This window comes from Pseudomonas sp. NY15437, from assembly GCF_048068435.1.
Taxonomy (GTDB): domain Bacteria; phylum Pseudomonadota; class Gammaproteobacteria; order Pseudomonadales; family Pseudomonadaceae; genus Pseudomonas; species Pseudomonas nitroreducens_B.
In genome coordinates this window covers 1-55,991 of the sequence record NZ_JBLUQC010000021.1, presented here as the reverse complement: position 1 = coordinate 55,991, position 55,991 = coordinate 1, and the positions used below count along the sequence as shown (strand labels likewise).

Genomic DNA, 55,991 nt, shown 5'->3' with positions numbered 1-55,991 from the left:
ATCCACGACAGCACCAGCAGTGGCAGCGGCGGAATCAGGCTGACCCAGCTGATCAGGCGCAGCATGTCGCTGGCACCGGAGCGCTTGGTGGCGATGTTGGAGAAGGCCCAGGCCAGCGCGGCGGCGATCACCAGCAGGAAGGCCAGCAGGCTGTCACCCATCGGCCGTTCCAGGCCGATCAGCAGCAGGCCACCGGCAGCCAGCGCCAGGCCCAGCAGTGCGCGCGGGCTGGGGCGTTCGCCGAGGAAGGCGGCGGCGATCAGCACGGTGAAGAACACCTGGCTCTGCAGCACCAGCGACGACAGGCCGGCAGGCATGCCGATGTGCATGCCGACGAACAGCAGGCCGAACTTGACCACGCCCAGCAGTACGCCGATCTGCACGATGCGCCAGAACGGCGCCGGCAGGGGGCCGCGCAGGAAAATCAGCGGCAGCGCCGCCAGGGCGAAGCGCAGGGCGCAGAACAGCAGCGGCGGGAAATCGTGCAGGCCGACCTTGATCACGACGAAGTTGACGCCCCAGATCAGGGTGACCAGCAAGGCAAGGAGTACGTGGCGAAGGGGCATAGCAGAGCGCTCGGAGTGGGATGTCAGGAAAACTAACAGCCCGCGTCTGAAATGTATGGATACAGTTGGGTGCGTACAGTTTGAAAGGAACCTGATGGTAGGAGGAACAACTGTCTCTCCCGGGATAAATCGTGCCCGGGTGTTCCCTCACCCCAGCCCTCTCCCAGAGGGAGAGGGAGCAGTCCGTGCCGGCGGACGCCATGGTGTCATGCCTGCACCGCACCATCCCCCTCCCTTCGGAGCGGGGCGCGCAGCCAGGGTTAGGGAAAGCGCAGCCTCTGCGCAGGCCATCATGTGGAAGCGGGCCCATGGGCGCTCCTACCGTGACCGGAAGGCTTCGGAGCTTCAGATAAAGACAGTTGCTCCTGCGCGAGCCGCACCCACCTGTAGGAGCGTGCCACGCACGCGATCGCGGACAACGTCCGCGCCAGGTGCGGCCTGCAGGAGCGAGCTTGCTCGCGAACGCGCACGCCGGCGAGCACGGTGCGAGGCAGGTTCGCGAGCCAGCTCGCTCCTACAAGGTCTCGATGCTCAGCTTTGGCCAGCGCGCCGACCAGTTCTTGGCGGTGATACGCTCGCGGTAGAGGTGCGGCTTGCTGCGGAAATGCTCGGTGGGTCGGACGCGCAGCGCCCAGAGGTCGTCGATGCCCAGCGGTGCCAGCAGTTCCAGCGATTCCGCGCGCAACCGCAGCGCCACCGCCGTGCAGACTTCCGGCCAATGGGACATTGCATCGGCGCAATCCCGGTAAGCTGGATCAGCGTTGCGAAAATGCATCCGCGCCTGGTTGCGCACGGACCAGGGCGCGTCCGGGCAAACCTCGGCCAGCCGACGCTCCCAGGCGAAATCCGCCTGCAGGTCCAGGCACTGGGTATCGAAATACAGCACGTCGATATCGCTGAGCGGCGTGGGTTCGCGGCAGCCATGCAAGGCATCCCACACCGCGTTGCGCACGAAGCCGGCGGCGATCCAGGCGCCGTCCGGGCCGTGATCGCGCACCACGCGAAGCAACCGCATACGTTCGGGTTGCGCGACGATCAGCGCGATAAGCGCCGGCTCGCCGCGCGCCTGGCTCAGGCCTGTTCCCACGGCGGGGGCGGCGGCTCGTCGCGCTGCTGCGGTGCGTCCTGGGCGGCGCGGCCAGCTTCGCGGCGCTCCTGCTCGCGCAGGGCGTCGGCGATTTCACGCAGCACCGAGTCCACGTCGGCCTCGTCTTCCGGGTCGTCGAAGTGTCCGGTCAGCACGGTGTCCGGTTGCAGCTTGCCGTCCTCGTAGAGGGCCCACATTTCCTTGGCGTAGTGGGTGTACTTGAGCTCCGGGGCGAAGCGGCCGAAATAGGCGGCCATGTTGCCCACGTCGCGCTCGAGCATGCGGAAGGCGTGGTTGTTGCCGGCAGCGTCCACCGCCTGCGGCAGGTCGATGATCACCGGGCCGTCCGGGCCGACCAGCACGTTGAACTCCGACAGGTCGCCGTGCACGAGGCCGGCGCAGAGCATCATGACGATCTGGCGGATGAGGAATTCGTGGAATTCACGGGCCAGCTCGGGCTCCATCACCACGTCGTTCAGGCGCGGCGCGGCATCGCCTTCCTCGTCGGCGACCATCTCCATCAGCAGCACGCCGTCGAGGAAGTCGTAGGGCTTGGGCACCCGCACACCGGCGTTGGCCAGGCGGAACAGCGCGGCCACCTCGGCGTTCTGCCAGGCATCCTCCTGCTCCTTGCGGCCGTACTTGGTGCCCTTGGCCATGGCGCGGGCCTGGCGGCTGTTGCGCACCTTGCGGCCTTCCTGGTACTCGGCGGCCTGGCGGAAGCTGCGTTTGTTGGCTTCCTTGTAGACCTTGGCGCAGCGCAGTTCGGTGCCGCAGCGCACCACGTAGACCGCTGCTTCCTTGCCGCTCATCAGCGGCCGCAATACTTCATCGATCAGGCCGTCTTCGATCAACGGCTCCAGGCGTTTCGGGGTTTTCATCAGGCTTCCTGGCGTACCTCTCTGGGGCGCTGCGCTCCTTATACGGCAATCCTCGACAACCGCCCAGCACGATCAGGGTTCGGGCGGCGTCAACTCGATACTTTCGGTCACAGCGTCTTCCAGGCGCTGCAGTTCCAGCCCCAGCGCCTCGTCGCTGTCGGCGTAGCGCTGGGCGATGTTGGCGAACCCTTCGGCGACTTCGCTGAAGGCCTCCACCACGCGCGGGTCGAACTGGCTGCCGGCGCCCGCCTTGATGCGCACGGCGGCATCCTCCGGGGTCAGCGAGGAGCGGTAGGCGTGGCGGCAGGTGAACTCGTCGTAGCAGTCGATCAGCGAGAGCATCCGCGCGCCGAGGGGAATCTGCTCGCCGCAGAGCCCCTCGGGGAAGCCGCTGCCGTCCCAGTGCTCATGGTGGCTGTAGGCGATTTCCTTGGCGTAGCGCAGAAATTCCGCCGGGGAACCCAGCTTGCGTTCGGCCGCCGCGAGCGCATCGCGGCCCACGGTGGTATGGCTCTCCAGCACCCGCTGGTCGGCCTCGTCCAACTGGCCGGGGCTGTGCAGGATACGGTCGGGAACGGCGACCTTGCCGATGTCGTGCAGCTGCGCCGAGCGCACCAGCAGCTCGATGTTCTCCACCGACAGCTCGGCGGCGAACTCCGGGTGCAGCGACAGCGCGCTGCCCAGCAGGCGCATGTAGTGCTCGATGCGCACCAGGTGGTTGCTGTGGGGGTTGTCGCGCAGGTCGCAGAGGGTCGCCATGGCTTCCAGGGTGGCATCCTGGATGGCCTGCAATTCGCGGGCGCGGCGGCGCACCTCCAGCTCCAGGTATTCACTCTTGTCGCGCAGGAAGTCGGCATTGGCCTTGAGGTTCAGGTGGGCGCGGATGCGCGCCAGCGTCACCGGCGGGCTGATCGGCTTGGTCAGGTAGTCCACCGCGCCCAGGTCCAGGCCCTTCTGCTCATCGGCGGCGCTGACCATGCCGGTGAGGAAGATCACCGGGATGTCGCGGGTCAGCGGGTCGGCCTTGAGCTGGCGGCAGACTTCGTAGCCGTCCATCTCCGGCATCATGATGTCGAGCAGCACCAGGTCCGGGCGCGGTTCGTTCTGCATCAGGCGCAGCGCCTTCTCGCCGCTGGCGGCCACGCGCACCTGGTAGCGGTCCATCAGCAGCTCGCTCATGAGCATCAGGTTGTCGGGCTGATCGTCCACCACCAGGATCATTTCCTGCTCCGGCCGGTCCAGCATGCTATCCATCGCAACTCCTCGCATCGGTCAGATTCGTGACATGCCATGGGGAATCGGACCACGCCCCTGTCCGCGTGTTCCTACGCCCGCCTTCTCTATATGCGGATATCGCGCTCCCTCGCGAGATTCACCAGACTTTCCAGGGCCCGTTCGAACTCGAACCGCCGCACCGCGGTCGCGATGCCCTCGTAGCCCTCATTGAAGACGCTGCGCAGCAGGCTTGCACGCTCGCCGAGCAACCGCCCGGCGCGCGGATCGTCCGCCGCCAGCAGGTGCGCCAGGCGCCGGCAGACCTGCTCGATCTCGGCGACGTTGCCGCTCTCCAGCAAGGCCGGTGCGGCCGCTGCCGCGGTCAGCATGGGCACCGGCAGCGGTTCGTGGCTGATGTTCTGCAGGCTCAGGCTGGCCGCATCGTCGACCCGCCCCATGGGCAGCCGGCACCAGAACAGGCTGCCGCGGTTCGGCTCGCTGTCCACGCCGACACTGCCGCCCATGGCCTCGGCCAGCTTGCGGCAGATCGCCAGGCCCAGGCCCGAGCCGCCGTAGCGGCGGGTTATGGAGCTGTCCGCCTGCTGGAAGGACTCGAACAGACGCTCCTGCTGCGCCTCGGAGATGCCGATGCCGGTGTCGCGGAAGGCGAAGTACAGCTGCAGGCTGTCTTCGTCCTCCTCCTCCAGGCGGACGATCAGCACCACCTCGCCCTGTTCGGTGAACTTCAGCGCGTTGTTGCCGTAGTTCATCAGGATCTGCCGCAGGCGCAGGGAGTCGCCCACCACCTGGGCCGGCACCCGTGAATCGATTTCGCAGCGCACCGCCAGGCCCTTGCTGGCCGCGCGGATATTGAACAGGTCGAACAGTTCGCCGAGCAGGCGCTCGAGGTCGAAGGCGATGTGCTCGAACTCCAGCTTGCCGGCCTCCACGCGGGACAGGTCGAGGATGTCGCTGATCAGTTCCAGCAGGTACTGGCCCGACCCCTGGATCTTGCCCAGGTAATCCACCTGCTGCGGGTCGAGGGTGGTTTCCTGGAGCAGGTGCGCCAGGCCGATGATGATGTTCAGCGGCGTGCGGATTTCGTGGCTCATGTTGGCGAGGAAGTCGCTTTTGAGCTGCGCCGCCTCTTCGGCCAGGTCCCGCGCCTGGGCCAGCGCCAGTTCGGTGGACTTGCGCGCGGTGACGTCGCGGCTGACGCCCACCAGGCCCAGCAGCCGGCCGTGGTCGTCGTGGAAGGCGCTGCGCAGGGTATCGAAGAGCACCCGCCGGCCATCCGGGTACACCACCCAGCCTTCGCTGGCGTACGGCTCGCTCGCGGTCAGCGCCTGGCGGTCGCGCTCCTGGCGGCCGGCGCTGGCGGCGCGGCTGAACAGTTGTGCATCGCTGCGGCCGACGATGTCCTGCGGGGCGCGCCCCAGGCAATCGGCGAAGGCCTGGTTGACCCCCAGGTAGCGGCCGTGTGTGTCCTTGAACCAGATCGGGTCGGGGATCGAGTTGATCAGCGCCAGCAGGGTGCTGCGCTGGCGCCGTTCCTCGGCTTCGGCGCGGGCGCGCTCGGCCACCTGGATCGACAGCCGGCGGTTCCAGACCAGGACGAAGGTCAGCAACGCCAGGACGCCAACCGCCCAGGGCCAGGCGATCTGCAGCAGGTGCATCCAGTCGAAGACATCCAGCGACGGCAGCCAGCGCGCCTGGATCGCCTCCTGTTCGTCGCGGGTGATATCGCCCAGCGCGCGGTCCAGCAGCGGGATCAGCGGTGCCAGTTCCTTGCGTGTGGCGAAGCGCACCTGGCTGTTGCCCAGCCCGCTCTCGCCACGCACTTCCATGTTGGACAGGCCAAGCTGTTCGATCAGGAACGTGGTGCTGATGAGGTTGCCCACGTAGGCGTCGGCGCGCCCGGTGGACACCGCCTTGAGCGCGCTGGGGGAATCCTCCACCAGGACGAAGTCGACGCCCGGCACGGCCTTGGTCAGCAGCTCGTGGACGGCGTAGTCGTGCTCCACCGCCACGCGCCGGCCGGAGAGATCGTCCAGCGAACGGATGGTGCTGTCGCGGCGGGCGAAGATCAGGCTGCTGGTGGTGACATAGGGCTCGGTGAAGCTCAGGAAGCGCTGGCGATCCTCGGTGGCGGCCATGGACGGCAACAGGTCCACTTCGCCGGCCTTCACCGCCGCCAGCACCTCTTCCCAGGTGTTGTAGAGCACCGGCTGGACCTTCATGCCCAGGCGCTCGGACAGCAGCTGCAGGTAGTCCGCGCTGATGCCGTGGAACTGGTCGAACTCGTCGATCACCTCGAACGGCGGCCAGCCGGCACGGAACAGGCCGACTCGGATCGGCTCGTGGGCCGCGATGAAGGCGCGCTCCGGCTCGCTCAGCGCCAGGCTCGCAGCCCGGGTCTGGGCGCTCAGCGCGAGGAGCAGCAGCAGCAGGCAGCACAGGCAGAATCGGCGCAAGGGCATGGGATCTTCTTCTGGGATTACCCAGCAAGCGTAGCCCCTGCCGCCGCGCTTCGAGTTTGAAAACGCGATGCGGATTGCTGCGCATCCAGCCGGGACGGACAATCGCCCCAACAGCCATTGCCCGGAGAGCTGCCATGACGACCACCCACCTTGACCCCGAGCGCTGCTGGCAGGCGGTCTGCGAGCGCGATGCGCGCTACGAGGGGCGTTTCGTCTTCAGTGTGCGCTCCACCGGCGTCTACTGCCGGCCGAACTGCCCGGCGCGCCGCCCCTCGCGGGACAACGTGGCCTTCCACGTCGCCCCCGAGGCCGCCGAGGCCGCCGGTTTTCGCCCCTGCAAACGCTGCTCGCCGCGCGGCCCGAGCCCGCGCGAGCAGATGGACGCGCTGGTGGCCGCGGCCTGCGAGCTGCTCGACCAGGCCGACAAGCCACTGACCCTGGACGAGCTGGCCGGGCGCATCGGCCTTTCCGCCTCGCACCTGGCCCGCGCCTTCAAGGCCCGCACCGGTCTCACCCCGCGGGCCTGGGCGGAATCCCGCCGCGAGCAGCGCCTGGCCGCCGCCCTGCCGCAGTCACGCTCGGTACTCGATGCCGCGCTGGAGGCGGGTTACTCCGGTACCCGCGCCCTGTATGAGAGCGCCGCACCGCTGAGCCCCGCGCAACGCCGGATGAAAGGCGCCGGCGAACGCCTGCGCTATGCCATCGCGCCCTGCCCGCTCGGCCAGGTGCTGCTGGCAGCCACCGACAAGGGCGTGTGCGCGCTGCTCTTCGCCGATGACGCCAGTGAACTGGAGCAGCAACTGGCCGAGCGCTTCGCCGCCGCCGAGCGCGAGCGCGACGACGCCGGCCTGGGCGACTGGCTGCGCGAGGTGATCACCCAGCTGGAACAACCCGAGCAGGCCGCGCAACTGCCGCTGGACCTGCATGGCAGCGCCTTCCAGCTGCGCGTCTGGCGAGCGCTGACGCGCATCCCCAGCGGCGAGACGCGGCGCTACGGCGAGCTGGCCGAACAACTGGGCACCCACCCGCGGGCCATCGCCCGCGCCTGCGCCAGCAACAACGTCGGCCTGCTGGTGCCCTGCCACCGCGTGGTCGGCGGCACCGGCGAAGGCGGCTATCGCTGGGGTTTGCCACGCAAGCGCGAACTGCTGCGGCGTGAAGAGCACGCCACCGGTCAGGGCACCGAGGCGGATTGACCTCGGTCACGCACGGCGCGCGGGGGCGCCGTGCTATGGTTTCGGCCTCGCCCCGCTCCCCCGGAACACCATGGATTTCTGGCCCCTGATCACCCGCCTCGGCGACAGCTCCCTGCTGGCGCCGGTCGCCGCGTTCGTCTTCTGCTGGCTGCTGTACCGCGGCGAAACCGCCAAGGCCGGGCTCTGGGCGATGCTGTTCGGATTCTCGACCGCCCTGGTGGTGGCATCGAAACTGGCCTTCATGGGTTGGGGCATCGGCATTTCGGAGCTGAACTTCACCGGCATTTCCGGCCACAGCATGATGGCCGGGGCGGTGCTGCCGACCCTGGCGGCGCAGTTGTTCGCCTCGCGGCGCGCCAGCCTCGCCGCTGCCGCGCTGGCGGCGGGCATGGCCGTGCTGGTGGGCGTGTCGCGGTTGGCGATCAACGTGCATTCGCCGGCCGAGGTCTACGCCGGCCTGACCCTGGGCCTGGGCACCAGCGCGCTGTTCCTGGGCGCCACCCGCGCCAGCCTGCCGGCCTTCCAGCCCGCCCTCCTGCTGCTGGTGATCGCCCTGGGCGTGGGACAGACGGCCACCGGCGTGCGCGCCCCGACGCACCAGATGCTGGAGCGCATCGCCGCCCACCTGGCTGATCGGGATCGCCCCTTCCAGCGCGGCCAGTGGGCTGGCCAACCGGACGTCTGAGCCGACATTTCGTTCGGTTTTCCGAACGATGATCCCCTGAAAATCCGGACAACCGAACGACGGGCACTCTCGCGCACGCCGATCAAGAATAATTAATCCTTTATATTCAGTAAGTTACAAAAACAGGCAGGCCTTGGCACGGAGCCTGCTCTGCTCCACCTCGAACAGGCGACCGGCCTGGAGTGAGCCTCGCCGGCGCTGGACTGAATAACAAACACAACCAGTCGAGGTAGTTTCCATGCGTTTCGCACCCCGTGCGCTGGGCGTCGCCATCGTTGCCGCTCTGCTCGCTACTCCCGTCGTCGCCGAAGAACTGACCGGAACCCTGAAGAAGATCAAGGAATCGGGCACCATCGTCCTCGGCCATCGTGACGCCTCCATCCCCTTCTCCTACCTCGGCAGCGATCCGCGCCAGCCCGAAGGCTATTCCCATGACCTGCAGATCAAGGTCGTGGAAGCGCTGAAGAAAGAGCTGAACCTCCCCGACCTGAAGGTTCGCTACAACCTGGTGACCTCCCAGACCCGTATCCCGCTGGTGCAGAACGGCACCGTGGACATCGAGTGCGGCTCCACCACCAACAACCTCGAGCGCCAGAAGCAGGTCGACTTCTCCGTCGGCATCTTCGAAGTCGGCACCCGCCTGCTGACCAAGACCAGCTCGGGCATCAACGACTTCCCGGATCTCAAAGGCAAGAACGTGGTGACCACCGCCGGCACCACCTCCGAGCGCCTGCTCAAGCAGATGAACGCCGACCAGAAGATGGGCATGAACATCATCTCGGCCAAGGACCACGGCGAGTCCTTCCTGATGCTCGAATCCGGCCGCGCCGTGGCCTTCATGATGGACGACGCGCTGCTCTACGGCGAAATGGCCAAGGCCAAGAAGCCCGACGACTGGCACGTGGTCGGCAAGCCGCAGTCCTACGAGATCTACGCGTGCATGGTGCGCAAGGGCGATGCACCGTTCAAGCAGGTGGTCGACAAGGCCATCACCGACACCTTCGCCTCGGGTGAAGTGAACAAGATCTACGACAAGTGGTTCATGCAGCCCATCCCGCCGAAGAACCTGAACCTCAACTTCCCGATGAGTGATGAGCTCAAGAAGCTGATCGCCAATCCGACCGACAAGTCTGCCGAGCAGATGTAGGAGCCTGTCCAGGGTCTCGCGAGCTAGAGCAGAACAAGGCGAAAACAGGTAAGGGTGCGGAGTTAACAGCTGTTAATGAGCACTCCGAACCTGTCTTCAACGCCGCTCTGCCGATGCGCAGCAGATCCTGGCCAGCTCCGTAGGTCGCGTGCGGCTGCGCTCACAAGGCACAGCCACGCGGGGGATCGGGAGCGCCAGCCACGCGCTCCCGACCCACACTCCTAATCTGACGATGCCGGAACACCCGCTACCCGCGGGTGGCGGGGCGCTTCACGCCCGCGTCCGGCCTCGAACACCGTGAAATGTCATACCCGAGGGGAAACCCGTCATGGATTACAACTGGGACTGGGGCGTGTTCTTCAAGTCCACCGGGATCGGCGACGAACGCTACCTGGACTGGTACATCACCGGCCTGGGCTGGACCATCGCCGTGTCGCTGGCGGCCTGGGTCATCGCCCTGGCGCTCGGCTCGCTGCTGGGCGTGATGCGCACGCTGCCCAACCGCTGGTTGTCGGGCATCGCCACCGCGTATGTGGAGCTGTTCCGCAACGTGCCGCTGCTGGTGCAGCTGTTCATCTGGTACTTCCTGGTGCCGGACTACCTGCCGCAGCCGCTCCAGGACTGGTTCAAGCTGGGCATCGCCCCGGAAACATCGGCCTTCCTCAGCGTGGTCGTGTGCCTGGGCCTGTTCACCGCCGCGCGGGTCTGCGAACAGGTGCGCACCGGCATCCAGGCGCTGCCCAAGGGCCAGCTCGCCGCCGCCAGCGCCGTGGGCTTCCGCCTGCCGGCGATCTACCGTCACGTGCTGCTGCCGCAGGCGTTCCGCATCATCATTCCGCCGCTGACCTCGGAATTCCTCAACGTCTTCAAGAACTCCTCGGTGGCCTCGCTGATCGGCCTGATGGAGCTGCTGGCGCAGACCAAGCAGACCGCCGAATTCAGCGCCAACCTGTTCGAGGCCTTCACCCTGGCCACCGCGATCTACTTCACCCTGAACATGAGCCTGATGCTGATCATGCGCATGGTCGAGAAGAAAGTCGCCGTGCCGGGCCTGATCTCCGTGGGAGGTAAATGATGGACTTCAGTCAGATCGTCCCCGCCCTCCCCGGCCTCTGGGAAGGCATGCTCACCACCCTGCAGCTGATGATCCTCGGCGTGCTGGGCGGTGTGGTGCTGGGCACCATCCTGGCGCTGATGCGCCTGTCCAACAGCAAGCTGCTGTCGAACATCGCCGGCTTCTACGTGAACTACTTCCGTTCGATCCCGCTGCTGCTGGTGATCACCTGGTTCTACTTCGCGGTGCCGTTCATCCTGCGCTGGATCACCGGCCAGGACACCCCCGTGGGCGCGTTCACCTCGTGCCTGGTGGCCTTCATGATGTTCGAGGCGGCGTACTACTGCGAGATCGTCCGCGCCGGCATCCAGGCCATCCCCAAAGGGCAGATCGGCGCGTCCTACGCCCTGGGCATGACCTATGGCCAGTCCATGCGCCTGATCATCCTGCCCCAGGCGTTCCGCAAGATGACCCCGCTGCTGCTGCAGCAGAGCATCATCCTGTTCCAGGACACCTCGCTGGTGTACTCGGTGGGCCTGATGGACTTCCTCAACGCCGCCCGCTCCCGCGGCGACATCATCGGCCAGCCCCATGAGTTCCTGATCTTCGCCGGTCTCGTCTACTTCGTCATCAGCTTCGCCGCCTCCCTCGGCGTGAAGCGCCTGCAGAAAAGGTTAACCGTATGATCTCCATCGACAACGTCAGCAAGTGGTACGGCGACTTCCAGGTTCTCACCGACTGCAACACCCGGGTCGCCAAGGGTGAAGTGGTGGTGGTCTGCGGGCCGTCCGGTTCGGGCAAATCGACCCTGATCAAGTGCGTCAACGCGCTGGAGCCCTTCCAGAAGGGCGACATCACCGTCGACGGCACCTCCATCGCCAACCCCAAGACCGACCTGCCGAAACTGCGCTCGCGCGTCGGCATGGTGTTCCAGCACTTCGAGCTGTTCCCGCACCTGACCATCACCGAGAACCTCACCATCGCCCAGCGCAAGGTGCTGGGCCGCAGCAAGGAAGAGGCGATGGACAAGGGCATGAAGCTGCTCGACCGCGTCGGCCTCAAGGCCCATGCGCACAAGCACCCCGGCCAGCTCTCCGGCGGCCAGCAGCAGCGCGTCGCCATTGCCCGCGCGCTGGCCATGGACCCGATCGTCATGCTGTTCGACGAGCCGACCTCGGCGCTCGACCCTGAGATGGTCAACGAGGTGCTCGACGTGATGGTCCAGCTCGCCCAGGAAGGCATGACCATGATGTGCGTGACCCACGAGATGGGCTTTGCGCGCAAGGTTGCCGACCGGGTGATCTTCATGGACCGCGGACAGATCGTCGAGGACTGCCCGAAGGAGGAATTCTTCGGCGACCTGCAGAACCGCGCCGAACGCACTCAGCAGTTCCTCGCCAAGATCCTGCCGCACTGATCCGACCGCTCCGCTCCAGCGTTCCACCTGAAGTCCCCGGCCCGCCGGGGACTTCGACCTCACCGCAACTACAAGAACAAATAAGGAAGTCCCATGCGCGTGTTCCACTTCAGCAAACTGCCCCTGGGCGTCGCGATCCTCGCGGCGAGTTCTTCGGTGTTCGCCGTCACCCTTGACGGCGGCGCGGTCGCCTCCCCCGACCAGTACGGTGCGAAGGTCGCCGCCGACATCCTCAAGAAGGGCGGCAACGCCGTCGACGCCGCGGTCGCCACCGCCTTCACCCTCGCGGTCACCTACCCCGAAGCCGGCAACATCGGCGGCGGCGGCTTCATGACCCTGTACGTGGAGGGCAAGCCGTACTTCCTCGACTACCGCGAGATCGCCCCCAAGGCCGCGACCAAGACCATGTACCTGAACGACAAGGGCGAGGTGATCGAGAACCTCAGCCTGGTCGGCGCCAAGGCCGCGGGCGTGCCAGGCACCGTGATGGGCCTGTGGGAAGCGCACAAGCGCTTCGGCAAGCTGAAGTGGAGCGAACTGCTGACCCCGGCCATCGGCTACGCGCAGAGCGGTTTCAAGGTCGCCGACCAGCAATACCAGTACCGCCAGGACGCCATCGCGCTGTTCAATGGCAAGACCAACTTCGGCGACTACTTCGGCACCATGAAGCCGGGCGAGGTGTTCAAGCAGCCGGAACTGGCCAGGACTCTTGAACGTATTGCCGACAAGGGCCCGGACGACTTCTACAAGGGCGAGACCGCCAGGCTGCTGGTGGCGCAGATGAAGCAGGACGGTGGCCTGATCACGGCCGACGACCTGAGCACCTACGAGGCCAAGTGGCGCGAACCGATGCGCATCGACTGGCAGGGCAACACCCTGTACACCGCGCCGCTGCCCAGCTCCGGCGGCATCGCCCTGGCCCAGCTGATCGGCATCAAGGAACAGCGCGCCGCCGATTTCAAGGGCGTGGAACTGAACTCCGCCAAGTACATCCACCTGCTCTCGGAGATCGAGAAGCGGGTGTTCGCCGACCGTGCCGACTACCTGGGTGACCCGCAGTTCTCCAAGGTGCCGGTGGCCCAGCTGACCGATCCGAAGTACATCGCCAAGCGCGCGAAGGAAGTGAACCCGGACGCCATCTCGGCCACCGAAAAAGTCCGCCCGGGCCTGGAAACGCACCAGACCACGCACTTCTCCATCGTCGACAAGGACGGCAACGCCGTCAGCAACACCTACACCCTCAACTGGGACTTCGGCAGCGGCGTGGTGGTCAAGGGCGCAGGCTTCCTGCTCAACGACGAGATGGACGACTTCAGCGCCAAGCCCGGCGTGGCCAATGCCTTCGGGGTCGTCGGCAGCGACGCCAACGCCATCGAACCGGGCAAGCGCATGCTCTCCTCCATGAGCCCGAGCATCGTCACCCGCGACGGCCATGTCAGCCTGGTGCTCGGCACCCCCGGCGGCTCGCGGATCTTCACCTCGATCTTCCAGGTGCTGAACAACGTCTACGACTTCCACCTGCCCCTGGAAAAGGCGGTCGCCGCGCAGCGCGTGCACCACCAGTTGCTGCCCAAGGACACCCTCTACTACGACGCTTACGCACCGCTCACCGGCAAGGTCGCCGACGAGCTCAAGGCCATGGGCTACACCCTGGAAGACCAGGGCTGGAACATGGGTGACATCCAGGCCATCCGTGTGAACGGCAAGGCCTTGGAGACCGCCTCCGATCCGCGTGGCCGCGGCGTCGGCATGGTGGTTACCCCCTAAGCCCGAGGACGCGCACCGTGTGGTACCCGAGCCAGTCCATCGCCGCCCCCCGGCGCTGGGCTGGCTCGGCCCCGGCGACTGTGCTGCAATGCGCTTCCAGCCCATTGCCGCCGCCGCTCACCGTGAAGCCACGCCTCGTGCGCAACTACCTGTTGCCCTTCCTGCTGCTCCTGCTGACGCTCGGCTTCGGCTACGGCGGCTACCTGATCAGCGAAGGCGCCGGCACCCGCAGCCTGATCGAGAGCGGCGAGCGCCAGCTCGAACTGCACGCCCGCGGCGTGGAAAGCGAGATCAGCCGCTACACCTACCTGCCCAGCCTGCTGGAGCTCGAAGGCAGCGTCAGCCGCCTGCTGGTGGACCCGACGCCGCTGCACCGCGACCGCGTCAACCATTACCTGGAAGGCCTCAACCGCCGCGCCGGCAGCCGCGCCGTGTACCTGCTGGACACCTCCGGCCGGGTACAGGCCACCAGCAACTGGCAGGACGCCGACAGCTACCTGGGCGAGGACCTGTCCTTCCGTGCCTATTTCCAGGAGGCGGTGAACGGCCGCCCCGGCCGCTTCTACGGCATCGGCAGCACCACCGGCGAGCCCGGCTACTACCTCGCCCACGGCCTCGTGCACGGCGGCAAGATCGTCGGCGTGGCGGTGGTCAAGGTGCGCATGGAATCCCTCGAGGAACGCTGGGAAAAGGCGCGCCTGCAGGCCTTCGTCAGCGACGAGAACGGCATCATCATCCTCTCCAGCGACCCGACCCTGCGCCTGAAGGCCGTGCGCCCGCTCAGCGACCAGGACAAGGAACGCCTCGCCCGCAGCCTGCAGTACTACTGGTGGGCGCTCAACGAATGGCAGCCGCTGGCGCGCCAGCCACTGGGCGATGACGTCGAGGAAATCAGCTTCCCGCCGTCCGCCGGCGAAGGACAAGCCGACAGCCACAAGCCGCTCAGCTACCTGATGCAGACGCGCCGCCTTAGCGACACGCCGTGGAACTTCACCCTGCTCACGCCGCTGGCCGACCTGCGCCGCGAAGCGCTGATGCACGGCGTTCTCGCCGCCGTCGGCTTCGCCCTGTTCGCCTTCCTGCTGATCGCCTGGAACGAACGGCGCAAGGTCATCGCCACCCGCCTCGCCGCGCGCGAGGCGCTGGAGCAGGCCAACAATGCCCTGGAGCGGCGCATCGCCGAGCGCACCGCCGACCTGCGCGCCAGCAACCAGCACCTGCGCGAGCAGATACGCGAGCGCCGCCAGGCCGAGGATACCCTGCGCAAGGCCCAGGACCGCCTGGTGCAGGCCGGCAAGCTGGCGGTGATCGGGCAGATGTCCACCAGCATCGCCCACGAACTCAACCAGCCGCTGGCGGCGCTGCGCACCCTGTCGAGCAACAGCGTGCGCTTCCTCGAACGCGGCAAGCTGGACGTCGCCAGCAGCAACCTCGACGCCATCGCCGAAATGGTCGACCGCATGGGCCGCATCACCGCCAGCCTGCGCGCCTTCGCCCGGCGCGCCGACGACCATGGCCAGGCGACCCTGAGCAAGGCGGTGGACGCCGCGGTGATGGTGCTGCAAGTGCGCCTGGCCGCCGTGCCGGTGACCCTGCATCGCGACTTTGCCGACGCCCAGCTGGCCATCGACCAGACGCGCCTGGAGCAGATCCTGGTCAACCTGATCGCCAACGCCCTCGACGCCATGGGCCCGCAGGACGACCGCCAGCTCTGGCTGGAAGGCCGCGTCGAGAACGACAGCCACTACCGCCTGGTGGTCCGCGACAATGGCCCCGGCATCCCGCAGGACGCGCGGGCGCACCTGTTCGAACCTTTCTTCACCACCAAGCCCGGCGAACTCGGCCTGGGCCTGGGCCTGACCCTGTCGGCCAGCCTCGCCACCGCCGCCGGCGGCAGCCTCGGCGTGGCCTACCCGGAAGCCGGCGGTACCGCCTTCGAGCTGCACCTGCCGCTGCTGCCCGCCATGGAGACACCCGCATGAGCGACCCATCCCTGCGCGTCCTGATCGTCGAGGACGACCCCCATGTACGCCTCGGCTGCCAGCAGGCGTTGGCCCTGGAAGACATCGAGACCGACAGCGTGGGCAGCGCCGAGGAAGCGCTGAAGAAGGTCGGCGCCGACTTCCCCGGCATCGTCGTCAGCGACATCCGCATGCCCGGCATGGACGGCCTGCAACTGCTGGAGAAACTCAAGGCGCTCGACCCCAGCCTGCCAGTGGTGCTGATCACCGGCCACGGCGACATCGCCATGGCGGTCAAGGCCATGCGCGACGGCGCCTACGACTTCATGGAAAAACCCTTCTCCCCCGAGAAGCTGGTGGACACCGCGCGCCGTGCCCTCGCCCAGCGCGCCCTGACCCGCGAAGTCAGCCAGCTGCGCCGCCAGCTCGCCGGCAGGCAGGCCCTGGAGAGCCGGCTGATCGGCCGCTCGCCGGCCATGCAGGCGCTGCGCGAGCTGATCGCCAACGTCGCCGACACCTCCGCCAACGTGCTCATCGAAGGCGAGACCGGCACCGGCAAGGAGCTGGTCGCGCGCTGCCTGCACGACTACAGCCGGCGCCAGCCCAAGCCCTTCGTCGCGCTCAACTGCGGCGGCCTGCCGGAAAGCCTGATCGACAGCGAAATCTTCGGCCACGAGGCCCACGCCTTCACCGGCGCCGGCAAGCGGCGGATCGGCAAGATCGAACACGCCGACGGCGGCAGCCTGTTCCTCGACGAAATCGAGAGCATGCCGCTGAACCTGCAGATCAAGCTGCTGCGCGTGCTGCAGGAACAGCAGCTGGAACGCCTGGGCTCCAACGACCTGATCCGCGTGGACTGCCGGGTGATCGCCGCGACCAAGTCCGACCTCGCCGCCATGGGCCGCGAGGGCACGTTCCGCAGCGACCTGTACTACCGCCTCAACGTCATCACCCTCAACCTGCCGCCACTGCGCGAGCGCCGCGAAGACATCCTCATGCTCTTCGAGCACTTCCTGCAGCAGTCCTCGCTGCGCTTCGACCGCCCGGCGCCGCCCATCGACAACGCCACCGCCGCGACGCTGATGGCCCACGACTGGCCGGGCAACGTGCGCGAGCTGCGCAACGTCGCCGAACGCTTCGCCCTCGGCCTGCCGGTGCTGGCCGGCGGCAACCTCGGCCCGGACGCCGGCGAGCCGCGCTTCGCCGAGGCGGTGGAAGCCTTCGAGAAAAGCCTGCTGTCCACCGCCCTGGAGCGCCACGCCGGCAACCTCAGCCAGGCCGCGGCAGCCCTGGGCATGGCCAAGACGACGCTGTTCGACAAGGTGAAGAAATACGGCCTGAAGAGCGATTGATTCCATCTGTAGGAGCGAGCTTGCTCGCGAACGCTTTTTGACCGGAGATACATGGCGTCAGGCGGGTTCGCGAGCAAGCTCGCTCCTACAAGGCAACGCCACCCGCCCATTGATCTGGCACGAAGTGTCCCGGACACTATCGACCTTTGAACCGGCCGCACGAGCGGGAGCCAACATGTCCACCCAAGCCGAAACCCTCTGGAACCAGCTCTGCGCCGACGCCGGCGTCGACCCGCAGCAGCGCATGGCCGCGCGCCAGGCCATCCTCGCCGACAGCCGTGCGCTGGACGCCACCGTCTACCGCCCGGACGACAACGACCCGGACGCCGAAGAACTGGATATGGGCGACGCCAGGGTGCTCTTCCTCGGCCCTTTCGAAGCCCCCGTCGAATGGGACGCCGCCGAGCGCGAGGACTTCTTCGACGACGCCGACCCGGCGCTGTTCTTCAGCGCACGCATCGAATGTGAAGCCGAGCCGGGCAGCGCCGGCTTCTTCGTTCCGGAAGTGGGCGACTACCTGGCGGTGATGGATGGCGGCAAGATCCAGATGTACTTCCTCCACGACTGGCGCGAAGACGAAGACGGCTGCACCTGCGTGCTGATCCGCGACGACATCCAGCTCTGAGCCCGCGATAGCGCCCGCCCCTGCAGGAGCGGGCCATGCCCGCGACCGCGCGTACCGCGCCGCCCAACCGTTTCGTCCCCTCGCCCCACCGCTACCGCCGGTCAGCACCACATAAATTCCTACAAATATGTGGGAAGGCTCCGATGAATTCGCCGCGGTTCCGCTGTCTAGAGTACTCGCCCCTTTTCAAACGGCCGGACCGCCGCCATGAACCACACTCCCGACACGCTCTGGGTCGATGTGGAGACCTGGTCTCCCTATCGCCCGCAACGCATTCTCCACGGCCGCATCAGCCGCGCGGATTACCTTGCCCTGCGCGACGGCCATGCACCCTTCGAGGTACGCCTGGGCGATTGCCAGAGCCGCCATTGCCCCACCGGCCCGGTGCAGGACCTGTTCCTCAGCGGCTCGCACATCCTCAACGTCACGCCGGCCGAGCGGGTGGCCTGACGCACGTGGCAGAGTCCCACGGGCTAATCAGAAGAACCTGACAGAGACCGCGCGGGGTAGGCGCTATGGTTCGCCCCCCCAATATCCTCCGTCGGGAGACGTGGCAATGAACGAACAACTGAAGGTCGAAGTGGTGGTTCGCGCCCATGATCGCGAATCCTCCGTACTCCATGGCTCAATCAGCCAGGGGGACTACCGCGCGCTCTGTGCCGGCGCGGCACCTTTCGTGGTCCGCATCAACGACTGCCAATCCGACATGGGGCTGCTGGACACCCCCGAAGACCTGTACGTGCGCAGCGCCTACATCCTCAGTATCGAGGTGCTCGAGCGCCCCGCCGCCCGTCAGTCGGCCATGCCGCGGTAGACGTAGGTCATCGGCCGCGGCCCCGGCAGGTAGTCCTGGATCAGTTCGCGCAGGTGGAAACCGCCGGATTCGATCAACGCCGGCATGTCGCGGTCCAGGTGGCAGCCGCCCGCCAGCGGCTTCCATACCGGCGTGAGCCGCCGCTGCCACGCGCGCACGCCGGCATCCGGCGCCAGGCCGTGTTCGCAGAACAGCAGTTCGCCGCCGGGCTTGAGCACCCGGCGCATCTCCTTCAGCGCCGCCACGGCATCGGGGATGCTGCACAGGGTGAAGGTGCAGACGATGCTGTCGAAGCTGCCGGCCTCGGCGCGGATCTGCCCCAGCTCCAGCGCCACCATGTCCACCGGAATACCGATGGCCGCGGCGCGCTTGCGGGCGAGCGTCTGCATCTGTGCCGCCGGGTCGACGCCAACGATTGTCGACACTTTCGCCGGATCGTAGAACGACAGGTTCAGCCCGGTGCCCATGCCGATCTCCAGCACCCGCCCGCGCGCGCGGGGCACCAGCAGCGAGCGCTGCTTCATCACGTCGCCCATGCCGCAGGCGAAGTCGATCAGGTGGGGCAGCACATAACGGTCATAGAGTTGCATGGGCGTTCTCCCTCGATTCAGCCGATCCTAGCGGGCCGACGCAGCTTGGGCACGGCGGCCGACGAGGGGATACCCGCCATTCTCGCGCACTGCGATGCCGGGCCAACCGCCCACCTGGGCATAATCACCCTGCCCCATTAGACGATTGTCGACAATTCATCAAATCTTGATTGACCGAAGGCTTTTCCAGGGGTAGCTTTCGCCGCACACCAAGAAGATTGTCGACACCATGAGCGATAGCCTGATTCTGCCCACCCCTGCCAGCGACGACGGCGAGACCCTGTCGGAACACGTGTTCCGCAAGATCCAGTCGGCCATCGTCAAGGGCGAAATCGCCCCCGGCAGCAAGATTTCCGAGCCGGAACTGGCGCGTACCTACGGCATCAGCCGGGGCCCGCTGCGCGAGGCGATCCACCGCCTGGAAGGCCAGAAGCTGCTGGTGCGCGTGCCGCACGTCGGCGCACGGGTGGTTTCGCTGAGCCACGAGGAGCTGCTGGAGCTTTACGAGATCCGCGAATCCCTCGAGGGCATGGCCTGCCGCCTGGCCGCCGAACGCATGAGCCCGGCGGAAATCGACGAGCTGCGCCGGGTACTCGACACCCACGAGCGCGACGAGGCGTTCCAGGCCGGGCGTGGCTACTACCAGCAGGAAGGCGACTACGACTTCCACTACCGGATCATCCAGGGCAGCGGCAACCGCACCCTCACCCGCATGCTCTGCGGCGAGCTGTACCAGCTCGTGCGCATGTACCGCCTGCAGTTCTCGGCGACGCCCAACCGTCCGCGCCAGGCTTTCTCCGAGCACCACCGGATTCTCGATGCCATCGCCGATCGTGACGGCGAACTGGCCGAGTTGCTGATGCGCCGTCACATCGGCGCCTCGAAACGCAATATGGAGCGCCACTACCTGGACGCCCAAGCCAAGACAGCCAACGAACGAGGTGAACAATGAGCTACAAGACCGCCGGCCAACGTTTCCGCGAAGCCCTTACCGAAGAAAAGCCGCTGCAGGTGATCGGCGCGATCAACGCCAACCACGCCCTGCTGGCCAAGCGCGCCGGCTTCAAGGCCATCTACCTGTCCGGTGGCGGCGTGGCGGCAGGTTCCCTCGGCCTGCCGGACTTAGGCATCAACACCCTGGATGACGTGCTCACCGACGTGCGCCGCATCACCGACGTCTGCGACCTGCCGCTGCTGGTGGACATCGACACCGGCTTCGGCCCCAGCGCCTTCAACATCGAGCGCACCGTGAAGAGCCTGATCAAGGCCGGCGCCGCCGCCGCCCACATCGAGGACCAGGTGGGCGCCAAGCGCTGCGGCCACCGTCCGGGCAAGGAAATCGTCTCCGTGGACGAAATGGCTGACCGCGTGAAAGCCGCCGCCGACGCCAAGACCGACCCGAACTTCTTCCTCATCGCCCGCACCGACGCCATCCAGGCCGAGGGCGTGGACGCCGCCATCGAGCGCTGCCTGCGCTACGTCGAGGCCGGCGCCGATGCGATCTTCGCCGAAGCTGCCTACGACCTGCCGACCTACAAGCGCTTCGTCGAGGCGCTGAACGTGCCGATCCTGGCCAACATCACCGAGTTCGGCGCCACCCCGCTGTTCACCCGCGACGAGCTGGCCTCGGTCGGCGTGGCCATCCAGCTGTATCCGCTGTCCGCCTTCCGCGCCGCCAACAAGGCCGCCGAAGCGGTGTACACCGCGATCCGCCAGGAAGGTCACCAGCAGAACGTGATCGACCTGATGCAGACCCGTGCCGAGCTGTACGACCGCATCGGCTACCACGCCTTCGAGCAGAAGCTCGACGCGCTGTTCGCCGCCGGCAAGAAGTGAGCCTGAACTTATGTAGGGTGGATAACGCCCCAGGCGTTATCCACCATCGGCTGTGACGGCGGATAACACTTCGCGTTATTCGCCCTACGCCAGGGCCGGCTACCCGCGCTGGAGCCGGCCAACCAGATTCGAACCGAAACCTCGGCTACGCCGGGGGACAAGAACAAGCAACCGGATTTGATGAGGAGACACGCGATGAGCGCTACCGCAGAAACCACCACCGGCTTCAAGCCGAAGAAATCCGTGGCCCTGAGTGGCACCGCCGCTGGCAACACCGCCCTGTGCACCGTCGGCCGCACCGGCAACGACCTGCACTACCGTGGCTATGACGTCCTGGACTTCGCCAACCGCTGCGAATTCGAGGAAATCGCCCACCTGCTGGTCCACGGCAAGCTGCCCAACGTCGCCGAACTGGCCGGCTACAAGGCCAAGCTCAAAGCCCTGCGCGGCCTGCCGGCCGGCGTGAAAGCCGCCCTGGAAACCCTGCCGCCCTCGGCCCACCCGATGGACGTGATGCGCACCGCCGTGTCCGTGCTCGGCTGCCTGTCGCCGGAGAAGGACGACCACAACCATCCGGGCGCCCGCGACATCGCCGACAAGCTGATGGCTTCGCTGGGTTCGGCGCTGCTCTACTGGTACCACTTCAGCCACAACGGCAAGCGCATCGACGTCGAGACCGACGACGACTCCATCGGCGGCCACTTCCTGCACCTGCTGCACGGCGAGAAGCCTCGCGAGTCCTGGGTGCGCGCCATGCACACCTCGCTCAACCTGTACGCCGAGCACGAGTTCAACGCCTCCACCTTCACCTCCCGCGTGATCGCCGGCACCGGCTCGGACATGTACTCCTGCATCGCCGGCGCCATCGGCGCGCTGCGCGGCCCGAAACACGGCGGCGCCAACGAGGTGGCCTTCGAGATCCAGAAGCGCTACGACAACCCGGACGAAGCCGAGGCCGACATCCGTGCCCGCGTCGAGAAGAAGGAAGTCGTGATCGGCTTCGGCCACCCGGTCTACACCGTGTCCGACCCGCGCAACAAGGTGATCAAGGAAGTCGCCCAGCAGCTGTCGAACGAGCAGTCCAACACCAAGATGTATGACATCGCCGAGCGCCTGGAAAGCGTGATGTGGGAAATCAAGAAGATGTTCCCCAACCTCGACTGGTTCAGCGCCGTCAGCTACCACATGATGGGCGTGCCCACCGCGATGTTCACCCCGCTGTTCGTCATCGCCCGCACCGCCGGCTGGTCCGCCCACGTCATCGAGCAGCGCATCGACGGCAAGATCATCCGCCCGAGCGCCAACTACACAGGTCCCGAAGACCTCAAGTTCGTGCCGCTCAAGGACCGCAAATGATGAACACTCAATTCCGCAAACGCCTGCCCGGCACCGCGCTGGATTACTTCGACGCCCGCGAGGCGGTCGATGCGATCCAGGCCGGCGCCTGGGACAAACTGCCCTACACCTCCCGCGTGCTGGCCGAACAGCTGGTGCGCCGCTGCGAGCCCGAGGACCTGACCTCCTCCCTGGAGCAGCTGGTCTACCGCAAGCGCGACCTGGACTTCCCCTGGTACCCGGCGCGCGTGGTCTGCCACGACATCCTCGGCCAGACCGCGCTGGTCGACCTCGCCGGCCTGCGTGACGCCATCGCCGAGAAAGGCGGCGACCCGTCCAAGGTCAATCCGGTGGTGCCGACCCAGCTGATCGTCGACCACTCGCTGGCCGTGGAAGCCGCGGGCTTCGACCCGGATGCGTTCGAGAAGAACCGCGCCATCGAGGACCGCCGCAACGAGGATCGCTTCCACTTCATCGACTGGACGAAAACCGCGTTCAAGAACGTCGACGTGATCCCGGCCGGCAACGGCATCATGCACCAGATCAACCTGGAGAAAATGAGCCCGGTGATCCAGGCGCGCGGCGGCGTGGCCTTCCCCGACACCTGCGTCGGCACCGACTCGCACACCCCGCACGTGGATGCCCTGGGCGTGATCGCCATCGGCGTCGGCGGCCTCGAAGCCGAGACCGTGATGCTGGGCCACCCGTCGATGATGCGCCTGCCCGACATCGTCGGCGTGAAGCTCACCGGCCAGCGCAAGCCGGGCATCACCGCCACCGACATCGTCCTGGCGATCACCGAGTTCCTGCGCAAGGAGCGCGTGGTCGGCGCCTACGTCGAGTTCTTCGGCGAGGGCGCGGACAGCCTGTCCATCGGCGACCGCGCGACCATCTCCAACATGTGCCCGGAATACGGCGCCACCGCCTCGATGTTCTACATCGACGGCCAGACCATCGATTACCTCAAGCTCACCGGCCGCGAGCCCGAGCAGGTGGCGCTGGTGGAGACCTACGCCAAGACCCTCGGCCTGTGGAGCACCGCGCTGGAAACCGCCGAGTACGAGCGCGTGCTCGAGTTCGACCTGGGCAGCGTCGTGCGCAACATGGCCGGCCCGTCCAACCCGCACCGCCGCCTGCCGACCTCGGCGCTGGCCGAGCGCGGCATCGCCGACGAAGCCAAGCTTGCAGCCGGCAAGGGTGAAGAAGCCCAGGGCCTGATGCCCGACGGCGCGGTGATCATCGCCGCCATCACCAGCTGCACCAACACCTCCAACCCGCGCAACGTCATCGCCGCCGGCCTGGTGGCGAAGAAGGCCAACGCGCTGGGCATGGTCCGCAAGCCGTGGGTGAAGACCTCCTTCGCGCCGGGCTCGAAGGTCGCCAAGCTGTACCTGGAAGAAGCCGGCCTGCTGCCGGAGCTGGAGAAGCTCGGCTTCGGCATCGTCGCCTATGCCTGCACCACCTGCAACGGCATGTCCGGCGCGCTGGACCCGGCGATCCAGAAGGAGATCATCGACCGCGACCTGTACGCCACCGCCGTGCTCTCGGGCAACCGCAACTTCGACGGCCGCATCCATCCCTACGCCAAGCAGGCCTTCCTCGCCTCGCCGCCGCTGGTGGTCGCCTACGCCATCGCCGGCACCGTGCGCTTCGACATCGAGCAGGACCCGCTGGGCACCGACCAGCACGGCAACCCGGTCACCCTGAAGGACCTCTGGCCGTCCGACGAAGAGATCGACGCCATCGTCGCTTCCAGCGTCAAGCCCGAGCAGTTCAAGCAGGTCTACATCCCGATGTTCGACCTGGGCAGCGTGCAGGAAGCCGAAAGCCCGCTGTACGACTGGCGCCCGATGTCCACCTACATCCGCCGCCCACCGTACTGGGAAGGCGCGCTGGCCGGCGAGCGCACGCTCAAGGGCATGCGTCCGCTGGCGATCCTGCCGGACAACATCACCACCGATCACCTGTCGCCGTCCAATGCCATCCTGGCGGACTCGGCCGCCGGTGAATACCTGGCGAAGATGGGCCTGCCGGAGGAGGACTTCAACTCCTACGCCACCCACCGCGGCGACCACCTGACCGCCCAGCGCGCCACCTTTGCCAACCCGCAGCTGGTCAACGAAATGGCCGTGGTGAACGGGGAAGTGAAGAAGGGCTCGCTCGCCCGCGTCGAGCCGGAAGGCAAGGTGATGCGCATGTGGGAAGCCATCGAAACCTACATGAACCGCAAGCAGAACCTGATCATCGTCGCCGGCGCCGACTACGGCCAGGGCTCGTCCCGCGACTGGGCGGCCAAGGGCGTTCGCCTGGCGGGCGTGGAAGTGATCGTGGCCGAAGGCTTCGAGCGCATCCACCGCACCAACCTGGTGGGCATGGGCGTGCTGCCGGTGGAGTTCAAGCCGGGCACCACGCGCCTCACCCTGGGCCTGGACGGCACCGAGACCTACGACATCAAGGGCGACATCTCGCCGCGCAGCGACCTGACCCTGGTGGTCAATCGCCGCAACGGTGACGTGGTCGAAGTCCCGGTCACCTGCCGCCTGGACACCGCCGCCGAAGTGAAGGTGTACAACGCCGGCGGCGTGCTGCAGCGCTTTGCCAAGGACTTCCTCGAGTCGTCCGTGGCGTGATGTAACGGCTCCGGCCTGCCATGCGGCAGGTCGGATCGAACCCTGTAGGAGCGGGCCATGCCCGCGACCAGCCTCCGCGCGGGGATGTCGCGGGCATGGCCCGCTCCTACAACTGATCTGTCAGGACGTACCCCATGCCCCACGTACCCCAAGTGAAGATCCCCGCCACCTACATCCGCGGCGGCACCAGCAAGGGCGTGTTCTTCCGCCTGCAGGACCTGCCCGAGCGCTGCCAGGTGCCGGGCGAAGCGCGCGACCAGCTGTTCATGCGCGTGATCGGCAGCCCCGACCCGTACAGCGCGCACATCGACGGCATGGGCGGCGCCACCTCCAGCACCAGCAAGTGCGTGATCCTGTCGAAAAGCACCCAGCCGGACCACGACGTCGACTACCTCTACGGGCAGATCTCCATCGACAAGGCCTTCGTCGACTGGAGCGGCAACTGCGGCAACCTCTCCACTGCCGCCGGCTCCTTCGCCATCCACGCCGGTCTCGTCGATCCGTCGCGCATCCCCGACAACGGCACCTGCGTGGTGCGCATCTGGCAGGCGAACATCCAGAAGACCATCATCGCCCACGTGCCGATCACCAACGGCCAGGTGCAGGAGACCGGCGACTTCGAGCTGGACGGCGTGACCTTCCCCGCCGCCGAGATCGTGCTGGAGTTCCTCGACCCGTCCGACGACGGCGAGGACGGCGGCGCCATGTTCCCCACCGGCAACCTGGTGGACGACCTGGAAGTTCCCGGCATCGGCACCTTCAAGGCGACCATGATCACCGCCGGCATCCCGACCATCTTCGTCAACGCCCAGGACATCGGCTACACCGGCGCCGAGCTGCGCGAAGCCATCAATGGCGACCCCGAGCAATTGGCGCGCTTCGAGAAATTCCGCATCGCCGGCGCCCTGCGCATGGGCCTGATCAAGACCCCGGAAGAAGCCGCGACCCGCCAGCACACGCCGAAGATCGCCTTCGTCGCGCCGGCCAAGGACTACGTCACCTCCAGCGGCAAGCAGGTGAAAGCCGGCGACGTCGACCTGCTGGTGCGCGCGCTGTCCATGGGCAAGTTGCACCACGCCATGATGGGCACCGCCGCCGTGGCCATCGGCACCGCGGCCGCCATCCCCGGCACCCTGGTGAACCTCGCCGCCGGCGGTGGCGAACGCAGCGCCGTGCGCTTCGGCCATCCCTCCGGCACCCTGCGCGTAGGCGCCGAGGCGAAGCAGGTGAACGGCGAATGGGCCGTGACCAAGGCCATCATGAGCCGCAGCTCGCGCATCCTCATGGAAGGCTGGGTGCGGGTGCCGGGCGATTCGTTCTGATCTGAGACTCTACCGTTGAAAGCACAAGGCCCGCATATGCGGGCCTTGTCGTTTTTTCATGGGGGATCGTGCCTGGGCCTTCCCCTCACCCCAACCCTCTCCCAGAGGGAGAGGGGGCCGTTCGGAGCAGGCAAAGAACACGACGCAGCCTGGAGACTCGGTCCAACCGGCGCGGACTCCCTCTCCCCTTGGGAGAGGGCCGGGGTGAGGGCCAACCAGCGCGCCGATGTATCCCTGTAGGCACGATCGACACGCTTTTGCTCTCGTAGGAGCGGAGCTTCTCCGCGAACACCGGCGCGTGCTGAACGATTCACGGACAAGGTCCGCTCCTACGAAAGCCCCGATGCAGATCCGGCCTCAGGCGACGAAATCGCCCTGCAACTGCTCCAGCAGCACCTGGATGCGCGCCAGGCGCACGGTGGGGTCGTCCATCTCCAGCAGTACCTGTTTCTGGTCGCGCTCGAAGGGCAGCAGGTAGGCAAGCTGGCAGGCCAGTGCCTGCTGGCCGTTGACCTCCCCGCCCATCTCCAGCGCAGACACCATCGGGTGCATCGACAGCGCCTCCAGCAGCGCGGCGAGGTCGTCGTGCTCCTTGGTCAGCGGCTGGTCGGGCTGCTCGTCCAGCCATTGCACCTCGGCCACGGTCAACTGGTCCGGCTGCACGTTGGCCGAGAGCACGCGGAAGCGCCGCCCGCCCTCCACACGGATGCCCAGCAAGCCGTTGGGCCGCTGCTGCCAGTCGCGGATGTGCGCCTCGCAGCCGACCAGGCTGTAGCGCTCCGGCGCATCGCCGACTTCCTCGCCCTCGACGATGGCCACCACGCCGAACCCGCCGTTCTGCTTCATGCAGCGGCCGATCATGTCCAGGTAGCGCGCCTCGAAGATCTGCAGGTCGAGGCGGCAGCCCGGAAACAGCACGGTGTTGAGGGGGAACAGCGGAAAACTCATGGACACTCCGTCATCTCGTTACGAGAGCAATGCTACCGCCAACGGTAGCAGCACAGCGGTGGCCACGCCCATCAGGCTCATGGCCAGGGCGGCGAAGGCGCCGCACTCCTCGCCCTCCTGCAGGGCGCGGGAGGTGCCCACGGCGTGGGCGGTCATGCCCAACGCCATGCCTTGGGCTGCCGGGTGATGCACGCCGAAGCGGCGCAGCAGTTCCGGGCCGAGGATGGCGCCGAGCACGCCGGTGATCAGCACGAACACCGCCGCCAGCGCCGCCACGCCGCCGATCTGGCTGGCCACCAGCATGGCAATCGGCGAGGTCACCGACTTGGGCGCCAGGCTCATCAGCAGTTCGTGGTCGACGCCGAACAGCCAGCCCAGGCCGATGCCCAGCCCGGTGGCGAACAGCCCGCCGAGCAGCAGGGTGATCAGCGTCGGCCAGAACAGCTGGCGGATGCGCTTGAGGTTGAGGAACAGCGGCACCGCCAGCGCCACGGTGGCGGGGCCGAGGAGGATGGTCAGCACCTTGGCGCTGTTGCTGTATTCGGCGTAATCGATGCCGCAGGCCAGCAGCACCGCGATGACGATCAGCATCGACACCAGCACCGGCTGCAGGAACACCCAGCGCGTGCGCTCGTAGGCGGCCAGGGCCAGCTGGTAGGCGCCCAGGGTGACGCCGACGCAGAACAGCGGATGGTGGATGACGGCGTTCAACGCGCCTTGCCAGTCGAACATCACGCGCCCTCCTTCTGCTTGCGCTGGCGGTCGATGAGCTTCTGCATCAGCCAGCCGGCGAACACGAAGGACACCAGCAGCGACAGCGCCAGGGCGCCAGCAATGGCCCAGAAGTCCGCGGCGATCTGCTTCGCGTAGGCCATCACGCCCACCGCCGCCGGCACCAGCAGCAACGGCAGGTAGCGCAACAGCGAAGCGGCCGCCTCGTTCACCGGTTTGCTCACCTCGCCGTTCCACACCAGGAAAGCGAACAGCAGCACCAGCCCAATGATGGGGCCGGGAATCATGTGCAGGATGAGAGCATTCAGGCCCGTGCCGAGCAGTTGGAACAGCACCAGCCAGGTCAGTCCGCGTAACAGCATCAGGGAACATCTCCAGCGCAAGGAGCCGCCATTATGCCCGCCCGGCGCCCGCTATGGCTCGGCATTCGCCCAAAGCATGAATGCCGCTGCGGCTTGACCGGCCGCGGCCCCCATGCTGATCTGTTGACGGACCGTTACGCAGGCCGCACTAGAAGAACAACGATATCCCCGGAGGAAACATGGCATTCGTACCCGTAAGCGCACTGAAGGACTACATCGGCAAGGACCTGGGGCATTCGCAGTGGATCACCGTCGATCAACAGCGCATCAACCAGTTCGCCGAGTGCACCGAGGACCACCAGTTCATCCACGTCGACCCGGAGAAGGCGAAGAAGACGCCCTTCGGCGGCACCATCGCCCACGGCTTCCTCTCGCTGTCGCTGATCCCCAAGCTCTGCGAGGGCCTGCTGGTCCTGCCGGAGAACCCCAAGATGGTGGTCAACTACGGCCTGGACAGCGTGCGCTTCATCCAGCCGGTGCCGGTGGACTCGCGCGTGCGCCTGCAGGTGACCATCACCGACATCACCGAGAAGAACCCCGGCCAGTGGCTGATCAAGGCCCGCTGCACCCTGGAGATCGAAGGCCTGCCCAAGCCCGCCTACATCGCCGAATCCCTGAGCCTGTGCTTCGTCTGACCGCGCCTGCTCAGCGCTGAGAAAAAAGCCCGCGTCCGCGGGCTTTTTTGCGTCACACTCAAACGGCGTCCCGCTGATTCGAGAGTCCCGATGCCACGCCACCTCCTGCCCTTGAGCCTCGCCCTGCTCCTTGCCGCCTGCGGCGAAGGCGAACCGCTGTCGCCCCCGGACGCCCGCCTGCCCGACGGCGCCCGCTACCGTGGCGAGGTGGTGAATGGCCAGTTGCAGGGACCGGGGCGTCTGGATTACAGCAACGGTGCCTGGTACGAGGGCGGCTTCGACAAGGGCCTGCAGAGCGGCCAGGGCACCTGGAGCGACGGCAACGGCACACGCTATGAAGGCGAGTTCCGCGACGGCCTGTTCGAAGGCCGCGGCCGCCTGCAGTATGCCGACGGCAGCATCTACGAAGGTCAATTCAAGCGCGGCGAATTCGACGGCGAAGGCCGGCTCTCCCAGGGCGGCAGCACCTACAGCGGCGGCTTCCGCAAGGGCCGCTACGAGGGCAGCGGCAGCCTCGAACAGGCCGACGGCACCCGTCACCAGGGCTATTTCGCCAAGGGCGAGGCCAACGGCGAAGGCGCCCGCCGCGACAGCCTGGGCAACCAGTACAGCGGCTCGTTCAAGAACGGCGTGCTCGAAGGCAAGGGCATCTTCCGCGACGACGCTGGCGATCAGTACAGCGGCGAGTTCCGCAACGACCAGTTCGACGGCAACGGGCGCTTCCAGAATGCCGATGGCGATGTCTGGTCGGGCCGCTTCAAGGCCGGCGCGCTGAGCGGGCCGGGCGAGTTCATCGGCAGCGATGGCAGCCACTACAAGGGCGACTTCCGCTTCTGGCGCTTCGACGGCCAGGGCACCCTGAGCAAGCCCGACGGCCAGACCTACACCGGCGGTTTCGCCCGCGGCGAATACGCCGGCGAAGGCACCCTCACCCGCCGCGATGGCAGCGTGCAGAAAGGCATCTGGCGCGCCGGCCAGTTGCGCCAGGACGCCGCCGGCAAGCGTGTGCCCGATCCGCTGGAAGTGGGCCTGCTGGAACAGGGCGCGCTGCTCGATCAGGCGCTCGCCGCCATCCCGCCGTCCACCCCGGCCATCGAGCTGTACGGTGTCAGCCTGGGTGGCGACGGCAAGCAGAGCGTGTTCCTGCGCGAGGCCGACTATGTCGCCAACCTGCTCGGCGAACGCTTCGGCGCGCGCAGCGTGGTGCGCCTGGTGAACCACCGTGACCACCTCGCCGACCGCCCCATGGCCACCCGCGAAACCCTCGCCCGCACCCTGCGCACCATCGCGCAGCGCAGCGGCCCGGAAGACCTGGTGTTCATCTACCTCACCAGCCACGGCTCCCACGACCACCAACTGGTGCTGGATATGCCGGGCCTGAAGCTCGACGACCTGCCGGCCAGCGAACTGGCCGACCTGCTCGCCCCGCTCAAGGACCGCACCAAGGTGCTGGTGATTTCCGCCTGCTACAGCGGCGGTTTCATCCCCGCGCTCAAGGATGACAAGACCCTGATCATGACCGCCGCGCGCAGCGACCGGGTGTCCTTCGGCTGTTCCGAGGAAGCCGACTTCACCTACTTCGGCGACGCGCTGTTCGCCAAGGCCTTCCAGCAGACCGACGACCTCCGGCAGGCGTTCGCCCTGGCCAGCGCCACCGTGGCCGCGCGCGAGAAGGAGGAGCAATTCGAGCCCTCGGAGCCGCAACTCTGGGCGCCGCCAGGGGTCATTACTCGCTGGCAGGCCCTGCGCGCGCAGCAGACGCACAGCACATTGGCGCAGCGCGACAGCGATGCGCAGGCAAAACGACAGGGCGACAACTAAGCTGGAACATGTGTCAGAGGGGAAACACAGATGTACTCGAAACCGACGAACATCCTGCTAGCTGGCGCCACCGGCCTGACCGGTGAGCATCTGCTCGATCGCATGCTCAACGAGCCCACCGTCCAGCGCGTCATCGCTCCGGCCCGGCGGAAGCTGGCCGAGCACCCACGCCTGGAAAACCCGGTCGGCCCGCTGGCCGAACTCATCCCGCACCTGCTCCAGCCGGCGGACACGGTGTTCTGCTGCCTGGGCACCACCCTCAAGGAAGCCGGCTCGGAGGAGGCGTTCCGCAGCGTCGACTTCGACCTGCCGCTGGCCCTGGGCGAGCGCGGCCTGGCCCTCGGTGCGCGGCACTACATCGTGGTCAGCGCGCTGGGCGCGGACAGCAAATCGTCGATCTTCTACAGCCGGGTCAAGGGCGAACTGGAAGATGCCCTGCGCCAGCAGGGCTGGCAGCAACTGACCATTGCGCGGCCGTCGCTGCTGCTGGGCCAGCGCGAGGAGGTCCGCCTGGCCGAGCTGCTTGCGGCCCCCTTCGCCCGCATCCTGCCGGGCAAGCTGCACGGCATCGAAGCCATCGCCCTGGCCCGTGCGCTCTGGCGCCTGGCGCTGGAAACCGGCAAGGGCACCCGCATCGTCGAGTCGGACGAACTGCGCAAGCTGGGCAAATAACCCCACCACACACCGAAGGCGTACAACCGTTCGCGGCTGCACGCCGATGTTGCTCTTCGTAGGAGCGGGCTTGCTCGCGAATCAGCGCAACGGCGAATGCCGGTGCCGCCGGGAGTTTGGGAGGTTCGCGAGCAAGCTCGCTCCTACAATGGCCCCTCCACTCACCGACGCCCCCTGTAGGAGCGGGCCATGCCCGCGACAGCGCCTGCAAGGCGCCCTGCCCGGGAGCGCCCAGGCATCCGGTAGGCAACGCGTGTATCGATGAGCGCGGACCTTGTCCGCGGTCGCGGGCGTGGCCCGCTCCTACAGGATGAGTCTCCGGCTATCCGGACATGCGGGAACCGCCGCGCCTTTGTAGGAGTGTCTTTCTCTGACAGTCCGTGCCGAGAACTTCCCTCTCCCTAACCCTGGCTGCGCGCCCCGCTCCGAAGGGAGAGGGGACCGGTCGGTGCAGGAGGAATCCATCGCGCCAGCCGGCACGGACAGCTCCCTCTCCCTTCAGGGAGAGGGCGGGGGAGAGGGCAGCCCCAGCCGCTCTCACCTCTGATCCTGGCGAAATCGACTACACAAGCCGGCCATGCCCGCGAAGGCGCCTGCAGGGCGCCCTTGCCGGGAATGCCCATGCAATCGATTGGCAACGCGTATTGAGAAGCGCGGACCTTGTCCGCGTTCGCGGGCGTGGCCCGCTCCTACAGGATGAGTCTCCGGCCATTCGGACATGCGGGAACCGCCGCGCCTTTGTAGGAGCGGGCCAGCCGAACAGGCGGGAAACACTCTTCCCGAGAGGGAAGCTGGGCTAGTTGCCGCCCCACACCTGCAGGCCGACGCCCAGTTCCGCAGCGATCGACAGCGGCAGCAGCAAGGTATCCAGCAGCGCGCTGCCGGGCAGGTCGAGGGCCGGGTAGGCCGGCGCGTCGGTGCCGAAGTGGTCCTTCGGGCAGCAGCCGCCATTGAGCGAGTACCAGTCCAGCCGCGTGCCGGCGTAGATCAGCGGATCACCCGGCCGGCTGTCGTTGAGGGTCTTCACGGTGGCGCAGCCGCCCAGTTGCAGCAGCAACAGGGCGGCAAGGAGCTTATTCGTCACTGACAAGATGGTGTTCGCCCCAGCGCGGCAGCATGTCCTGGGGGATGCCCAGCTGATTGAGAATCCGCGCGACGACGAAGTCGATCAGGTCGTCCACCGTCTGCGGCTGGTGATAGAAGCCCGGAGCGGCCGGGAGGATCACCGCGCCCATGTTGGACAGCTTGAGCATGTTCTCCAGGTGGATGCTGGAGAACGGCGCCTCGCGCGGCACCAGGATCAACTGCCGGCGCTCCTTCAGGGCCACGTCGGCGGCGCGTTCGATCAGGTTGTTGCAGGCGCCGGTGGCGATGGCCGAGAGCGTCCCGGTCGAACAGGGCACCACCACCATCGCGCTGGGCGCGCCGGAGCCGGAAGCCACCGGGGCCATCCAGTCTTCCTTGCCGTACACGCGGATCTGCCCCGGCGCGGCGCCGGTGTATTCGCTCAAGAAAGCCTGCATCGCCTGCGGCTTGCTCGGCAGGGTCACGTCGGTCTCGGTGGCCACCACCAGTTGCGCGGCCTTGGAGATCAGGAAGTGCACCTCGCGGTCTTCCTGCACCAGGCAGTCGAGCAGGCGCAGGCCATACTGCGCGCCGGAGGCGCCGGTCATGGCGAGGGTGACGCGTTCGGCTCCGGCCATGCTCAGCCCTCCAGCGCCTGGGCCAGCTTGCCGTGCAGGCCGCCGAACCCGCCGTTGCTCATGATCACCACCTGGGTGCCCGGCGTGGCGATCGCCTTCACGCCCTCGATGATGGCGTCCAGCGAATCGCAGACCTGCGTGGGCACGGTGGAGCTGGCCACGGTGGCGGCCAGGTCCCAGCCCAGGTTCGGCGGCGCGTACCAGAACACGTTGTCGGCCTGCACCACGGACTCCGGCAGGCCGTCGCGGTGGGCACCGAGCTTCATGGAATTGGAGCGCGGCTCGACCACGGCGATCACCGGGGCGTCGCCAACGCGCTTGCGCAGGCCGTCCAGCGTGGTGGCGATGGCGGTCGGGTGATGGGCGAAATCGTCGTAGATGGTCACGCCGTTGACCTCGGCGACCTTCTCCATGCGCCGCTTGACGCTCTTGAAGGCCGACAGCGCGGCGCAACCCAGTTCCGGCACCACGCCGACATGCCGGGCCGCCGCGAGGCAGGCCAGGGCGTTGGCGACGTTGTGCTGGCCGGTCAGCTCCCAGTCCACGGTGCCCTGCGGCTTGCCGTCGAACAGCACCTCGAAGTGCGAGCCGTCTTCGCTGAGCAGGCGCGCCTGCCACTGGCCGCCTTCGCCGGTGGTCTGCACCGGCGTCCAGCAGCCCATGTCGATCACGCGCTTGAGCGCGGTTTCGGCGGTGGGGTGGATGACCAGGCCTTCGCCGGGGATGGTCCGCACCAGGTGATGGAACTGCCGTTCGATGGCGGCGAGGTCGGGGAAGATGTCCGCGTGGTCGAACTCCAGGTTGTTCAGGATCGCCGTGCGCGGGTGGTAATGGACGAACTTGGAGCGCTTGTCGAAGAAGGCGCTGTCGTACTCGTCGGCCTCGACCACGAAGAACGGCGTGCCGCCCAGGCGCGCGGAGACGCCGAAGTTCTGCGGTACGCCGCCGATCAGGAAGCCCGGGCTCATGCCGGCGTGTTCCAGTACCCAGGCCAGCATGCTGCTGGTGGTGGTCTTGCCGTGGGTGCCGGCGGCCGCCAGCACCCAGCGGCCCTGCAGTACGTGGTCGGCCAGCCACTGCGGGCCGGAGACGTAGGGCAGGCCCTTGTTCAGCACGTATTCCACCGCCGGGTTGCCGCGCGACAGCGCGTTGCCCACCACCACCAGGTCCGGGGCCGGCTCCAGGTGCGCGGGGTTGTAGCCCTGCATCAGCTCGATGCCCTGGGCCTGCAGCTGGGTGCTCATGGGCGGGTAGACGTTGGCGTCGGAGCCGGTCACGCGGTGGCCCAGTTCCTTCGCCAGGACGGCCAGCGACCCCATGAAGGTGCCGCAGATGCCGAGGATGTGGATATGCATGCAGACTCCTGCAATCAAGCCTGTGAAGGCGCTTCGAATGGGCGGCAGAGTAGCACAGCGCGCCCCCGCGCGGCCCGCCGCCGGGGCATCAGACGACGAGGTGGGGAGGCGGTTCCCGGTGGAGGGGGAAGGCGTTCACTTTTCCATCATCGTCGTGCGTTTCAAGTCGGCGGTGATCGACGGGGATATCCGTGCTTGCGCGTCCCCCTCACCCCAGCCCTCTCCCTCAGGGAGAGGGGCCAGATCGTGCCGACTGATGCCGAGGCTTCATCCTGCACCATGCGGTCCCCTCCCCCTTCAGGGGGAGGGTTACGGAGAGGGAGCGGAGTCAATCGAAGCGCCTGCCCCACGCCCAAGCACCATTCGCGAGCAAGCTCGCTCCTACAGGCTCGGCGAATTCGCTCTTCGTAGGAGCGAGCTTGCTCGCGAACCGCATGGCACCGGGCCAATGGCGGGCGGAGTGCGCTCCTACGACAGCTGCTTCCTGCTCAGCCCGTGGCGGTTGAGCTTGCGGTACAGCGTGTTGCGGCTGATGCCCAGGTGCTGCGCCACCCGGCTGACATGCCAGTGATGCGCTTCGAGCACCTCCAGCAGCGCATTGCGTTCGGCCGCGCCGAGGGTGTCGCCGCCGTCCTCGGCCACGGGGGCCGGCGGGGCGGCAGGCGCCGGCGCGCGGCGCAGGTCCGGCGGCAGGTCGGCCATCTGGATGCGGCCGCCCTCGCACAGCGCACACAGCGTGCGCAGCACGTTGCGCAACTGGCGCACGTTGCCCGGCCAGGGGAAATCGAGCAGGTGCCGACGCACGTCGTCGTCCAGGCGCACGCTGCGGCCCTTGCTTTCCTCGGCCAGCAGGTGGTCGAGCAGCGCGCCGCGGTCGCTGCGTTCGCGCAGCGGCGGGAGCGCCACGACCAGGCCGTTGAGGCGGTAGTAGAGGTCTTCGCGGAACTGCCCGGCCGCCACCAGCGCCTCCAGGTCGCGGTGGCTGGCGCTGATCAGGCGGATATCCACATCCTGCGGCTCGCCGCCGATGGGCACCACCTGGCGCTCTTCCAGCACGCGCAGCAGGCGGGTTTGCAGCGCCAGCGGCATGTCGCCGATCTCGTCGAGGAACAGCGTGCCGCCGTCGGCCTGCTGCAGCTTGCCGCGCATGCCTTCCTTGCGCGCACCGGTGAAGCTGCCGCCGCGGTAGCCGAACAGTTCGCTCTCGATCAGGGTTTCGGGAATCGCCGCGCAGTTCAGCGCGACGAAGCTCTTGCCGGCGCGCTCGCCGCCCAGGTGCACGGCGCGGGCGAACGCCTCCTTGCCGGTACCGGTCTCGCCTTGCAGCAGCAGCGGTACGTCGTGGGCGTAGACCTTCAACGCGCGGCGGAAATCATGGGCCAGTTGCGCATCGTCGATGCACAGCCCCTTGGCCAGCGGCGCGCGCGGCAGCACCGGCGCGGCAGCAATGGGGCGCTTGCCGCGCAGCAGCGCATAGAGGGTGCGCCCGGCGTGGGTGCGCAGCGGCCAGCTGGCATTGGGCTGCGGGTCGGCGCGGCCGAACAGGTCGTCCAGCCGGCACTCGAAGAACTGGTCGAGGGAGCGGCCGATGAGGCTCTCCCGGCGGCTGCCGAGCAGGTTGATGGCGCTCTGGTTCGCCGCGCGGATGCGCCCGTCGGCGCCGAAGGCCAGCATGCCTTCGCTGAACAGCCCGAGGCCGTCCGGTTGCAGGTGGAAGCGCAGCAGCCACTGGTCCTCGAAATGGCGCAGGAAGTAGCAGCTCTCGATGGCCTTGGCCGAGAGGTTGACCAGCGCCATGGTGTGGAACTGGCTCTGCCGCGAGACATCGCGGCGGGCGGAGGACACATCGAGCACCGCCAGCAGCTCGCCCTGCGGGTCGAATACCGGGCTGGCCGAGCAGGTCAGGCCGGTGTGGCGGCTGCGGAAATGTTCGTCCTGGTGGATGGTCAGCGCCTGGCGCTCCACCAGGCAGGTGCCGATGCCGTTGGTGCCTTCGCGAGCCTCGCTCCAGTCGGCGCCGAGCCACAGCCCGGCCTGCTCGAAAGTGCGCCGCTCGGCGGCTTCGCTGACGCAGTTGAGGATGACCCCGCGCGAATCGGTGAGCAGCACCGCGTGGCCGGCGCCGGACAGTTGCTGGTGCAGGCTGTTCATCTCGCCGCTGGCGATCTCCAGCACCTGGCGGTGGCGTTCGCGCACCTCGAGCATGCGCGCGTGCTCCAGCACGGCCGGCGCCATGGGCTGGGCAGGGTCCAGGTGGTACTGCTCCAGGCAGCGCATCCAGGAGCGGGCGATCGACGGGTCCGCGCCGGGGGCACCGGCGGGGGCCTTGCCCTCGGCCACAGTCATGACCTGGCGGGCGTGGCGGCTCAAATCGTTGGCGCGCATTCTTGTTGTTCTCCGCATGGGGGACGGGGAGGCAGCCCCGGATTCCGTCGCAGTCCTGTCGGACAATTCGTCGGAACACGAGACAGCATCCCCCACGCGCCGGGCCAATGCAACGTCTGGCCGACCGTCAGGTCACGACTGTCACGGATACGGGACAAAGTGTCACCCGGCGCTGTGCCAGGGGCGTCACAGCGGGCCTTCCGCCCCATCGCCGCGTACCCGTCCAGGCCACGGGCGGCGCGCCTTTCACTGGCATGGCCCGGCCCTTGCTCTACGCTGAATCAACGTCCTCCCCAACAAGCACAAGACCCAGGAGATCCGACCATGCGTTATGCCCATCCCGGTAGCGAAGGCGCCATCGTTTCGTTCAAGGCGCGCTACGGCAACTACATCGGCGGCGAGTTCGTCCCGCCGGTGAAGGGTCAGTACTTCACCAACACCTCGCCGGTGAATGGCCAGCCCATCGCCGAATTCCCCCGCTCCACCGCCGAGGATATCGACAAGGCGCTGGACGCCGCCCATGCCGCCGCCGATGCCTGGGGCCGCACCTCGGTGCAGGACCGCTCGCTGGTGCTGCTGAAGATCGCCGACCGCATCGAACAGAACCTGGAGCTGCTGGCCGTCACCGAAACCTGGGACAACGGCAAGCCGATCCGCGAAACCCTCAATGCCGACATCCCGCTGGCCGCCGACCACTTCCGCTACTTCGCCGGCTGCATCCGCGCCCAGGAAGGCAGCGCCGCCGAGATCAACGACACCACCGTCGCCTACCACATCCACGAGCCGCTGGGCGTGGTCGGGCAGATCATCCCGTGGAACTTCCCGCTGCTGATGGCCGCGTGGAAGCTGGCCCCGGCCCTGGCCGCCGGCAACTGCATCGTGCTCAAGCCGGCCGAGCAGACCCCGCTGGGCATCAGCGTGCTGATGGAGCTGATCGGCGACCTGCTGCCCAAGGGCGTGCTCAACGTCGTCCAGGGCTTCGGCAAGGAGGCCGGCGAGGCGCTGGCCACCAGCAAGCGCATCGCCAAGATCGCCTTCACCGGCTCCACCCCGGTGGGCTCGCACATCCTCAAGTGCGCCGCCGAGAACATCATCCCGTCCACCGTGGAGCTGGGCGGCAAGAGCCCGAACATCTACTTCGAAGACATCATGCAGGCCGAGGAAACCTTCATCGAGAAGGCCGCCGAGGGCCTGGTGCTGGCCTTCTTCAACCAGGGCGAGGTGTGCACCTGCCCGTCGCGGGCGCTGGTGCAGGAATCCATCTACCCGCAGTTCATGGACGTGGTGTTGAAGAAGGTGAAGGCCATCAAGCGCGGCGACCCGCTGGACACCGACACCATGGTCGGCGCCCAGGCCTCGCAGCAGCAGTACGAGAAGATCCTTTCCTACCTCGACATCGCCCAGCAGGAAGGCGCGCAGATCCTGGCCGGCGGCTCGGTCGAGAAGCTCGACGGCAACCTCTCCACCGGCTATTACATCCAGCCGACCCTGCTCAAGGGCAGCAACAAGATGCGCGTGTTCCAGGAAGAGATCTTCGGCCCGGTGGTGGGCGTGACCACCTTCAAGGACGAGGCCGAAGCCCTGGCGATTGCCAACGACACCGAATACGGCCTGGGCGCCGGCGTCTGGACCCGCGACATCAACCGCGCGTACCGCATGGGCCGTGGCATCAAGGCCGGCCGCGTGTGGACCAACTGCTACCACCTGTACCCGGCCCACGCCGCCTTCGGTGGCTACAAGAAATCCGGCGTGGGCCGCGAGACCCACAAGATGATGCTCGACCACTACCAGCAGACCAAGAACCTGCTGGTGAGCTACGACATCAACCCGCTGGGCTTCTTCTGAGTTCCGCTGCTCCACCGCCCGGCGCGAGCCGGGCATTCTCTCCAATCGATCTTTGCGCGGCCTGCGGGCCGCGCTTTTTTATGCCTGGGGGAAACTGCCTTCCCATGAAAGCCCGCGCTAGGGACTCCCCTCACCCCCGCCCTGGCTGCGCGCCCCGCTCCGAAGGGAGAGGGAGCAGATCGTGCCGGCTGACGACGTGGTTTCACCCTGCACCGAACAGTCCCCTCTCCCTTCAGGGAGAGGGTTAGGGAGAGGGCAGCCTTTGTGCACGTGATCAGGTAGGAGCGGACTTCGTCCGCGATAGATTCGCGACGCGCCGGATGTCATCGCGGACGGCGTCCGCTCCTACACAGGGTTCAGCACGCAGCGAAGCCTGTAGGAGCGAGCTTGCTCGCGAACCCGCCCAGCTTCGAAGTCGCCGGAAAAGCCCGTTCGCGAGCAAGCTCGCTCCTACGATAAGCCGGTCAGTGCGCGTCGCTGCGCCACTGCCGCGGGCTCACGCCGAACCAGCGGCGGAACGCGCGGGAGAAGGCGCTGGTTTCGGAATAGCCCAGCAGCGGCGCCAGTTCGGAGATCGGTCGCTGCGGCTGGCGCAGGTAGTGCAGCGCCAGCTCGCGACGGGTGTTTTCCACCAGTTGGCTGAAGCTCAGCCCCGCCTCGCGCAGGCGGCGTTGCAGGCCGGCGGTGGTGAGTTCCAGCTGCTCGGCGATGACTTCCAGCGACGGCTCGCCGTCCGCCAGGGCGAGGCGGATCTGCGTGCCGGCATCCTCCACCAGGTTCGGCGCGCCGCCCTGCTCGCCCAGGCGGCGGATCACGTCCTGCACCAGGAACAGCAAATTGGCGTCGCGCTCGGGCATCTGCCGGCCATACAGGTCGCGCTTGGGAATCAGCATCGAATTGCAGCCGCGCTGGAACAGCACCGGCGCGTCGAACACACGGCCGTGTTCCTGCCAGCCTTCCGGCCGCGCGTGTTCGAAGCTCACCGCGCGCGGCGCCCATTGCGGGCCGAGCACGTGGCGCATCAGGTTCAGCGCCATGCCCAGGGTCAGTTCGGCGTCCTGGCGGCGGTCAAGGATCGCGCCGTGGCGCACCTGGTAGTCGAAGCGGTAGCACTCGCCGCAATCCACCAGGCGGATCAGGGTGTCGTGCTGGTGATAGGGGAAGGCGGCGGCGAAGTTCTTCAGCGCCTCCTCCAGCGTCTCCGAACACAGCCCGACATACCCCAGCAGGCCCAGCTCGCGCGGGCGGAACTGCTCGCCGTAGCGCAGCCCGAAGTTGTCGCAGCCCGATTGCCGCGCGGCCTCCTCCAGCACCTGGCAGTAGTTGGTCAGCGCCAGGCTCAGGGTCGGATGCAGCAGGCGCTCCGGGTCGATGCCGGCGCGGCCGAACACGCGGTCGATGTCGCCGCCCTGGTCGCCGATGAAGCGGCCCAGGCCGCTGGCGGCGGCGGACAGTACGCCGATGTTGCTGGCCAGGGGCAGGCTCAGGCCGGAGGGAGAAAACAGAGGCTGGCTCATGTCGGTTACCGATCTTGTTATCAGGCGCACAAGGCACGTCGTTCCCCGCTCGGGGGAGGGAATAAACAAAGCAAATCCCGTGCCTCGCCGCGCCCTTTCCGAAAATCGCCCACCCCGCGTCGCGCCTGGCGTGCAGCTGCCACAGCAGAGGGCAGGCAGGCGTTTTTGGGCACCACAAGCGAGCATCGCGCCCACGGTGGGGCAATGGGTAACAACCAGTTGACCGCGGGCGGCGAAAGCCGGTTCCAGCGGTCAAGTCTTGCGCGGCAGTGCGCCACTACCATCGAGGCTCAGGTATCCGTCCACGCCCGTGCGGCCCGCACCCTGCGGCTCACTCCTTGAGAGAAGAGGAATAACAACAATGAGCGCATCACAACTCAAACCCACGCTTGGCACGCTTCACCTCTGGGGCCTCGCCGTGGGCCTGGTGATCTCCGGCGAGTACTTCGGCTGGAGCTATGGCTGGGCCGCCGCCGGCACCCTGGGCTTTCTCGTCACCACGTTGATCGTCGCGGTGATGTATACCTGCTTCATCTTCAGCTACACCGAGCTGACCACCGCCATTCCCCACGCCGGCGGGCCCTTCGCCTATAGCCTGCGGGCCTTCGGCAAGACCGGCGGGATGATCGCCGGCATCGCCACGCTGATCGAATTCGTCTTCGCCCCGCCGGCCATCGCCATGGCCATCGGCGCCTACCTCAACGTGCAGTTCCCCGGCCTCGACCCGCGCTGGGCGGCCACGGGCGCCTACATTATCTTCATGACGCTGAACATCCTGGGCGTCAGCATCGCCGCCACCTTCGAGCTGGTGGTGACCGTGCTGGCGGTCGCCGAGCTGCTGGTGTTCATGGGCGTGGTGGCGCCGGGCTTCAGCTTCAGCAACTTCGTGCTCAACGGCTGGGCCGGCTCGGATGTCTTCGGCTCCACCGCGATGGCCGGCATCTTCGCCGCCATCCCGTTCGCCATCTGGTTCTTCCTCGCCATCGAGGGCGCGGCCATGGCGGCGGAAGAAGCGAAAGACCCGAAACGCACCATCCCGCGTGCCTACATCGCCGGCATCCTGACCCTGGTCACCCTGGCCATCGGCGTGATGATCTTCGCCGGCGGCGTGGGCGACTGGCGCGCCCTGTCGAACATCAACGACCCGCTGCCGCAGGCGATGAAGGCCGTGGTGGGCAACAACTCCACCTGGATGCACATGCTGGTGTGGATAGGCCTGTTCGGCCTGGTAGCCAGCTTCCACGGCATCATCCTGGGTTACTCGCGGCAGTTCTTCGCCCTGGCGCGCGCCGGCTTCCTGCCGCGCAGCCTGGCCAAGCTGTCGCGCTTCCAGACCCCGCACCGCGCCATCCTCGCCGGCGGCGCCGTGGGCATCGCGGCGATCTTCAGCGACAGCCTGATCAGCCTGCAGGGCATGACCCTGACCGCGGCGATGATCACCATGAGCGTGTTCGGCGCCATCGTCATGTACATCATGAGCATGTTCAGCCTGTTCAAGCTGCGCCGCAGCGAACCTCAACTCGAGCGCAGCTTCCGCGCGCCGGGCTACCCGGTGGTGCCGGGCATCGCGCTGGCCCTGGCGCTGGTCTGCCTGGCCGCGATGCTCTGGTTCAACAGCGTGATCGCCTCGGTGTTCCTGGTGCTGATGATCGGCGGCTGCTCCATCTGCAGCATCGTCATCAGCCTCAATCGCGGCACCGATGCCTCGTTCGCCAGCCAAGGTTGAGGAGTAGCGCCATGTCCGGATTCGTCCACAGCGTCGGTGGCCAGACCTGGCGATTCGACAGCCTACGCGAGGTGATGGCCAAGGCCAGCCCGGCGCGCTCCGGCGACCGCCTTGCCGGGGTCGCCGCCGGCAGCGATGCCGAGCGCGTCGCCGCGCAGATGGCGCTGGCCGACATTCCGCTCAAGCGCTTCCTCGACGAGGCGCTGATCCCCTACGAGAGCGATGAAGTCACCCGCCTGATCATCGACACCCACGACCGCCAGGCCTTCGCGCCGGTCAGCCACCTCACGGTGGGCGGCCTGCGCGACTGGCTGCTCGGCGAGGCCGCCGACGAAACCAGCCTGCGCGCCCTGGCGCCCGGGCTGACGCCGGAAATGGCAGCGGCGGTATCGAAGATCATGCGCGTGCAGGACCTGGTGCTGGTCGCGCAGAAGATCCGCGTGGTCACGCGCTTTCGCAACACCATGGGCCTGCGCGGGCGCATGTCCACGCGGCTGCAACCCAACCACCCCACGGACGACCCGGCCGGCATCGCCGCCAGCGTGCTCGACGGCCTGCTCTACGGCAACGGCGACGCCATGCTCGGCATCAACCCGGCGACCGACAGCCTGCAATCGATCTGCACCCTGCTGGAAATGCTCGACGCGATCATCCAGCGCTACGAGATCCCCACCCAGTCCTGCGTGCTCACCCACGTCACCAGCTCCATCGAAGCGATCAACCGTGGCGCGCCGCTGGACCTGGTGTTCCAGTCCATCGCCGGCACCGAAGCGGCCAACGCCAGCTTCGGCGTGAGCCTGTCGATCCTCCAGGAAGGCTACGAGGCCGGCCTGTCGCAAAAGCGCGGCACGCTGGGCGACAACCTCATGTACTTCGAGACCGGCCAGGGCAGCGCGCTGTCGGCCAATGCCCACCACGGCGTCGACCAGCAGACCTGCGAGACCCGTGCCTACGCGGTGGCACGGCACTTCAAACCGTTCCTGGTGAACACCGTGGTCGGATTCATCGGCCCCGAATACCTGTACAACGGCAAGCAGATCATCCGCGCGGGCCTCGAAGACCACTTCTGCGCCAAGCTGCTCGGCGTGCCCATGGGCTGCGACATCTGCTACACCAACCACGCCGAGGCCGACCAGGACGACATGGACATGCTCCTGACCTTGCTGGGCGTGGCCGGCATCAACTTCATCATGGGCATCCCCGGCTCCGACGACGTGATGCTCAATTACCAGACCACCTCCTTCCACGATGCGCTCTACGCGCGGCAGACGCTGGGCCTGCGGCCGGCGCCGGAGTTCGAGGAGTGGCTGGCGCGCATGGAAATCCTCCGCCAGCAGGACGGCCGGGTGCAGATGGCCAGCCAACTGCCCGGCGCCTTCCGTCATGCGCTCGCGCAACTGTCCTGAGTGGAGGAGTCTTCGATGAGCGATAGTTTCACCCCCAACCCCTGGCAAGAACTGCGCCGCCTCACTGCGGCGCGCATCGCCCTGGGCCGCGCCGGCACCAGCCTGCCGACCCACGCCCAACTGGACTTCCAGTTCGCCCACGCCCAGGCGCGCGACGCCGTGCACCTGCCCTTCGACCGCGACGGGCTCGCCGCGCAACTGGCCGAACGCGGCCGCGAGACCCTGCTGCTGCACAGCGCCGCCGCGGACCGCGACATTTACCTGCAACGCCCGGACCTGGGCCGCCGGCTGGACGAGGCGTCGGCAGACCTCCTGCGCCGCCACGCCGACCGTCATCCGCAGGGCTACGACCTGGCCGTGGTGATTGCCGACGGGCTCTCCTCGCTGGCCGTGCAGCGCCACAGCCTGCCCTTCCTCGAACGCATGGAGGAGCAGGCGCGCAACGAAGGCTGGAGCCTGTCGCCGGTGGCGCTGGTGCAGCAGGGCCGGGTCGCGGTGGCCGACGAGGTGGCCGAGTTGCTGCGGGCGAAGATGGTGGTGATCCTGATCGGCGAACGCCCCGGGCTGTCCTCGCCGGACAGCCTGGGCCTGTACTTCACCTGGGCGCCGAAGGTCGGCCTGAACGATGCCTACCGCAACTGCATCTCCAACGTACGCCTGGAAGGCCTGAGCTATGGCCTCGCCACGCACCGGCTGCTGTACCTGATGCGCGAAGCGTGCCGCCGGCAGCTGTCGGGGGTGAACCTGAAGGACGAAGCAGAATTGCCGACCCTGGAGGGCGAGCGCGCAGGTGTGCATGGCAACTTCCTCATCAGCAGCTGAGCCCGGCCGCGCCGCACCGCCCGCCGCGTGAACGCGACCACATGCCGCGCAGCGGGCGGCCGTCTTTAAGAATCGTCTTAAATCGCCCTCGCCATTCATCGCGATAAAAACCACGCCATCAAGGACCGTGCCCGGCGCACGAAAGCAAGCGCCAGCGCCCGGCGCTTCATGACGATGGCGAGACGATGGATTCATCCAGGACTCAATGGCACGCTCCGGCCCCCCTCCGGCGCATTCAGCAAGGTTTCACCCTGATCGAGGCGATGGTGACCATCGCGATCCTGGCGATCCTGCTGGGCATCGCGGTGCCCTCCTTCGACCTGCTGATCAATCGCAACCGCGCGCAGAGCACCGGCAAGCAATTGATTGCGGTGCTGCAGTATGCCCGCGCCCAGGCGCAGATCGGGCACCAGCCGGTACGGGTGACGCCGCAGAGCAGCGGCGACTGGACCTCGGAGCTGAGCGTCGGTCGGCTGCGCGGCGGCGACCTGCAGGGCCACCGGGAGATCGAGTTGCGCAGGACCCGGCTCGACGAGTCCGGCCAGGTGCTCATCACCCAGGAGCCGGCCGCTACTCGAGCAAGATCTGCCTGCAGCGCGGCGGAGCGGCGCTGCCATGCGACTGACCCGCCGACCCCAGGCTGCCCAGCGGGGCTTCTACCTGATCGAGGTCATGGTGGCGGTGATGCTCACCAGCGTCGCCCTACTCGGCCTGCTGGCCCTGCAGAGCCGCAGCATCGCCTACAGCCACGACAGTCAGCAGCGGCAGAATGCCCTCCTGCTCGCCGCCGACCTCGCCCGCAGCATCCAGGCCAATCGCACAGCGCTGGTCAGCAAGGGCAAGGTCAGTGCCGACGCGGCCTACCTGGTTCCGGCCGGCAGCAGCTTTCCCAGCCTCGGCAGCGGCCAGGGCTGCGCCACCAGCGGCCTGGGCAAGGCCGACCGGGCCCGGCGCGAACTGGCCTGCTGGGTCGAACAGGTGCGCCTGAAGCTCAACACCGACGACGCGCTGTTGAGCGAAAACACCTTCATCTGCCCCAGCCGCGACGGCAAGACCTGCGACGGTGCCTCGCGCCAGCCGCTGCTGCTGATCCAGTTGGCCTGGCACAGCCGCAATTGCCAGGCCGGCAGCCCGACCACCGCCGACGATGACGACGCAGCCTGCCTTTCCGGCAGCGATGCCGGCGGCGTCGAACGCTACCGACTGAGCTTCCAGCCATGACTGCGCATCGTCAGACCGGCCTGTCCCTGATCGAGCTGATGGTCGCCATTGCGCTGGGCGTGATGGTGCTGCTGGGCGTGCTGCAGATCTACCTGTCGGGCAGCGATCACGCCGCCTTCAACCACGCCCAGCAGCAGAACCAGGCCAACGCACGCTTCATCCTCGACCTGCTGCAGCGCGAGAGCGGACAGGCCGGCTACAGCGCCTGGGTGCGCCACGCCAGCGATGCCGATGAGCAGCAGTACGACTTCGTCATCGACCGCGAGGGGCCCTTCCCGGCCCTGACCGACACCGCCACCGGCTGCACCTTCGGCGCCGGCAAGGTGGCCAGCCTGGACACCGGTGGCCGCGGCCTGTGCCTGCGCCACCAGCGCCCCCAGCGCAGCGATGCGCAGGTACACCAGGATTGCACCGGCGCCTCGCTCTACAGCGATGACGATGCGGGCAATCCAGCGGTATTGGTCAGCCACCTGCGCCTGGTCGACGGCGAGCTGCTGTGCAAGACCAACAACGCCTTGTCCGCCGGCGAAGTCGCCCTTGCCGACGGGATCCACGACCTGATGTTTGCGGTCGGTTCGACCAACCAGATCCGCGTCGGCCTGGTGCTCGGCTCCAGCCGCGCGCTGCTGCCCGAAAACTGCACCTATCAGGACCCGCTGAACCCCGCGACCACCAGGAGCACCGGTGCACGAGGCCTGTGCAGCGCCTTTGCGCAGACGCTCTACCTGAGGAACCAGCCATGAACCGGCAACGTGGCCAGACCCTGCTGATCGCCCTGCTCATGCTGCTGGCGCTGAGCATCCTGACCCTGGGCAACCTGCGCAGCGGCTTGCTGCTGGACAACAGCCTGGCCGAGTCGAGGGACTACCAGGCGGCGCTGGGCGGCGCCGAGTCGGCGATCAGCGAAGCACTCAACCGTACCCGCTACAGCCCGACGATGGCCGTGGGCGAGGCCGCCACCTGCATCAGCACCGCGCAGAGCCAGCAACAGATACTGCTGTGCGACCGACTCTGGCTCGAACCCGACAATGCCGCCAGCAGCGCACTGCTGACACGGGCGCGCACCTACAAAGGCAACGACCTGGCCAACCCCGACCAATTGGCGGAACTGAGCAGCGCGCCGCGCTGGTACGTCGCCGCGCAATGCGAGAGCCGCTCCTCCAGCGCCATGGCCGACTGCCTGGCGGGCAACGGCACCTTGTTGCTGCAGATGAACGCCCTGTCCACCGGCATCACCGACCAGGCCCTGGTCCGACTACAGGAGTACGCCCGTGTCCAGCGCTGACCCGTTCCGCCCGCCGCTCCGTCTCGCCGCGCTGGCCGGCCTGGCGATTCTGCTCACCGGCACGGAAGTGCACGGCGCCGTCCCCAGCCAGGCGCCGCTGTTCCTGGTGGAGGGCGTCTCGCCCAACCTGATCGTCACCCTCGACGACTCCGGCAGCATGACCAGCGCCTACACCCCGGATGGCATGAGCTCCTACACCATCGCCAACCGTTCCACCGCCTACAACCCGATGTACTACAACCCCGACATCACCTACGAGGCGCCGTGGAAGGTCAGCGTCAGCGGCGGCCGGATCGTCAGCGAGCGTTACGCCACCTCGTTCGACAAGGCCTACTACGACGGCTTCCTCACCAACCAGACCGGCACCGTCGACCTGAACCGCTATACCGGCAACGGCTACAGCCAGAACGCGACCCAGGCGGTCAACAGCACCGACAGCTACCGGCGCTACGCCCACTACTACCAGTTCGACGCGTCCTGCCCGCACGCGCGCAACGTTGCGACCAGCACCCTCAGCGCCGTGCAGAACTGCGCGGCAGACTCGTCCTACACCAGCGCCAGTGCCTGCACCCGCACCTGCTTCACCCCGCACTGGGTCACCACGGCGGAGGAGAAGCAGAACTACGCCAACTGGTTTTCCTTCTACCGTACCCGCCAGCTCGCCACCCGCACCGCCGCCAACCTGGCGCTGTTCGATCTGCCCGAGCACATCCGGGTGACCTGGCAGGCACTCAACAGCTGCTACAACACCAACTTCAGCATGAGCTCCACGGTCTGCGGCAACCAGACCCTCGCGGCCTTCACCGGTCAGCACAAGGCCGACTTCTTCAACTTCACCAGCCGCCTCGCCGCCAGTGGCGGCACCCCGCTGGGCACGGCGCAGAACCGGGTCAACAACTACCTGGGCAACACCACCGCCTATAACCCCTATGCCCGCGCGCCGGGCAGCCCCCGCGACGTGAAGACCGAATACGCCTGCCGGCCCAGCTACCACCTGCTGATGACCGATGGCTTCGGCGACGGTGCAGGCGGCGGCAACGCCGACGGCACCGCGCGAACCCTGCCCGACGGCACCGCCTTCGCTGCGAAGGCGCCGTACCAGGACAAATGGTCGAATACCCTGGCCGACAACATCTTCCTCGGTTGGGCCACCGATGCCCGTCCCGACCTGGAAAACAAGGTTCCACCGCGCTTTCGCGACGGCAACGACTACTGGAACCCGAAGAACGACCCGGCCACCTGGCAGCACATCACCACCTACACCGTGGGCCTTGGGCTCGGCCCGACCCTGAAGTACCTGCAGTGGGATGGCGACACCTATTCCGGCTCCTACCCGCAACTGCTCGACGGCACCCGGAGCTGGCCCAACCCGAGCGCCAGCACCAACCTCGATGGCATGACCGTCACCGCCAACGAGGGCAAGGTGGCCGCGCTCTGGCACGGCGCGCTGAACTCCCGTGGCGAGTTCTTCAGCGCCGACTCCACCAGCGAACTGGTGAAAGCCTTCCAGTCCATCGTCAGCAGCATCTCCAGCAACCAGCTGGCGGTAGCCGCCGCCGGCGCAAGCTCGACTTCGCTGAGCACCGACACCCACCTCTATCGAGCCAGCTACCAACCCACCGACTGGAGCGGCGACCTCCTGCAGTACCGCTTGGACGCCCAGGGCAATGCCCAGGCGAACTCCGCGCTGTCGTTCCGCAACCAGCTCGACCAGCGTTCACCGGCCAGCCGCAGCCTCTACACCAATACCGCACCGGAAAGCACCAGCGGCCACCTGCAGCCCTTCACCTGGGGCAACCTCGCTGCCGCGCAGCAGGAGCTGCTCAACCGCGCGCCGGGTACCCAGCGCGAGGACCACCTGGGAGAGAAGCGTGTCGCCTGGCTGCGCGGCGATCGCAGCGACGAAGGCGACACCTTCCGCGCCCGCAACCACCTGCTGGGCGACATCATCTACTCCTCCCCCACGGTCGTCGGCCCGCCGTCCGCCGTCACCTACTACCTGGAAAAGGCCTCCGGTGCGACCGGCTATGACGCCTTCCGGCAGGCCAATGCCGACCGCGAGCGGCGCATTTACGTCGGCGCCAACGACGGCATGCTGCACGCCTTCGACGAGACCGGCCGGGAGCGCTGGGCCTTCATTCCCGCCGCCGTGTTCGGACAGCTCAACTATCTCTCCGACACGCGCTACGCGGCGCGCTCGGAAGAGGAAAACACCAACAGCCTGCACCGCTTCTACGTCGACGGCAGCGCCGTTACCCGCGATGTGCCCATCGACGGCAGCTGGCACACCGTGCTGGTTATGGCACCCGGACGCGGCGGGCGCGGCCTGTTCGCCCTGGACATCACCAACGCCGACCAGCCCCGCCTGCTCTGGGAGTACTCGGGCAGCGCCAGCAGCGAAAACGGCAAGGACATCGAGTTCGGCTACATACTCGACAGGCCGGTGATCACCATCTCCAACGGTGAGGCCTACGTGCTCACCGGCAATGGCTATGACACCGCCAAGGGCTACTCGCTATCGATCCGCCTGGAAGACGGGCGCATCAGCGCTGCCAGCCAGTCCGCCGCCGGCGACGGCGAGGTGGGCAGCACGGTCGCCTGGACCCGCGCCGACAGCCCCGGCGAACTTGCCCAGCGCTACTACGGCAGCCTGCAGGGCCAGCTCTACCGGCAGGCGGGCCTCGACGTCGCCTCCAGCCTGCTCTCCAGCATCCCGGCCAACCGCAACCAGCCGCTCAGCGCCGCCGCCGAGGTCACCCAGCACCCACGCGGCGGGCAACTGGTGATAGCCGGCACGGGCAAGTACTTCGAGGGCGGCGACAAGGAAGGCCCCGTCCGCCGGCAGTCTCTTTACGGCTTCTGGGACCAGACGGATTACCTCGCCCACATCGATGGCGCCGGCGCGCCGGCCCCCTTGACCGGGCTCGCCGACCTCCAGGCCCAGACCCTGACCCGGGCCACCGTCACCCACAGCGCCGGCAGCAGCGAGGTGCGCCAACTGAGCAGCACCCCCATCGCCTGGGACAACAGCGGCAAGCGTGGCGTCGGCATCCGCGGCTGGTACTTCGACCTGGCCGAGGGCGAGATGATCCTCGACCAGCCGTTCATGCTCGGCGACGTTCTGTTCGTCACCGTCGGCCAGCCCAGCGCCGACCCCTGCAATGCCGGCATCACCTACTGGCTGCTGGCGGTGAACCCCAAGACCGGCGGGGCGCTGGACTTCAACGTGTTCGACCTGGTGGGCGACGGCTCCTTCAGCGAAACCGCCAGCGGCGTGCGCATCGACGGCCCGGTGACGCGCATCGGCGACAGCCTCTACACCCCCGACGGGAGCCGCCTGCCCGTGCAATTGTTCGACCCGGTGAATCAGGGCCGCTTCAACTGGCGGATCATGAACTACAACCTGCCCGTGAGTTACCCATGAAAGCCCTGCCCCGTCGCCCCACGCCGCGCCTCATGAAAACCGGCGGCTTCACCCTGGTCGAACTGATGGTGGTGGTTTCCATCCTGGCCCTGCTCGCCGGCATCGCCATTCCCAGCTACCGGCAGTTCGTGCTTCGCGCCAACCGCAGTGAGGCCCAGACCCTGCTGCGCGATGCCGCCGCCCAACAGGAACGCTACCTGGCGCAATACAGCAGATACACCGACGATCCCACGAAGCTGGCGTTCACCTACCCACTCACGGCGGACGGCAAACGCCTCTCGACGCACCAGCTGTACGAGCTGGCCGCCGAACATCCCGACGGCGATACCCGCCGTTACCGGCTGACCGCTCAGCGACGGGGCGCCCAGTTGCGCGACCCGGACTGCGGCGACCTCACCCTGGACGAGCGCGGCACCCGCGGCGTCAGCGTGGGAAGCGTCGACAGCTGCTGGCGCTGATCAAACGCTCGCTTGGATTGCGCTTTCAACAATTTCTGGTGCAGCATCGGACCAATGGCTATTCGCTGGCATAGCCCCTGCATCGCCATTCCAGCCCATTCACCTCCCGCCGAGGCCCGCTTATGCGCATCGTGCAAGCCACGCTCGACCACCTCGATCTGCTCGCGCCGCTGTTCGTCAAATATCGCGAGTTCTACGGCATGCTCCCCTACCCCGAATCCTCGCGAAAATTCCTCGAAAAGCGCCTGCGCCGCAAGGAATCGGTGATCTACCTCGCCCTGCCCGATGACGACGACGGCAAGCTGCTGGGCTTCTGCCAGCTCTACCCGAGCTTCTCCTCGCTGTCGCTCAAGCGCGTGTGGATCCTCAACGACATCTACGTCGCCGAAGAGGCGCGCCGCCAACTGGTCGCCGACCACCTGCTGCAGACCGCCCGGCAGATGGCCCGCGAAACCCAGGCCGTGCGCATGCGCGTGTCCACCAGCGTGAACAACGAAGTGGCGCAGAAGGTCTACGAGTCCATCGGCTTCCGCGAGGACAGCGAGTTCAAGAACTACATCCTGCCGATCAGCGACGACCTCAACTGAGATCGCGCGCAGCCCGCTGGCATCGGCGGGCCCGGCGCATTAAAGTGCCATCAGCGGACTTGTCGCGGCCTCCGCTTGAAGGGACCCCATGCGTATTTCCCTGCTCGTTCTGCGCACCGCCTGCCTCAGCCTCGCCTTCCTGGGCGCCATCGCCCAGGCGCAAACCCTGCGCGTCGCCACCCTGGAGTGGGCGCCCTACGTCGGTAGCGACCTGCCGGGCAACGGGCTGGCCAGCCGTATCCTCACCGAAGCCCTGGCCCTCAATGGCGACAAGGCCGAACTGGTATTCCTGCCCTGGCAGCGGGCCCTCAACGAAACCCGCGAAGGCCGCTTCGACGCCCTGATGCCGGCCTACCTGTCGCCGGACCGCAGCCAGGACTTCTACACCTCCATGCCACTGCTGGACTCCCAGCTCGGCTTCTTCCGCCGCCGCGACCGCGCGCTGCCGATCAACCCTCGCGACCTCGATACCCTGCGCCCCTATCGCATCGGCGTGGTGCGCGGCTACGTCAACCAGGAAGGCTTCGACGCCGCCGACTTCCTCAACAAGGACGTGGTCAGCAGCGACTGGCAGAACCTGGAAAAACTCCTGCGCGGGCGCATCGACCTGGCCGTGGTGGACCGCTACACCGGCTACCAGTTGCTCAGCCAGAACGCCCCGGCGCTGCGCGAGCAACTGGAGTTCGTCGACCCGCCGCTGGAGGTGAAGCCGCTCTACGTGCTGGTGCCCAGGAAGCTCGCCGAAGGCGAAGCTCTCGCCGCCAGCCTCGACCGCGGCCTGCGCACCCTGCGCCGCAGCGGCCGCCTGCAGCAGCTGATCGCCGAGGCACGCCTGGAAACCGCGCTGAACAGCCGCGAAGTCGCCGCGCACCCGCTGGCCGAGCAACCTCCGGCGGCCGGCGAGCAGCATGGCGCTGCGCTGTCGCCCAGGGCCACCCCCGAGCTGCTCAGCTGGCAGGCGAGCCTGCTGTAAGGCCATGCGGCGCGCTGCGGCGGCCATTTGTCACAAAGCATTGCGGCGTTCGCAGCGACATGATTTTCACGCAGAAGCTGTAATATCCTGCCGCGGGACTCCCGTCGCAGGATACGACGGAGCGCGCCCCCGGCAGCCAAGCCGAGCCCTATAATGGCCGGCCCGGCCGTTCCTCTCGTTGTCATACAGGCTTCTCATGGAATTCAACCCGATCGACCTGATTCTCCACCTCGACAGCTACCTGTCGCTGGCGGTGGCCAACTATGGCACCTGGATCTACGCCATCCTCTTCCTGGTGATCTTCTGCGAAACCGGCCTGGTGGTGACGCCCTTCCTGCCGGGCGACTCCCTGCTCTTCATCGCCGGCGCCATCTGCGCCACCGGCGGCATGGACCCGTGGATGCTCGGCGGCCTGCTGCTGCTCGCGGCCATCAGCGGCGACAGCACCAACTACGTGATCGGCCGAACCCTGGGCAAACGCCTGTTCAGCAACCCGAACTCCAAGGTCTTCCGCCGCGACTACCTCGACCAGACCCACGCCTTCTACGAACGCCACGGCGGCAAGACCGTGACCCTGGCGCGCTTCCTGCCCATCGTCCGCACCTTCGCGCCCTTCGTCGCCGGCATGGCCTACATGCCCTATGCGCGCTTCCTGTTCTTCAGCGTGGCCGGCAGCATCGCCTGGGTCGGCGGCCTGGTCACCCTGGGCTTCTTCTTCGGCAACGTGCCGTTCATCAAGCAGAACCTGTCGGTCATGATCATCGGCATCATCGCCTTCTCCCTGCTGCCCATGGTGATCGGTTTCATCCGCCACAAGCTGCGCCCCGCCGCCAAGGCCCAGCCCGGCGAGCGCTGATCCGCCCATGTGGTCCTTCAGCGCCTGGCGCCGCCGGCGCTTCCTTGCCCGCCACCCGCTCGACGCCCAACTGTGGGCGCAGGTGCGCCGCAGCCTGCCGATCCTCGACGGGCTGAGCGACGAGGAACTGCACCGGCTAGGCGAACGGGCGCTGCTGTTCCTGCGCGACAAGCGCCTCACACCGCTGCCCGGCATCGAGCTGGACGACTACCGCCGCCTGCTGCTGGCCGTCCAGGCCGAGTTGCCGCTGCTGCACCTGCCCGACCTCAACTGGTACGGCGGCTTCCATGAACTGGTCCTCTACCCCGACGACTTCGTCAGCCCGCAGAAGCACCGCGACCCGGCCGGCGTCATGCACGAATTCGACGACGAGCGCGCCGGCGAAACTTCCCTGCAAGGCCCGGTGATCCTCGCCTGGCCCGGCGTGGAAAGCGGCGGCGGCTGGGATGCCTACAACCTGGTGATCCACGAGCTGGCGCACAAGCTCGACATGCTCAACGGCGACGCCAACGGCCTGCCGCCGCTGCACCGCAGCATGCGCGTCAGCGACTGGGCCGCCGCCATGCAGGCCGCCTACGACGACCTCAATCGCCAGCTCGACCACGACCCGCAAGCCCACACCGCCATCGACCCGTACGCCGCCGAGAATCCCGCGGAGTTCTTCGCCGTCACCAGCGAGTACTTCTTTACCGCTCCGGACCTCCTTCAGGCGGCCTATCCCAAAGTCTATGAACAGCTTTCGCTGTTCTACCGGCAAGATCCGCTCTCGCGCCTGCAGCGGCTTCAGGCCGAGCACCCCGAATATCAGGAAACTCAGGCGCACTAGGCGATGTCTGTGGCTTGGCCACGGCAATCTGCCTATAATCCGCCGCACTTTTTCGGCCCGACCACTATCTGGAGTCGTCCATGAGCTACAGCAGCATCCCGGCTGGCAAAGACCTGCCGAACGACATTTACGTCGCCATCGAGATCCCGGCCAACCACGCGCCGATCAAGTACGAAATCGACAAGGACACCGACTGCCTGTTCGTCGACCGTTTCATGGCCACCCCGATGTTCTACCCGGCCAACTACGGCTTCATCCCCAACACCCTGGCTGACGACGGTGACCCCCTGGACGTGCTGGTCGTGACCCCGTACCCGGTCGCGCCGGGCTCCGTGATCCGCGCCCGTCCGGTGGGCGTGCTGAACATGAGCGACGAAGCCGGCGGCGACGCCAAGCTGATCGCCGTGCCGCACGACAAGCTGACCGTCCTGTACAAGGACGTGAAGGAATACACCGACCTGCCGGCCCTGCTGCTGGAGCAGATCAAGCACTTCTTCGAGAACTACAAGGATCTCGAGAAGGGCAAGTGGGTCAAGGTCGAAGGCTGGGGCGACGCCGCCCAGGCTCACGACTACATCACCAAGGCCGTCGCCGCCTTCCAGGCCAAGTGATGGTCGCGGGCTGACCCCGCCACGAAGAAGCCCCGCCTGCGCGGGGCTTTTTTATGACCGGGATTAGGCTTTTCGTCCCGACTTTGCTACCATCTGCGCCCCGCACGCAGCCCGCTGCGTTGCCACAGAATCAAGGCGGTCCGCCCTACCAGAAGTAAGGTTGGACCACCCCCTGAAAGCCGGCCACAAGCCGGCTTTTTTAATGCTCGCGATTTGCCTGTGCGCGCGCCGCGGAACACCCGCGCAGACCGCTCGCCGGCCAATGCGCCGCGCTCATGCGTCAGGCATAAGATCGAACTGATTCCCCGCCGGTTCGCTGCCATGACACGCCCCTCGCTCCCCCTGCTCCCCCTGCTCGCCCTGCTCGCCCTGCTGCTCGCAGCCCCGATGCTCACCCCTGGGCAAGCGAACGCCTGGACGCTGGCCAAGGACAAGGACGGCGTGCAGGTCTACCTCAGCCAGGTGCCCGGCTCGCGCTACAAGAGCTTCCGTGGCGTCACCCTGGTGAAGGCCGACGTCGCCACCCTCGGCCACCTGCAGGAAAACCTGCGCGTCTCCTGCGCCTGGCTCTATGCCTGCGCCCAGATGCGCCTGCTCAACTACAGCGACGAGGCCATCTGGGTCTACCTCGACACCAAACTCCCCTGGCCCGCCGCCCCGCGCGACCTGGTACTGAAGGTGAGCACCGAGCAAACCCCGGACGGCGGCATGATCCGCCACCTCCAGGCCGCGCCGGACTACATCCCCCCGACCAGGGACCGCATCCGCGTCCCCGCGCTCACCGGCACCTGGCAGATGATCCCCAAGGGCCCGACGCTCACCGAAGTCACCTACGAAATGCGCGGCGAACCCGGCGGCAGCGTGCCGTCGTGGCTGGCGAACCAGTTCGTGGTGGATGCACCGTTCGAGTCGCTGCGGATGCTCAAGATCGTGGCGGAGCATCAGGGCAGCCGCGACGGCGGCTATTAGAAACAAAAGAGCAGGTTGATTTTCTTTAACTCGTAACCTGACTAACCAAGCTGCTTTAGAGCAAGAAGATTCGCCGACTCCTTTTCACTCCAATTCGCTGCGTATGCTAACGGCGAGAGGACTTAGGGCAGCGCTTCAGGAATTCGAATTTTCGTATAACCGCGTCCGCCCGCACCAGAACTTGGGTAGTTGGACGCCGTGGGAGGTTTGGCGCGGGATCGATCCCTATCGGCGAATAGCAAAACGCATGAATGGTTTGAAGGCTGGGATGGTTTACTAGGCGGCTCCTTCTTGGACGGAGAGGTGCTCTTAGGTTTGCGCATGCAGACAATCACTTGTCATGGGGTGGCAAATTCGGCTGCGCGCCCAGCAAGAAAGGCGGGAAATTTGAGACCGCGAAAGAAAAATCAGCGAAAAACACGAACGGAACGGCAACGCAGCAGAAATTCGAGCAGAAAACTCAAACTCTATCCCACCCGAAGACGGGATAATCTTTTAGACACTTGGGCGGACAGATAGGAATTTGCATTTATTTTTTTGCACGAAATACATAATTCTTCAACATCAATAACAATGCAACAGTCGACATGATCGCACCACCTCTAATAGAATCTTTAGCAGATTTCACAACAACATCATAAAACACGATATCACTCCCTTTTGCAGCAGCAGACACATACGTCCCTACAATCATTGCCAAAAACAACAAAATAACACAAATAAAAAAACACTTAACAATAAATATGATTACGTTTTTAATCATTTCTTTTTCTCTATGACCTGAATCGCCCCGGCTTTCCTAGACACTTTCCAAGCTCTGGAAATAGCGTTTCTCAAACTCCACTGGCGATAGCTGCATAGCGCTGCTGTGCCGGCGTTTGGGGTTATAAAA

The 55,991-nt window shown here is 66.9% G+C and carries 50 protein-coding genes and 1 pseudogene (1 of these 51 running past the window's edge); 36 read left to right on the top strand and 15 right to left on the bottom strand.

What is annotated here, in order from left to right:
• From ACNFIA_RS29810 to ACNFIA_RS29790, 5 genes are all read right to left on the bottom strand, one after another.
• Positions 1–566: the 5' portion of an EamA family transporter gene (locus tag ACNFIA_RS29810; protein ID WP_416790678.1), read on the bottom strand. Its footprint begins 325 nt before the window's first position; 566 of the gene's 891 nt are visible here — the first part of the coding sequence; the start codon lies at positions 564–566; the stop codon falls past the left edge of the window.
• Between the two features lie 514 nt (positions 567–1,080).
• Positions 1,081–1,581 (bottom strand): nucleotidyltransferase family protein, encoded by a 501-nt coding sequence (locus ACNFIA_RS29805; RefSeq protein WP_416790709.1) that lies wholly within the window; start codon positions 1,579–1,581, stop codon positions 1,081–1,083.
• 56 nt (positions 1,582–1,637) lie between these two features.
• Positions 1,638–2,534 carry a PA4780 family RIO1-like protein kinase gene (locus tag ACNFIA_RS29800; RefSeq protein ID WP_259759219.1) on the bottom strand — a complete coding sequence of 299 codons (897 nt, stop codon included), beginning with the start codon at positions 2,532–2,534 and terminating at the stop codon, positions 1,638–1,640.
• Between the two features lie 72 nt (positions 2,535–2,606).
• Positions 2,607–3,788 (bottom strand): two-component system response regulator, encoded by a 1,182-nt coding sequence (locus ACNFIA_RS29795; protein ID WP_259759218.1) that lies wholly within the window; start codon positions 3,786–3,788, stop codon positions 2,607–2,609.
• Between the two features lie 86 nt (positions 3,789–3,874).
• On the bottom strand, positions 3,875–6,229 hold the full coding sequence (locus tag ACNFIA_RS29790) for an ATP-binding protein (protein WP_416790676.1): 2,355 nt from the start codon (positions 6,227–6,229) through the stop codon (positions 3,875–3,877).
• Between the two features lie 134 nt (positions 6,230–6,363).
• Here ACNFIA_RS29790 and ada point away from each other — a divergent pair, with 134 nt between their 5' ends.
• The 12 genes from ada to ACNFIA_RS29730 all read left to right on the top strand — a co-directional run bounded on the left by ada (position 6,364) and on the right by ACNFIA_RS29730 (position 18,247).
• Positions 6,364–7,425 carry a bifunctional DNA-binding transcriptional regulator/O6-methylguanine-DNA methyltransferase Ada gene (gene ada / locus ACNFIA_RS29785; protein WP_416790674.1) on the top strand — a complete coding sequence of 354 codons (1,062 nt, stop codon included), beginning with the start codon at positions 6,364–6,366 and terminating at the stop codon, positions 7,423–7,425.
• A 70-nt stretch (positions 7,426–7,495) separates the two neighbouring features.
• Entirely contained in the window at positions 7,496–8,110 is a 615-nt protein-coding gene (locus tag ACNFIA_RS29780) for a phosphatase PAP2 family protein (RefSeq protein WP_416790673.1), read from the top strand.
• 238 nt (positions 8,111–8,348) lie between these two features.
• On the top strand, positions 8,349–9,257 hold the full coding sequence (locus ACNFIA_RS29775) for a glutamate/aspartate ABC transporter substrate-binding protein (RefSeq protein ID WP_259759214.1): 909 nt from the start codon (positions 8,349–8,351) through the stop codon (positions 9,255–9,257).
• A 328-nt stretch (positions 9,258–9,585) separates the two neighbouring features.
• The gene (locus ACNFIA_RS29770; RefSeq protein WP_259759213.1) at positions 9,586–10,332 is read left to right on the top strand and encodes an amino acid ABC transporter permease; all 747 of its coding nucleotides are present in this window, start codon (positions 9,586–9,588) and stop codon (positions 10,330–10,332) included.
• Entirely contained in the window at positions 10,329–10,997 is a 669-nt protein-coding gene (locus ACNFIA_RS29765) for an amino acid ABC transporter permease (protein ID WP_236200474.1), read from the top strand. The genes ACNFIA_RS29770 and ACNFIA_RS29765 overlap by 4 nt, the downstream gene beginning before the upstream one ends.
• On the top strand, positions 10,994–11,728 hold the full coding sequence (locus ACNFIA_RS29760; RefSeq protein ID WP_259759211.1) for an amino acid ABC transporter ATP-binding protein: 735 nt from the start codon (positions 10,994–10,996) through the stop codon (positions 11,726–11,728). The genes ACNFIA_RS29765 and ACNFIA_RS29760 overlap by 4 nt, the downstream gene beginning before the upstream one ends.
• Before the next feature lie 93 nt (positions 11,729–11,821).
• Positions 11,822–13,495 (top strand): gamma-glutamyltransferase, encoded by a 1,674-nt coding sequence (ggt, locus tag ACNFIA_RS29755; RefSeq protein WP_416790669.1) that lies wholly within the window; start codon positions 11,822–11,824, stop codon positions 13,493–13,495.
• A gap of 80 nt (positions 13,496–13,575) precedes the next feature.
• A complete protein-coding gene (locus tag ACNFIA_RS29750) occupies positions 13,576–15,477 on the top strand; it encodes a sensor histidine kinase (RefSeq protein ID WP_416790707.1) in 1,902 nt (633 codons plus the stop codon).
• Positions 15,474–16,808, top strand: a complete 1,335-nt coding sequence (locus tag ACNFIA_RS29745) for a sigma-54-dependent transcriptional regulator (protein WP_416790668.1) — start codon at positions 15,474–15,476, stop codon at positions 16,806–16,808. Before ACNFIA_RS29750 ends, ACNFIA_RS29745 begins: the two co-directional genes overlap by 4 nt.
• A 175-nt stretch (positions 16,809–16,983) precedes the next feature.
• Positions 16,984–17,433, top strand: coding sequence for a hypothetical protein (locus ACNFIA_RS29740; RefSeq protein WP_416790666.1), 450 nt, complete (start codon positions 16,984–16,986; stop codon positions 17,431–17,433).
• A gap of 207 nt (positions 17,434–17,640) precedes the next feature.
• Entirely contained in the window at positions 17,641–17,883 is a 243-nt protein-coding gene (locus ACNFIA_RS29735; protein ID WP_259759207.1) for a hypothetical protein, read from the top strand.
• 106 nt (positions 17,884–17,989) lie between these two features.
• A complete protein-coding gene (locus ACNFIA_RS29730; RefSeq protein WP_259759206.1) occupies positions 17,990–18,247 on the top strand; it encodes a hypothetical protein in 258 nt (85 codons plus the stop codon).
• Here the strand turns inward: ACNFIA_RS29730 and ACNFIA_RS29725 are convergent.
• Positions 18,226–18,837: a class I SAM-dependent methyltransferase gene (locus ACNFIA_RS29725; RefSeq protein WP_416790665.1), complete on the bottom strand. Its 612-nt coding sequence runs from the start codon at positions 18,835–18,837 to the stop codon at positions 18,226–18,228. The genes ACNFIA_RS29730 and ACNFIA_RS29725 overlap by 22 nt on opposite strands.
• A gap of 229 nt (positions 18,838–19,066) precedes the next feature.
• On the opposite strand from ACNFIA_RS29725, the gene ACNFIA_RS29720 reads away from it, so the two are divergent.
• The 5 genes from ACNFIA_RS29720 (at position 19,067) to prpF (ending at position 25,960) form a co-directional block, all read left to right on the top strand.
• On the top strand, positions 19,067–19,789 hold the full coding sequence (locus tag ACNFIA_RS29720) for a GntR family transcriptional regulator (RefSeq protein WP_416790664.1): 723 nt from the start codon (positions 19,067–19,069) through the stop codon (positions 19,787–19,789).
• Positions 19,786–20,673 (top strand): methylisocitrate lyase, encoded by an 888-nt coding sequence (gene prpB / locus ACNFIA_RS29715; protein ID WP_416790662.1) that lies wholly within the window; start codon positions 19,786–19,788, stop codon positions 20,671–20,673. Before ACNFIA_RS29720 ends, prpB begins: the two co-directional genes overlap by 4 nt.
• Before the next feature lie 195 nt (positions 20,674–20,868).
• Positions 20,869–22,029 (top strand): bifunctional 2-methylcitrate synthase/citrate synthase, encoded by a 1,161-nt coding sequence (gene prpC / locus ACNFIA_RS29710; RefSeq protein WP_416790661.1) that lies wholly within the window; start codon positions 20,869–20,871, stop codon positions 22,027–22,029.
• Complete coding sequence (gene acnD / locus ACNFIA_RS29705; RefSeq protein WP_416790705.1) at positions 22,029–24,638, top strand: Fe/S-dependent 2-methylisocitrate dehydratase AcnD; 2,610 nt, start codon at positions 22,029–22,031, stop codon at positions 24,636–24,638. The genes prpC and acnD overlap by 1 nt, the downstream gene beginning before the upstream one ends.
• Before the next feature lie 134 nt (positions 24,639–24,772).
• Positions 24,773–25,960: a 2-methylaconitate cis-trans isomerase PrpF gene (gene prpF, locus ACNFIA_RS29700; RefSeq protein WP_416790659.1), complete on the top strand. Its 1,188-nt coding sequence runs from the start codon at positions 24,773–24,775 to the stop codon at positions 25,958–25,960.
• Between the two features lie 357 nt (positions 25,961–26,317).
• On the opposite strand, the gene ACNFIA_RS29695 is transcribed toward prpF, so the two are convergent.
• Genes ACNFIA_RS29695 through ACNFIA_RS29685 form a run of 3 tightly spaced genes read right to left on the bottom strand, consistent with a single transcriptional unit; the run spans position 26,318 to position 28,002 of the window.
• Positions 26,318–26,908, bottom strand: coding sequence for an LON peptidase substrate-binding domain-containing protein (locus tag ACNFIA_RS29695; RefSeq protein ID WP_416790657.1), 591 nt, complete (start codon positions 26,906–26,908; stop codon positions 26,318–26,320).
• A gap of 18 nt (positions 26,909–26,926) precedes the next feature.
• Complete coding sequence (locus tag ACNFIA_RS29690) at positions 26,927–27,640, bottom strand: LrgB family protein (RefSeq protein ID WP_259759198.1); 714 nt, start codon at positions 27,638–27,640, stop codon at positions 26,927–26,929.
• Positions 27,640–28,002: a CidA/LrgA family protein gene (locus ACNFIA_RS29685; RefSeq protein ID WP_045217069.1), complete on the bottom strand. Its 363-nt coding sequence runs from the start codon at positions 28,000–28,002 to the stop codon at positions 27,640–27,642. Before ACNFIA_RS29685 ends, ACNFIA_RS29690 begins: the two co-directional genes overlap by 1 nt.
• Positions 28,003–28,181: 179 nt before the next feature.
• Here ACNFIA_RS29685 and ACNFIA_RS29680 point away from each other — a divergent pair, with 179 nt between their 5' ends.
• The 3 genes from ACNFIA_RS29680 to ACNFIA_RS29670 all read left to right on the top strand — a co-directional run bounded on the left by ACNFIA_RS29680 (position 28,182) and on the right by ACNFIA_RS29670 (position 31,130).
• Positions 28,182–28,637 carry a MaoC family dehydratase gene (locus tag ACNFIA_RS29680; protein ID WP_045217066.1) on the top strand — a complete coding sequence of 152 codons (456 nt, stop codon included), beginning with the start codon at positions 28,182–28,184 and terminating at the stop codon, positions 28,635–28,637.
• Positions 28,638–28,727: 90 nt separating this feature from the next.
• Positions 28,728–30,458, top strand: a complete 1,731-nt coding sequence (locus tag ACNFIA_RS29675) for a C13 family peptidase (protein WP_416790656.1) — start codon at positions 28,728–28,730, stop codon at positions 30,456–30,458.
• 30 nt (positions 30,459–30,488) lie between these two features.
• Positions 30,489–31,130: an oxidoreductase gene (locus ACNFIA_RS29670; RefSeq protein ID WP_416790655.1), complete on the top strand. Its 642-nt coding sequence runs from the start codon at positions 30,489–30,491 to the stop codon at positions 31,128–31,130.
• Between the two features lie 796 nt (positions 31,131–31,926).
• Here ACNFIA_RS29670 and ACNFIA_RS29665 read toward each other — a convergent pair.
• From ACNFIA_RS29665 to ACNFIA_RS29650, 4 genes are all read right to left on the bottom strand, one after another.
• On the bottom strand, positions 31,927–32,214 hold the full coding sequence (locus ACNFIA_RS29665; protein WP_259759544.1) for a YceK/YidQ family lipoprotein: 288 nt from the start codon (positions 32,212–32,214) through the stop codon (positions 31,927–31,929).
• Positions 32,204–32,833, bottom strand: a complete 630-nt coding sequence (gene ubiX, locus ACNFIA_RS29660; protein ID WP_017521701.1) for a flavin prenyltransferase UbiX — start codon at positions 32,831–32,833, stop codon at positions 32,204–32,206. Before ubiX ends, ACNFIA_RS29665 begins: the two co-directional genes overlap by 11 nt.
• A gap of 2 nt (positions 32,834–32,835) precedes the next feature.
• Entirely contained in the window at positions 32,836–34,188 is a 1,353-nt protein-coding gene (mpl, locus tag ACNFIA_RS29655; RefSeq protein ID WP_416790653.1) for a UDP-N-acetylmuramate:L-alanyl-gamma-D-glutamyl-meso-diaminopimelate ligase, read from the bottom strand.
• A 468-nt stretch (positions 34,189–34,656) separates the two neighbouring features.
• Entirely contained in the window at positions 34,657–36,573 is a 1,917-nt protein-coding gene (locus ACNFIA_RS29650; RefSeq protein ID WP_416790652.1) for a sigma-54-dependent Fis family transcriptional regulator, read from the bottom strand.
• Positions 36,574–36,897: 324 nt separating this feature from the next.
• Between ACNFIA_RS29650 and ACNFIA_RS29645 the strand changes: the two genes are divergently transcribed.
• Positions 36,898–38,418: an aldehyde dehydrogenase family protein gene (locus ACNFIA_RS29645; RefSeq protein WP_416790649.1), complete on the top strand. Its 1,521-nt coding sequence runs from the start codon at positions 36,898–36,900 to the stop codon at positions 38,416–38,418.
• Positions 38,419–38,882: 464 nt separating this feature from the next.
• Here ACNFIA_RS29645 and ACNFIA_RS29640 read toward each other — a convergent pair whose 3' ends face one another.
• The gene (locus ACNFIA_RS29640; RefSeq protein WP_416790648.1) at positions 38,883–39,935 is read right to left on the bottom strand and encodes an AraC family transcriptional regulator; all 1,053 of its coding nucleotides are present in this window, start codon (positions 39,933–39,935) and stop codon (positions 38,883–38,885) included.
• A gap of 361 nt (positions 39,936–40,296) precedes the next feature.
• Here ACNFIA_RS29640 and eat point away from each other — a divergent pair, with 361 nt between their 5' ends.
• The 15 genes and pseudogenes from eat to ACNFIA_RS29565 all read left to right on the top strand — a co-directional run bounded on the left by eat (position 40,297) and on the right by ACNFIA_RS29565 (position 55,099).
• Entirely contained in the window at positions 40,297–41,661 is a 1,365-nt protein-coding gene (eat, locus tag ACNFIA_RS29635) for an ethanolamine permease (protein ID WP_416790646.1), read from the top strand.
• An 11-nt stretch (positions 41,662–41,672) separates the two neighbouring features.
• On the top strand, positions 41,673–43,067 hold the full coding sequence (locus ACNFIA_RS29630; RefSeq protein ID WP_416790644.1) for an ethanolamine ammonia-lyase subunit EutB: 1,395 nt from the start codon (positions 41,673–41,675) through the stop codon (positions 43,065–43,067).
• 15 nt (positions 43,068–43,082) lie between these two features.
• Positions 43,083–43,889, top strand: a complete 807-nt coding sequence (gene eutC, locus ACNFIA_RS29625; RefSeq protein WP_416790643.1) for an ethanolamine ammonia-lyase subunit EutC — start codon at positions 43,083–43,085, stop codon at positions 43,887–43,889.
• A gap of 185 nt (positions 43,890–44,074) precedes the next feature.
• Positions 44,075–44,389, top strand: a pseudogene (locus ACNFIA_RS29620) (pilus assembly FimT family protein); the annotation flags it as partial.
• Positions 44,390–44,504: 115 nt separating this feature from the next.
• On the top strand, positions 44,505–45,110 hold the full coding sequence (gene pilV, locus ACNFIA_RS29615; RefSeq protein ID WP_416790642.1) for a type IV pilus modification protein PilV: 606 nt from the start codon (positions 44,505–44,507) through the stop codon (positions 45,108–45,110).
• Complete coding sequence (locus ACNFIA_RS29610) at positions 45,107–45,853, top strand: PilW family protein (protein WP_416790641.1); 747 nt, start codon at positions 45,107–45,109, stop codon at positions 45,851–45,853. Before pilV ends, ACNFIA_RS29610 begins: the two co-directional genes overlap by 4 nt.
• Positions 45,850–46,395 (top strand): hypothetical protein, encoded by a 546-nt coding sequence (locus ACNFIA_RS29605; RefSeq protein ID WP_416790639.1) that lies wholly within the window; start codon positions 45,850–45,852, stop codon positions 46,393–46,395. Before ACNFIA_RS29610 ends, ACNFIA_RS29605 begins: the two co-directional genes overlap by 4 nt.
• Complete coding sequence (locus tag ACNFIA_RS29600; RefSeq protein ID WP_416790637.1) at positions 46,382–49,819, top strand: pilus assembly protein; 3,438 nt, start codon at positions 46,382–46,384, stop codon at positions 49,817–49,819. The genes ACNFIA_RS29605 and ACNFIA_RS29600 overlap by 14 nt, the downstream gene beginning before the upstream one ends.
• Entirely contained in the window at positions 49,816–50,277 is a 462-nt protein-coding gene (locus ACNFIA_RS29595) for a type IV pilin protein (RefSeq protein ID WP_416790636.1), read from the top strand. Before ACNFIA_RS29600 ends, ACNFIA_RS29595 begins: the two co-directional genes overlap by 4 nt.
• A 122-nt stretch (positions 50,278–50,399) precedes the next feature.
• Positions 50,400–50,864 (top strand): GNAT family N-acetyltransferase, encoded by a 465-nt coding sequence (locus ACNFIA_RS29590; RefSeq protein ID WP_017521716.1) that lies wholly within the window; start codon positions 50,400–50,402, stop codon positions 50,862–50,864.
• An 88-nt stretch (positions 50,865–50,952) separates the two neighbouring features.
• A complete protein-coding gene (locus tag ACNFIA_RS29585) occupies positions 50,953–51,837 on the top strand; it encodes a substrate-binding periplasmic protein (protein WP_416790634.1) in 885 nt (294 codons plus the stop codon).
• A 196-nt stretch (positions 51,838–52,033) separates the two neighbouring features.
• Positions 52,034–52,693, top strand: coding sequence for a DedA family protein (locus tag ACNFIA_RS29580; protein WP_259759181.1), 660 nt, complete (start codon positions 52,034–52,036; stop codon positions 52,691–52,693).
• A gap of 7 nt (positions 52,694–52,700) precedes the next feature.
• Positions 52,701–53,519 carry a zinc-dependent peptidase gene (locus tag ACNFIA_RS29575; RefSeq protein WP_416790633.1) on the top strand — a complete coding sequence of 273 codons (819 nt, stop codon included), beginning with the start codon at positions 52,701–52,703 and terminating at the stop codon, positions 53,517–53,519.
• 80 nt (positions 53,520–53,599) lie between these two features.
• Positions 53,600–54,130: an inorganic diphosphatase gene (ppa, locus tag ACNFIA_RS29570; protein ID WP_017521720.1), complete on the top strand. Its 531-nt coding sequence runs from the start codon at positions 53,600–53,602 to the stop codon at positions 54,128–54,130.
• Positions 54,131–54,451: 321 nt separating this feature from the next.
• Positions 54,452–55,099, top strand: coding sequence for an START domain-containing protein (locus ACNFIA_RS29565; protein ID WP_416790632.1), 648 nt, complete (start codon positions 54,452–54,454; stop codon positions 55,097–55,099).
• Positions 55,100–55,628: 529 nt separating this feature from the next.
• On the opposite strand, the gene ACNFIA_RS29560 is transcribed toward ACNFIA_RS29565, so the two are convergent.
• Entirely contained in the window at positions 55,629–55,862 is a 234-nt protein-coding gene (locus ACNFIA_RS29560) for a hypothetical protein (RefSeq protein ID WP_416790630.1), read from the bottom strand.
• Between the last annotated feature and the right edge of the window lie 129 nt (positions 55,863–55,991).

What these genes read in the sequence shown, in the direction of transcription:
- ACNFIA_RS29805 (WP_416790709.1), bottom strand. Translation starts at nt 1,581, where the DNA reads ATGCGGTTGCTTCGCGTGGTGCGCGATCACGGCCCGGACGGCGCCTGG.
- ACNFIA_RS29800 (WP_259759219.1), bottom strand. Translation starts at nt 2,534, where the DNA reads ATGAAAACCCCGAAACGCCTGGAGCCGTTGATCGAAGACGGCCTGATC.
- ACNFIA_RS29795 (WP_259759218.1), bottom strand. Translation starts at nt 3,788, where the DNA reads ATGGATAGCATGCTGGACCGGCCGGAGCAGGAAATGATCCTGGTGGTG.
- ACNFIA_RS29790 (WP_416790676.1), bottom strand. Translation starts at nt 6,229, where the DNA reads ATGCCCTTGCGCCGATTCTGCCTGTGCTGCCTGCTGCTGCTGCTCCTC.
- ada (WP_416790674.1), top strand. Translation starts at nt 6,364, where the DNA reads ATGACGACCACCCACCTTGACCCCGAGCGCTGCTGGCAGGCGGTCTGC.
- ACNFIA_RS29780 (WP_416790673.1), top strand. Translation starts at nt 7,496, where the DNA reads ATGGATTTCTGGCCCCTGATCACCCGCCTCGGCGACAGCTCCCTGCTG.
- ACNFIA_RS29775 (WP_259759214.1), top strand. Translation starts at nt 8,349, where the DNA reads ATGCGTTTCGCACCCCGTGCGCTGGGCGTCGCCATCGTTGCCGCTCTG.
- ACNFIA_RS29770 (WP_259759213.1), top strand. Translation starts at nt 9,586, where the DNA reads ATGGATTACAACTGGGACTGGGGCGTGTTCTTCAAGTCCACCGGGATC.
- ACNFIA_RS29765 (WP_236200474.1), top strand. Translation starts at nt 10,329, where the DNA reads ATGATGGACTTCAGTCAGATCGTCCCCGCCCTCCCCGGCCTCTGGGAA.
- ACNFIA_RS29760 (WP_259759211.1), top strand. Translation starts at nt 10,994, where the DNA reads ATGATCTCCATCGACAACGTCAGCAAGTGGTACGGCGACTTCCAGGTT.
- ggt (WP_416790669.1), top strand. Translation starts at nt 11,822, where the DNA reads ATGCGCGTGTTCCACTTCAGCAAACTGCCCCTGGGCGTCGCGATCCTC.
- ACNFIA_RS29745 (WP_416790668.1), top strand. Translation starts at nt 15,474, where the DNA reads ATGAGCGACCCATCCCTGCGCGTCCTGATCGTCGAGGACGACCCCCAT.
- ACNFIA_RS29740 (WP_416790666.1), top strand. Translation starts at nt 16,984, where the DNA reads ATGTCCACCCAAGCCGAAACCCTCTGGAACCAGCTCTGCGCCGACGCC.
- ACNFIA_RS29735 (WP_259759207.1), top strand. Translation starts at nt 17,641, where the DNA reads ATGAACCACACTCCCGACACGCTCTGGGTCGATGTGGAGACCTGGTCT.
- ACNFIA_RS29730 (WP_259759206.1), top strand. Translation starts at nt 17,990, where the DNA reads ATGAACGAACAACTGAAGGTCGAAGTGGTGGTTCGCGCCCATGATCGC.
- ACNFIA_RS29725 (WP_416790665.1), bottom strand. Translation starts at nt 18,837, where the DNA reads ATGCAACTCTATGACCGTTATGTGCTGCCCCACCTGATCGACTTCGCC.
- ACNFIA_RS29720 (WP_416790664.1), top strand. Translation starts at nt 19,067, where the DNA reads ATGAGCGATAGCCTGATTCTGCCCACCCCTGCCAGCGACGACGGCGAG.
- prpB (WP_416790662.1), top strand. Translation starts at nt 19,786, where the DNA reads ATGAGCTACAAGACCGCCGGCCAACGTTTCCGCGAAGCCCTTACCGAA.
- prpC (WP_416790661.1), top strand. Translation starts at nt 20,869, where the DNA reads ATGAGCGCTACCGCAGAAACCACCACCGGCTTCAAGCCGAAGAAATCC.
- acnD (WP_416790705.1), top strand. Translation starts at nt 22,029, where the DNA reads ATGAACACTCAATTCCGCAAACGCCTGCCCGGCACCGCGCTGGATTAC.
- prpF (WP_416790659.1), top strand. Translation starts at nt 24,773, where the DNA reads ATGCCCCACGTACCCCAAGTGAAGATCCCCGCCACCTACATCCGCGGC.
- ACNFIA_RS29695 (WP_416790657.1), bottom strand. Translation starts at nt 26,908, where the DNA reads ATGAGTTTTCCGCTGTTCCCCCTCAACACCGTGCTGTTTCCGGGCTGC.
- ACNFIA_RS29690 (WP_259759198.1), bottom strand. Translation starts at nt 27,640, where the DNA reads ATGTTCGACTGGCAAGGCGCGTTGAACGCCGTCATCCACCATCCGCTG.
- ACNFIA_RS29685 (WP_045217069.1), bottom strand. Translation starts at nt 28,002, where the DNA reads ATGCTGTTACGCGGACTGACCTGGCTGGTGCTGTTCCAACTGCTCGGC.
- ACNFIA_RS29680 (WP_045217066.1), top strand. Translation starts at nt 28,182, where the DNA reads ATGGCATTCGTACCCGTAAGCGCACTGAAGGACTACATCGGCAAGGAC.
- ACNFIA_RS29675 (WP_416790656.1), top strand. Translation starts at nt 28,728, where the DNA reads ATGCCACGCCACCTCCTGCCCTTGAGCCTCGCCCTGCTCCTTGCCGCC.
- ACNFIA_RS29670 (WP_416790655.1), top strand. Translation starts at nt 30,489, where the DNA reads ATGTACTCGAAACCGACGAACATCCTGCTAGCTGGCGCCACCGGCCTG.
- ubiX (WP_017521701.1), bottom strand. Translation starts at nt 32,833, where the DNA reads ATGGCCGGAGCCGAACGCGTCACCCTCGCCATGACCGGCGCCTCCGGC.
- mpl (WP_416790653.1), bottom strand. Translation starts at nt 34,188, where the DNA reads ATGCATATCCACATCCTCGGCATCTGCGGCACCTTCATGGGGTCGCTG.
- ACNFIA_RS29650 (WP_416790652.1), bottom strand. Translation starts at nt 36,573, where the DNA reads ATGCGCGCCAACGATTTGAGCCGCCACGCCCGCCAGGTCATGACTGTG.
- ACNFIA_RS29645 (WP_416790649.1), top strand. Translation starts at nt 36,898, where the DNA reads ATGCGTTATGCCCATCCCGGTAGCGAAGGCGCCATCGTTTCGTTCAAG.
- ACNFIA_RS29640 (WP_416790648.1), bottom strand. Translation starts at nt 39,935, where the DNA reads ATGAGCCAGCCTCTGTTTTCTCCCTCCGGCCTGAGCCTGCCCCTGGCC.
- eat (WP_416790646.1), top strand. Translation starts at nt 40,297, where the DNA reads ATGAGCGCATCACAACTCAAACCCACGCTTGGCACGCTTCACCTCTGG.
- ACNFIA_RS29630 (WP_416790644.1), top strand. Translation starts at nt 41,673, where the DNA reads ATGTCCGGATTCGTCCACAGCGTCGGTGGCCAGACCTGGCGATTCGAC.
- eutC (WP_416790643.1), top strand. Translation starts at nt 43,083, where the DNA reads ATGAGCGATAGTTTCACCCCCAACCCCTGGCAAGAACTGCGCCGCCTC.
- pilV (WP_416790642.1), top strand. Translation starts at nt 44,505, where the DNA reads ATGCGACTGACCCGCCGACCCCAGGCTGCCCAGCGGGGCTTCTACCTG.
- ACNFIA_RS29610 (WP_416790641.1), top strand. Translation starts at nt 45,107, where the DNA reads ATGACTGCGCATCGTCAGACCGGCCTGTCCCTGATCGAGCTGATGGTC.
- ACNFIA_RS29605 (WP_416790639.1), top strand. Translation starts at nt 45,850, where the DNA reads ATGAACCGGCAACGTGGCCAGACCCTGCTGATCGCCCTGCTCATGCTG.
- ACNFIA_RS29595 (WP_416790636.1), top strand. Translation starts at nt 49,816, where the DNA reads ATGAAAGCCCTGCCCCGTCGCCCCACGCCGCGCCTCATGAAAACCGGC.
- ACNFIA_RS29590 (WP_017521716.1), top strand. Translation starts at nt 50,400, where the DNA reads ATGCGCATCGTGCAAGCCACGCTCGACCACCTCGATCTGCTCGCGCCG.
- ACNFIA_RS29585 (WP_416790634.1), top strand. Translation starts at nt 50,953, where the DNA reads ATGCGTATTTCCCTGCTCGTTCTGCGCACCGCCTGCCTCAGCCTCGCC.
- ACNFIA_RS29580 (WP_259759181.1), top strand. Translation starts at nt 52,034, where the DNA reads ATGGAATTCAACCCGATCGACCTGATTCTCCACCTCGACAGCTACCTG.
- ACNFIA_RS29575 (WP_416790633.1), top strand. Translation starts at nt 52,701, where the DNA reads ATGTGGTCCTTCAGCGCCTGGCGCCGCCGGCGCTTCCTTGCCCGCCAC.
- ppa (WP_017521720.1), top strand. Translation starts at nt 53,600, where the DNA reads ATGAGCTACAGCAGCATCCCGGCTGGCAAAGACCTGCCGAACGACATT.
- ACNFIA_RS29565 (WP_416790632.1), top strand. Translation starts at nt 54,452, where the DNA reads ATGACACGCCCCTCGCTCCCCCTGCTCCCCCTGCTCGCCCTGCTCGCC.
- ACNFIA_RS29560 (WP_416790630.1), bottom strand. Translation starts at nt 55,862, where the DNA reads ATGATTAAAAACGTAATCATATTTATTGTTAAGTGTTTTTTTATTTGT.